Annotated in this window: 49 protein-coding genes (2 of these 49 cut by a window edge); 22 read left to right on the top strand and 27 right to left on the bottom strand. The window is 49.5% G+C overall.

Annotated features, from left to right (window positions below):
• From MKY73_RS00515 to uxaC, 3 genes are all read right to left on the bottom strand, one after another.
• On the bottom strand, positions 1 to 1,121 hold the 5' portion of the coding sequence (locus tag MKY73_RS00515; RefSeq protein WP_339305102.1) for an ABC transporter ATP-binding protein. 607 nt of this gene lie to the left of the window's left edge; only the first 1,121 of its 1,728 coding nucleotides appear in the window; it begins with the start codon at positions 1,119 to 1,121; the stop codon falls past the left edge of the window.
• Positions 1,118 to 1,660, bottom strand: coding sequence for a MarR family transcriptional regulator (locus MKY73_RS00510; RefSeq protein ID WP_339305100.1), 543 nt, complete (start codon positions 1,658 to 1,660; stop codon positions 1,118 to 1,120). The genes MKY73_RS00515 and MKY73_RS00510 overlap by 4 nt, the downstream gene beginning before the upstream one ends.
• A 405-nt stretch (positions 1,661 to 2,065) precedes the next feature.
• On the bottom strand, positions 2,066 to 3,508 hold the full coding sequence (gene uxaC / locus MKY73_RS00505; protein WP_339305098.1) for a glucuronate isomerase: 1,443 nt from the start codon (positions 3,506 to 3,508) through the stop codon (positions 2,066 to 2,068).
• A gap of 203 nt (positions 3,509 to 3,711) precedes the next feature.
• Here uxaC and MKY73_RS00500 point away from each other — a divergent pair, with 203 nt between their 5' ends.
• Positions 3,712 to 4,455, top strand: coding sequence for an MBL fold metallo-hydrolase (locus MKY73_RS00500; RefSeq protein WP_339305096.1), 744 nt, complete (start codon positions 3,712 to 3,714; stop codon positions 4,453 to 4,455).
• Positions 4,456 to 4,910: 455 nt separating this feature from the next.
• Here MKY73_RS00500 and MKY73_RS00495 read toward each other — a convergent pair whose 3' ends face one another.
• Both MKY73_RS00495 and MKY73_RS00490 read right to left on the bottom strand, forming a co-directional pair.
• Positions 4,911 to 6,392, bottom strand: a complete 1,482-nt coding sequence (locus MKY73_RS00495; RefSeq protein ID WP_339305094.1) for an alpha-amylase — start codon at positions 6,390 to 6,392, stop codon at positions 4,911 to 4,913.
• A gap of 201 nt (positions 6,393 to 6,593) precedes the next feature.
• On the bottom strand, positions 6,594 to 8,906 hold the full coding sequence (locus tag MKY73_RS00490; protein ID WP_339305092.1) for an ATP-dependent DNA helicase: 2,313 nt from the start codon (positions 8,904 to 8,906) through the stop codon (positions 6,594 to 6,596).
• Between the two features lie 137 nt (positions 8,907 to 9,043).
• Here MKY73_RS00490 and MKY73_RS00485 point away from each other — a divergent pair, with 137 nt between their 5' ends.
• Both MKY73_RS00485 and MKY73_RS00480 read left to right on the top strand, forming a co-directional pair.
• Positions 9,044 to 9,541 carry an antibiotic biosynthesis monooxygenase gene (locus MKY73_RS00485; RefSeq protein ID WP_036612926.1) on the top strand — a complete coding sequence of 166 codons (498 nt, stop codon included), beginning with the start codon at positions 9,044 to 9,046 and terminating at the stop codon, positions 9,539 to 9,541.
• Positions 9,542 to 9,711: 170 nt separating this feature from the next.
• Positions 9,712 to 11,694 (top strand): LTA synthase family protein, encoded by a 1,983-nt coding sequence (locus MKY73_RS00480; protein ID WP_339305090.1) that lies wholly within the window; start codon positions 9,712 to 9,714, stop codon positions 11,692 to 11,694.
• Positions 11,695 to 11,783: 89 nt separating this feature from the next.
• On the opposite strand, the gene MKY73_RS00475 is transcribed toward MKY73_RS00480, so the two are convergent.
• From MKY73_RS00475 to MKY73_RS00455, 5 genes are all read right to left on the bottom strand, one after another.
• Positions 11,784 to 12,344 (bottom strand): hypothetical protein, encoded by a 561-nt coding sequence (locus tag MKY73_RS00475; protein ID WP_339305088.1) that lies wholly within the window; start codon positions 12,342 to 12,344, stop codon positions 11,784 to 11,786.
• Between the two features lie 155 nt (positions 12,345 to 12,499).
• The gene (locus MKY73_RS00470) at positions 12,500 to 13,171 is read right to left on the bottom strand and encodes a GNAT family N-acetyltransferase (protein ID WP_339305086.1); all 672 of its coding nucleotides are present in this window, start codon (positions 13,169 to 13,171) and stop codon (positions 12,500 to 12,502) included.
• A 93-nt stretch (positions 13,172 to 13,264) separates the two neighbouring features.
• The gene (locus tag MKY73_RS00465) at positions 13,265 to 13,939 is read right to left on the bottom strand and encodes a GNAT family N-acetyltransferase (RefSeq protein ID WP_339305085.1); all 675 of its coding nucleotides are present in this window, start codon (positions 13,937 to 13,939) and stop codon (positions 13,265 to 13,267) included.
• 80 nt (positions 13,940 to 14,019) lie between these two features.
• On the bottom strand, positions 14,020 to 14,877 hold the full coding sequence (locus MKY73_RS00460) for a carbon-nitrogen hydrolase family protein (protein ID WP_339305084.1): 858 nt from the start codon (positions 14,875 to 14,877) through the stop codon (positions 14,020 to 14,022).
• A 111-nt stretch (positions 14,878 to 14,988) separates the two neighbouring features.
• Positions 14,989 to 15,873 carry a LysR family transcriptional regulator gene (locus tag MKY73_RS00455; RefSeq protein ID WP_339238506.1) on the bottom strand — a complete coding sequence of 295 codons (885 nt, stop codon included), beginning with the start codon at positions 15,871 to 15,873 and terminating at the stop codon, positions 14,989 to 14,991.
• Between the two features lie 155 nt (positions 15,874 to 16,028).
• Between MKY73_RS00455 and MKY73_RS00450 the strand changes: the two genes are divergently transcribed.
• From MKY73_RS00450 to MKY73_RS00430, 5 genes are all read left to right on the top strand, one after another.
• Complete coding sequence (locus tag MKY73_RS00450) at positions 16,029 to 16,400, top strand: CidA/LrgA family holin-like protein (RefSeq protein ID WP_017691758.1); 372 nt, start codon at positions 16,029 to 16,031, stop codon at positions 16,398 to 16,400.
• On the top strand, positions 16,397 to 17,077 hold the full coding sequence (locus MKY73_RS00445; RefSeq protein WP_339238508.1) for an LrgB family protein: 681 nt from the start codon (positions 16,397 to 16,399) through the stop codon (positions 17,075 to 17,077). Before MKY73_RS00450 ends, MKY73_RS00445 begins: the two co-directional genes overlap by 4 nt.
• A gap of 105 nt (positions 17,078 to 17,182) precedes the next feature.
• Positions 17,183 to 17,701 carry an AbrB/MazE/SpoVT family DNA-binding domain-containing protein gene (locus MKY73_RS00440; RefSeq protein ID WP_047840820.1) on the top strand — a complete coding sequence of 173 codons (519 nt, stop codon included), beginning with the start codon at positions 17,183 to 17,185 and terminating at the stop codon, positions 17,699 to 17,701.
• 127 nt (positions 17,702 to 17,828) lie between these two features.
• Positions 17,829 to 18,524, top strand: a complete 696-nt coding sequence (locus MKY73_RS00435) for a Crp/Fnr family transcriptional regulator (protein WP_339305083.1) — start codon at positions 17,829 to 17,831, stop codon at positions 18,522 to 18,524.
• 77 nt (positions 18,525 to 18,601) lie between these two features.
• A complete protein-coding gene (locus MKY73_RS00430; protein WP_339305082.1) occupies positions 18,602 to 19,441 on the top strand; it encodes a DNA alkylation repair protein in 840 nt (279 codons plus the stop codon).
• 50 nt (positions 19,442 to 19,491) lie between these two features.
• On the opposite strand, the gene MKY73_RS00425 is transcribed toward MKY73_RS00430, so the two are convergent.
• Positions 19,492 to 19,872, bottom strand: a complete 381-nt coding sequence (locus tag MKY73_RS00425) for a DoxX family protein (RefSeq protein WP_339238516.1) — start codon at positions 19,870 to 19,872, stop codon at positions 19,492 to 19,494.
• A gap of 420 nt (positions 19,873 to 20,292) precedes the next feature.
• Between MKY73_RS00425 and MKY73_RS00420 the strand changes: the two genes are divergently transcribed.
• Positions 20,293 to 20,592 carry a helix-turn-helix domain-containing protein gene (locus MKY73_RS00420; RefSeq protein WP_026081419.1) on the top strand — a complete coding sequence of 100 codons (300 nt, stop codon included), beginning with the start codon at positions 20,293 to 20,295 and terminating at the stop codon, positions 20,590 to 20,592.
• 107 nt (positions 20,593 to 20,699) lie between these two features.
• Here MKY73_RS00420 and MKY73_RS00415 read toward each other — a convergent pair whose 3' ends face one another.
• The 5 genes from MKY73_RS00415 to MKY73_RS00395 all read right to left on the bottom strand — a co-directional run bounded on the left by MKY73_RS00415 (position 20,700) and on the right by MKY73_RS00395 (position 26,939).
• A complete protein-coding gene (locus MKY73_RS00415; protein ID WP_339305081.1) occupies positions 20,700 to 21,704 on the bottom strand; it encodes a Gfo/Idh/MocA family oxidoreductase in 1,005 nt (334 codons plus the stop codon).
• A 68-nt stretch (positions 21,705 to 21,772) separates the two neighbouring features.
• On the bottom strand, positions 21,773 to 23,431 hold the full coding sequence (locus MKY73_RS00410; protein ID WP_339305080.1) for an FAD-dependent oxidoreductase: 1,659 nt from the start codon (positions 23,429 to 23,431) through the stop codon (positions 21,773 to 21,775).
• A 458-nt stretch (positions 23,432 to 23,889) separates the two neighbouring features.
• Positions 23,890 to 25,377, bottom strand: coding sequence for a glycerol kinase GlpK (gene glpK, locus MKY73_RS00405; protein WP_339305078.1), 1,488 nt, complete (start codon positions 25,375 to 25,377; stop codon positions 23,890 to 23,892).
• A 28-nt stretch (positions 25,378 to 25,405) separates the two neighbouring features.
• Positions 25,406 to 25,975 (bottom strand): glycerol-3-phosphate responsive antiterminator, encoded by a 570-nt coding sequence (locus MKY73_RS00400; RefSeq protein ID WP_339257819.1) that lies wholly within the window; start codon positions 25,973 to 25,975, stop codon positions 25,406 to 25,408.
• 196 nt (positions 25,976 to 26,171) lie between these two features.
• Positions 26,172 to 26,939, bottom strand: coding sequence for a GTP cyclohydrolase II (locus tag MKY73_RS00395; RefSeq protein WP_339305077.1), 768 nt, complete (start codon positions 26,937 to 26,939; stop codon positions 26,172 to 26,174).
• Positions 26,940 to 27,299: 360 nt separating this feature from the next.
• On the opposite strand from MKY73_RS00395, the gene MKY73_RS00390 reads away from it, so the two are divergent.
• From MKY73_RS00390 to gntK, 4 genes are all read left to right on the top strand, one after another.
• Positions 27,300 to 28,535, top strand: coding sequence for an extracellular solute-binding protein (locus tag MKY73_RS00390; protein WP_339308801.1), 1,236 nt, complete (start codon positions 27,300 to 27,302; stop codon positions 28,533 to 28,535).
• 159 nt (positions 28,536 to 28,694) lie between these two features.
• Complete coding sequence (locus MKY73_RS00385; protein WP_091013252.1) at positions 28,695 to 29,561, top strand: sugar ABC transporter permease; 867 nt, start codon at positions 28,695 to 28,697, stop codon at positions 29,559 to 29,561.
• Positions 29,562 to 29,581: 20 nt separating this feature from the next.
• Positions 29,582 to 30,409: a carbohydrate ABC transporter permease gene (locus MKY73_RS00380; protein WP_036612996.1), complete on the top strand. Its 828-nt coding sequence runs from the start codon at positions 29,582 to 29,584 to the stop codon at positions 30,407 to 30,409.
• 291 nt (positions 30,410 to 30,700) lie between these two features.
• Positions 30,701 to 32,251, top strand: coding sequence for a gluconokinase (gntK, locus tag MKY73_RS00375; RefSeq protein ID WP_339305076.1), 1,551 nt, complete (start codon positions 30,701 to 30,703; stop codon positions 32,249 to 32,251).
• Between the two features lie 580 nt (positions 32,252 to 32,831).
• Here the strand turns inward: gntK and MKY73_RS00370 are convergent.
• Positions 32,832 to 33,221, bottom strand: a complete 390-nt coding sequence (locus MKY73_RS00370; protein ID WP_339305075.1) for a nuclear transport factor 2 family protein — start codon at positions 33,219 to 33,221, stop codon at positions 32,832 to 32,834.
• A 392-nt stretch (positions 33,222 to 33,613) separates the two neighbouring features.
• On the opposite strand from MKY73_RS00370, the gene MKY73_RS00365 reads away from it, so the two are divergent.
• The 3 genes from MKY73_RS00365 (at position 33,614) to MKY73_RS00355 (ending at position 35,899) form a co-directional block, all read left to right on the top strand.
• Complete coding sequence (locus MKY73_RS00365; protein WP_339305074.1) at positions 33,614 to 33,931, top strand: metalloregulator ArsR/SmtB family transcription factor; 318 nt, start codon at positions 33,614 to 33,616, stop codon at positions 33,929 to 33,931.
• 72 nt (positions 33,932 to 34,003) lie between these two features.
• Entirely contained in the window at positions 34,004 to 34,819 is an 816-nt protein-coding gene (locus MKY73_RS00360; RefSeq protein WP_339305072.1) for a hypothetical protein, read from the top strand.
• 120 nt (positions 34,820 to 34,939) lie between these two features.
• Positions 34,940 to 35,899: an MraY family glycosyltransferase gene (locus MKY73_RS00355; RefSeq protein ID WP_339308800.1), complete on the top strand. Its 960-nt coding sequence runs from the start codon at positions 34,940 to 34,942 to the stop codon at positions 35,897 to 35,899.
• Between the two features lie 104 nt (positions 35,900 to 36,003).
• Here MKY73_RS00355 and cydC read toward each other — a convergent pair whose 3' ends face one another.
• From cydC to MKY73_RS00335, 4 genes are read right to left on the bottom strand one after another with little or no spacing between them, the layout of a single operon-like run.
• Positions 36,004 to 37,866 (bottom strand): thiol reductant ABC exporter subunit CydC, encoded by a 1,863-nt coding sequence (cydC, locus tag MKY73_RS00350; RefSeq protein ID WP_339305071.1) that lies wholly within the window; start codon positions 37,864 to 37,866, stop codon positions 36,004 to 36,006.
• 1 nt (position 37,867) lies between these two features.
• Positions 37,868 to 39,775, bottom strand: coding sequence for a thiol reductant ABC exporter subunit CydD (cydD, locus tag MKY73_RS00345; protein WP_339305070.1), 1,908 nt, complete (start codon positions 39,773 to 39,775; stop codon positions 37,868 to 37,870).
• Between the two features lies 1 nt (position 39,776).
• Positions 39,777 to 40,805, bottom strand: coding sequence for a cytochrome d ubiquinol oxidase subunit II (gene cydB / locus MKY73_RS00340; protein WP_339308798.1), 1,029 nt, complete (start codon positions 40,803 to 40,805; stop codon positions 39,777 to 39,779).
• A complete protein-coding gene (locus MKY73_RS00335) occupies positions 40,777 to 42,192 on the bottom strand; it encodes a cytochrome ubiquinol oxidase subunit I (protein WP_339305068.1) in 1,416 nt (471 codons plus the stop codon). Before MKY73_RS00335 ends, cydB begins: the two co-directional genes overlap by 29 nt.
• Before the next feature lie 468 nt (positions 42,193 to 42,660).
• Here MKY73_RS00335 and MKY73_RS00330 point away from each other — a divergent pair, with 468 nt between their 5' ends.
• From MKY73_RS00330 to MKY73_RS00315, 4 genes are read left to right on the top strand one after another with little or no spacing between them, the layout of a single operon-like run.
• The gene (locus MKY73_RS00330; RefSeq protein ID WP_339305066.1) at positions 42,661 to 43,962 is read left to right on the top strand and encodes a hypothetical protein; all 1,302 of its coding nucleotides are present in this window, start codon (positions 42,661 to 42,663) and stop codon (positions 43,960 to 43,962) included.
• Positions 43,962 to 44,954 (top strand): glycosyltransferase, encoded by a 993-nt coding sequence (locus MKY73_RS00325; RefSeq protein ID WP_339305065.1) that lies wholly within the window; start codon positions 43,962 to 43,964, stop codon positions 44,952 to 44,954. The genes MKY73_RS00330 and MKY73_RS00325 overlap by 1 nt, the downstream gene beginning before the upstream one ends.
• Position 44,955: 1 nt before the next feature.
• The gene (locus tag MKY73_RS00320) at positions 44,956 to 46,497 is read left to right on the top strand and encodes a glycosyltransferase (RefSeq protein ID WP_339305064.1); all 1,542 of its coding nucleotides are present in this window, start codon (positions 44,956 to 44,958) and stop codon (positions 46,495 to 46,497) included.
• Positions 46,494 to 47,165 carry a class I SAM-dependent methyltransferase gene (locus MKY73_RS00315; protein ID WP_339305062.1) on the top strand — a complete coding sequence of 224 codons (672 nt, stop codon included), beginning with the start codon at positions 46,494 to 46,496 and terminating at the stop codon, positions 47,163 to 47,165. Before MKY73_RS00320 ends, MKY73_RS00315 begins: the two co-directional genes overlap by 4 nt.
• A gap of 334 nt (positions 47,166 to 47,499) precedes the next feature.
• Here the strand turns inward: MKY73_RS00315 and MKY73_RS00310 are convergent, their stop codons facing one another.
• The 5 genes from MKY73_RS00310 to MKY73_RS00290 form a co-directional block, all read right to left on the bottom strand.
• Positions 47,500 to 49,503 carry a glycosyltransferase family 2 protein gene (locus MKY73_RS00310; RefSeq protein ID WP_339305060.1) on the bottom strand — a complete coding sequence of 668 codons (2,004 nt, stop codon included), beginning with the start codon at positions 49,501 to 49,503 and terminating at the stop codon, positions 47,500 to 47,502.
• A gap of 57 nt (positions 49,504 to 49,560) precedes the next feature.
• Positions 49,561 to 51,549 carry a glycosyltransferase gene (locus MKY73_RS00305; RefSeq protein WP_339305058.1) on the bottom strand — a complete coding sequence of 663 codons (1,989 nt, stop codon included), beginning with the start codon at positions 51,547 to 51,549 and terminating at the stop codon, positions 49,561 to 49,563.
• A complete protein-coding gene (locus tag MKY73_RS00300) occupies positions 51,506 to 53,791 on the bottom strand; it encodes a glycosyltransferase (RefSeq protein ID WP_339305057.1) in 2,286 nt (761 codons plus the stop codon). Before MKY73_RS00300 ends, MKY73_RS00305 begins: the two co-directional genes overlap by 44 nt.
• Before the next feature lie 79 nt (positions 53,792 to 53,870).
• The gene (locus tag MKY73_RS00295) at positions 53,871 to 55,316 is read right to left on the bottom strand and encodes a DUF6385 domain-containing protein (RefSeq protein ID WP_339305055.1); all 1,446 of its coding nucleotides are present in this window, start codon (positions 55,314 to 55,316) and stop codon (positions 53,871 to 53,873) included.
• A 45-nt stretch (positions 55,317 to 55,361) separates the two neighbouring features.
• Positions 55,362 to 55,859 carry a DUF6385 domain-containing protein gene (locus MKY73_RS00290; RefSeq protein ID WP_339305054.1) on the bottom strand — a complete coding sequence of 166 codons (498 nt, stop codon included), beginning with the start codon at positions 55,857 to 55,859 and terminating at the stop codon, positions 55,362 to 55,364.
• 199 nt (positions 55,860 to 56,058) lie between these two features.
• Between MKY73_RS00290 and MKY73_RS00285 the strand changes: the two genes are divergently transcribed.
• Both MKY73_RS00285 and MKY73_RS00280 read left to right on the top strand, forming a co-directional pair.
• The gene (locus MKY73_RS00285) at positions 56,059 to 56,592 is read left to right on the top strand and encodes a hypothetical protein (RefSeq protein WP_339305052.1); all 534 of its coding nucleotides are present in this window, start codon (positions 56,059 to 56,061) and stop codon (positions 56,590 to 56,592) included.
• Positions 56,593 to 56,622: 30 nt separating this feature from the next.
• On the top strand, positions 56,623 to 57,204 hold the full coding sequence (locus MKY73_RS00280; protein ID WP_339305051.1) for a hypothetical protein: 582 nt from the start codon (positions 56,623 to 56,625) through the stop codon (positions 57,202 to 57,204).
• Between the two features lie 121 nt (positions 57,205 to 57,325).
• Here MKY73_RS00280 and MKY73_RS00275 read toward each other — a convergent pair whose 3' ends face one another.
• A protein-coding gene (locus tag MKY73_RS00275; RefSeq protein WP_339305050.1) for an MFS transporter crosses the window boundary here: on the bottom strand, positions 57,326 to 57,671 show its end. The gene runs 1,001 nt beyond the window's last position; only the last 346 of its 1,347 coding nucleotides appear in the window; its start codon lies off the right edge, out of view — the gene reads right to left on this strand; its stop codon occupies positions 57,326 to 57,328.

The raw sequence follows: 57,671 nt of genomic DNA, 5'->3' as shown, positions 1-57,671 counted from the left end.
GTCGATTTCCCGGAACCCGTACCCCCAATAATGGCTGTTGTCTCACCTGAACGAGCTGTGAAGGATATATCGGACAACGCTGGATTCTCTGCGCCCGGATAACGGAAAGTTACATGGTCAAACTCAATCATCCCCTGCATGGATTTCATGCTACGAGGCTGCTCGGGATTGCTAAGATCCGGCTGCATATCAAGTACTTCGTTAATCCGTTCTGCTGATGCTGAAGCTCTTGGAATCATGACAAAGATCATGGAAACCATAATCAGTGAGAACATGATTTGCATGGCATATTGAATGAAGGCAATCAATGCACCGATGTTCATATTGCCGCTGTCGATCCGCATTCCACCAAAATAAAGAATGGCAATCATCGAAAAGTTCATAACCAGCATCATAACAGGCATAATGGTCGCCATGAGCACATTAACTTTAATCGAAGAATCTCTCAGTTCCGTGTTGGCCCCGTTAAAGCGCACGCGCTCATGCTCACCACGGTTAAAGGAACGAACGACGCGAATCCCTGTTAACTGCTCACGCAGCACCAGGTTGAGTCGATCCAGCTTTTTCTGAATGGTTTTGAACAAAGGTAAACCCTTGGAACCAATCAGCGCAATGGCTCCGCCCAGTACAGGCAGCACGACCAGGAAGATCGTAGATAATTTGGCGTCCTGTGAGACCGCCATGAAGATACCACCGATACACATCAATGGAGCCATAATCATCATGCGCAGCATCATCGTAAGTACGTTCTGTACCTGCGTAATGTCATTCGTCGTACGCGTAATCAGGGAAGCCGTACCCATCTTATCGAACTCCTGGAGCGAGAAGTTCTCCACATGACGGAATACTCTGCTGCGAAGTTGTTTGGCAAATCCACCTGCCGTGCGGGAGGAGAGGTAACTGGCGATCACCGAACACGCTGTTCCACCAATCGCGATGACCAACATCCATCCACCAATCTGCCAAATATAAGGGACATCTCCCTTAATGATGCCGAAATTCACGATATCCGCCATTAACGTAGGCAGGTACAATTCGGCAAGCGACTGAAACAGCACCAATACCAGAATGAAGATAATCGGTATTCGATAAGGCTTCAGCATGCGAAACAGTTTCATCATGGCGTATCATCTCCTTGTGTGGACGTCTCCGTCTGTTGGAAAACCACTGTATCAAAAAAGGTATAAACCTTGGTCAACAACTCCGTCAATTGAATGCTCTCTTCCTCACCCAAATGCTCGACGAGCTGGTTGAACGTTTGCATGCGCTCCTCATGTGCCGCCCGAATAATGTTCCGCCCTGCCTCTGTAATGGTGATACGCACAGCACGGCGATCCGTCGGGTCCATGGTCCGTTCGACAAGCCCTTCATCCTCAAGCCCACGAATAACCGGGGTTATTGTTGGTGATTTCACCCGCAGTAACGCACTGATTTCCGATACTTTAAGTCCTGGGCGACTCTCATTCAGTTCTCTCTCAAAATCTGGCGGATTATCCCGCCAGTCCAGACGTTCTCCTGGATGCGTACCATGCAGCAAACAAGCCAGCACCATAATTTCATTGTGATTGCGACCATGAGGTTTATGTTGCCTCCACTTGCCTTTATTAAACTGCATGATGGAGTATAAAAGCTTCTGAGCGACCGGATCAATATCCGTCATAATGGATTCCTCCTTCTTTCTTTATCATTCCATAGACATCCAACATCATAGGACATCTATTAAATAGCATCACAATTAAATAGATATGCAATTAATTAGGTTTACTAAGTATATTATCAGAGGAAGCGAAAGTCAAACAACTAAAAATAACCAAGATTATCCCATACTAAACGCTTATAACCTCTTCGTTATTGGCTTTGGCATTTTGCCCTCAATGGAGCTGGCTATAGTTATTGTGCGCAATATCAGGAAGGAAACTCAAAAAAAAGCTCCCATCCAATACTCCGGTAGATGAATACCCGGTGTACGAAATGGGAGCATTGTTATACTTATGGAACGAAAGAAACAAGGTAGCCTCTCTTATTGCAAAATTAGATGAACTTGTTGAGCATCACGCATCACCTATCATGACTTTGAAGCAGAGACCGTTTTAAGCACGGAGGCAAAAGGGAAATATTCTTTTGCATTGTTGTAGGCGATGCCCTGTACGATCTGACCAAGCAGCTCCATATCCTGCGGTGCCTCGCCCTGTTCAGCCCATTCACCAATGAGATTGCAGACCAGACGGCGGAAATATTCATGCCGGGTGTACGACAGGAAGCTGCGTGAATCAGTCAACATGCCGACAAATCGGCTCAGCAGACCCACATTCGCCAGTGCTTTCATCTGGGCCAGCATGCCGTCCTTCGTATCATTGAACCACCATGCTGCACCAAGCTGGATTTTGCCCGGAATACCACCACCCTGGAAACTGCCGATGATCGCTGCAAGGACTTCGTTGTCTCTTGGATTTAAGGAATACAGAATCGTTTTGGGTAATGCCTGCTGCTGCTCTAACGCATCGAGCAATCCAATCATTGCTGATGACAGCGGTGTATCATTCACGGCATCATAACCGGTATCCGGCCCAAGTTTGGCAAACATTCGTGTGTTATTATTCCGAGCTGCATTAATATGGAACTGCATCACCCAGCCCCGCTCTGCATACAGTTTGCCGAGGAACGTTAATGTGACCGTCTTATACTTGTCCTCTTCCTCACGAGTTACCTTCTGACCTGCAAGCGCCTTTGCAAAGATCGCAGCCGCCTCTTCGCGAGTAGCCACGCCGTAAGGAACATAATCGAGTGCATGGTCCGAGACTCGACCGCCAACAGAATGGAAGAATTCCACCCGGGACTCCAATGCAGCAAGGAAGGATTCATAATCGGAAATCGCTGTGCCGGAGGCTTGTGACAACTTGCCCACCCATTCGGTGAATGTATCCCGGTTCAATTCCAGTCCTTTATCTGGGCGGAAAGAAGGCAATACCGCCGTATCAAAGCCTTCGATCTCCTGAATCTTCAGATGATACTCCAGCGAATCGGTAGGATCATCGGTTGTGCATACAACAGTGACATTGGATTTGGTAATCAGATCACGTGCACCGAATCCGTCACTGTGCAGTTTGGCATTTACTTTTTCCCAGATGGCAGGTGCACTTGTCTCATTCAATACTTCATAGACACCAAAATATCGTTGTAATTCCAGATGAGACCAGGCGTACAGCGGATTACCGATCATCATGGGTACTGTTTTCGCATAAGCCAGGAAACGATCGTAATCGGTCACGCCTTCGCCGCCAGTTACATATTGCTCTTCAATTCCGTTAGCGCGCATGAGCCGCCACTTATAGTGATCACCGTATAACCAGGCCTCCGTAAGATTGCCAAAGGTTTTGTTCTCGTAGATCTCCTGAGGACTGAGGTGGCAATGATAGTCAATAATCGGCATGTCTTTGGCATAATCCTCATACAACTTGACCGCCGTTTCATTATGCAGCAAAAATTGTTCATCCAGAAAAGATTTCATTCGCCTCGCACGCTCCCTTTAGGTGAGTTTACGTTCATATGGGTTCACTTCCCATCTTTACGCTACACTGTTTGCCATCAAAGTTCAATATAAAATGATAGCGTTATCAAAAAAGGTTGATTTAGGCATATATTCGGGAACAAGGTATACTGGATTTAACGCAAGGATGCTGATCTGAAGATCACACAAGGAGATGAATTTGAATGAAAATTACTTTTCTCGGCACAGGAGATATGTTCAGCGTGGAGCAGCACCACAATAGTATGTTGGCTGAATTCGAAGACACGCATCTGGTCATTGATTTTCCGGAATCAAATGCCAAAGCTCTCAAAGAGTATGGATTCCCCATGACCGATATTCACAACGTCTTTATTACCCACCTGCATGAGGATCATATTAACGGTGTACAGATGTTGGGTTATTACGCCCAAATTGTGGGCGACCGTAAACCTCGTCTTTTCATCCACGAACAATTGGTAGATCCGCTCTGGAATATACTATCCCCCGGCATGCGCTACACAACGGATGGTGAACGTACCATTAGTGATTACTACGATGTTGTTCCCCTGCAAGATGGAGGCACATTCGAACTGGGCGGTGTGACGTTTGAGACATTTCGGACACAGCATGTTCCCGGTATGGTCAGCAATGGGTTAATCGCCAAGCCTTACTTCTATTACAGTGCAGACAGTACACTCGATCAGGAACGGGTGGAGCAAGTTGCCGCTGACGTGCAGCTGATTTTCCATGAATGTCATATGCATGATCTGGTGATCAAATCTCATACCTCATTGAAGGAACTGGAGCAACTGCCAGCCGAAGTGAGACAGAAAACCGTACTAATGCATTATCATGACGAGTACGCGGATGCGGACAAACGGGAACAGTTCAACCGCGAGCATGATCTGCGGATGGTTGGTACGCTGGAATCATTTGAGTTGGAGTAGGTAAACGGAGATCCAACACATGGGCAGCGTCTACTCAGGTTCCTTTGATCCGTTTGCCTATGGTGAGAGCGTTAACCCAAGTTAAGCTAACGAATCTGAGAGGTCCTAATTAGTCAAAATCCGAGGTATCAGTATTCTAACGAATCTCATACGCTTTAATCCGTTGATATTGCTCCAATTGGCGCTATTAAAATCACTTTTGGCAGAAATAAGGTTACTGAGATTCGTTAGAATTACAATAAGCCTAATTCGGTGCAAATAAAGTGGGCTGAGTTCTTTAGGAGTTTCTGTTGAGTTGGAGTCTTAGTCATCCATAGAAAAATGCAGAAAACCACCTGAACATAGGAGTGCTATCTCCTGCTCAGGTGGTTAACGATCTATCTATACACCATATTCATATCATCCATCGGTGCATCTTTTCTTTTCTTTTCTTTTATATTGCCTGATATACGCCGTTACTCAGCGTCAGCGCAGTCCTCATTCTGTTCAGGCAGGGCCCATACCGAGACGCCTCCACCACATACATGGAAGGTGGCCCAGCCGTCTTCCTCGATGGTAATCTGATCCTCACAACTGTTTGTCAGATCCACCCAGACTTCACCAGCACGATGCTCTCCGATGAACATTCTCTTCTCACCGTCATCCCCGTTGGAGATGACCACCGCACAACCGGAATCTTCGATTTCCTCTACGCCGCGACGCACCCAGCCAATGGTATTGGCGTGATCGAAGTAATCTTCCTGCTCACCATATGCCTTATTGCAACGGGCAGACAGCAGAATGTCCAGAATCTCTTTTTTGCCATCCACAGGTTCAGGACCACCAATACCATAATAATCCCCGTAAAATACAACCGGATATCCATCACGTCGTAATAGTGTCAACGCATAGGCACTCGGCTTAAACCAGTCTCCAATCCAGGATTCCAATGCTTCATGGGGTTGGGAGTCATGGTTATCTACAAAGGTTACCGCATGGGTAGGATGGGTCTGGACCAAGGTGTCATCAAAAATTTTGGAGAGATCAAAGTCTCTGCCTGCAAGCGAAGCCTCATGTAATTTGTAGTGAAGTGACACATCGAACAGGTCGATCTGGTAGTCAACCGTATCAAGGAATTCACGACATGCATCCAGATTCGAGTTCCAGAACTCACCTACGATGTAGAAATCCTGACCGCGCTTACGGATCATCTCTGCTGCGAACTCCTTGATGAATTCGTGGTTGATATGCTTAATGGCATCCAGCCGGAACCCACCGCACTGGAGGGTGTCAATCAGCCATTTCCCCCAATCGATCATCTCGCGTCGCACATCCGGATGGTTATAATCTATGTTGGCGAACATCAGATAATCGTAGTTACCAAACTCATCATCGACATTCTGATTCCAGTTCTTGTTCTCACCTGCGATGCGGAATACACCGCTCCGTTCTCCCTTGGCATCATAGTCCGTACCGTTGAAATGTTCGGAGCTCCACTTAAAGGAGGAGTATTGATCGCCGCGACCCGGAAATGTGAATTTGGTCCAGCCTTCAATTTCAAACGGCTCAGAAATTTCCTTCGTCCGATCATTGGGATCAACCTCAATCACTTTAAAGACTTCCGTCTCATCTGCTCCGGCCTTGTGATTCATGACCAGATCCACATAGACGGCAATTCCGTTCTTCTGACACTCGGCAATGGCCTCCACCAGTTCCTGCTTGGTGCCATATTTGGTTCGCACGGCACCCTTTTGATCAAATTCGCCAAGATCGTACAGATCATATACACCATAACCTGTATCTTCTGCTGACACTGCCTTGGTTACGGGTGGTACCCATACCGAGTCAATGCCTTTGGCTTTCAGTTCCGGGGCCATTTCAGCCAGTCGCTTCCAATGATCTCCGTCTGCAGCCAGGTGCCACTCAAAAAACTGCATCATGGTATGATTTCTCTTCATTATAACCGACCTCCTTGATTGCTTTCGAAGCGGACCGCGGAACGGATAGGGTAATCGCCGTTGTTCGTTCGTTGCTAACCAAGTTATAACCCTTTCACCCTACCTTTCAATCATGTAAAGGGAAGAAATCTGAAAAAAAATGTTAAACTCCTTGGTTCCGCATTTGCCTGATTCCATTGGAACTGCTCTGAAGATGCAATATCAGATTCGTTTATAGTCCCGCCACTCCTCGGGCAGCAGGGAACGGTACGGTTCTTGGATAAAACGATCGTCGACTAACACCAACACGCCCTTGTCTTCTTCCGTTCGAATCAGCCGTCCACCCGCCTGCAGCACCTTGTTCATCCCCGGGAAAATATAAGCGTAATTAAATCCATTGCGTCCTGTCCGATCATAATAATCACGTAATACGTTGTTCTCCAAACCGATCTGCGGCAGCCCCGCACCTACCACCACAACGCCATTCAAGCGGTCTCCCGGCAGATCAACACCCTCCGAGAATACACCACCCATAACGGCAAACACCAGTCGTGTTCGTTCAGGATTCGGCTGAAATCCATCCAAAAACTGCTCCCGTTCCAGCTCGTTCATGCCTTGCTTTTGTATGACCGTATCCGCTTCACTTGGAAGCTGTGCATAGGTTTCATATATCTCCCGCATATAAGGATAGGAAGGGAAGAAGACCATTAAATTGCTGCGCGGCCATTCGCTTACGAGCTGTTGCAGCATCTCCGCAATGGGTCGCCGGGATTGTTCCCGGTCTTTATAACGAACAGATAAGGGCATGAGTCTCACATCCAGCTGTTCACGCTGAAAGGGTGAGGGAATCTGCAACGTATAATCTTCTTCCTCTGCACCCAGCATATCCCGATAATAGCGAAGAGGTGACAAGGTTGCCGAGAAATGAATGAGGGAGCGGAAGCCTTTGGCCGTCTGACGAAGCAACACCGAAGGATCGAGACAGAATAACTTCACTCGCACTTCACTTCGCACACACTCTGCATACGTAATAAAACGTTCATCATACAGCTTGGCAATACGCAGAAAATTCTGTGCCGTGAAGTAGGCATCCAGCAGCAACTGATCCGTCTCGGCATTCCCCGAGCCACCTTCAACAAGACACTGCTCCGCAACCATGACAAAAGGCTCCAGCCGTTCAATTAGTTCCTCCGGTGCCTCCTGTTGAATGATTTTCCCCTCATCTCCACCATTTTGGCGAAGGGTAATCAGATACTTATCAATGCCCCCGGTGTAGTCAACAATGGCTTTGGCAGCAGGCACACTGCTGTCCAGCGACTGGAACTCCCTTTTCACATCCAGGAACACTGCCTTCTCCAGCTCCGCGGAAAACATCGTTCGCCCACGATCGACCAGATTATGTGCCTCGTCCACCAGTAATACCGTCTTGCGTTTCTGCTCTTCCAACATTCTTTTCAGAGAGATCCGCGGATCAAAAATATAGTTATAATCGCAGATCACCGCATCGGCTGCATATGCCGCATCCAGTGAAAACTCAAACGGACACACCCGATGTTTGCGCGCATACTGCTCGATGACCGGACGTGTCATCAACGTCTCATGTTCCAGCATGTCCAGCACGGCCCCGTTAATACGGTCATAATATCCTTCGCACATGCCACATTGCCCCGTATCACAAGCTTCCTCTTCCTTAAAACAGATCTTGTCCTTCGCGGTCAGACTGATCACATGCATCTTCAATCCTTCCGATTGCATCCGGGCAAAAGCTTCTTCTGCCGCCACCCGTGTCGTTGTCCTCGCAGTCAGATAGAACAATCGGATCGCTTCGCCTTCACCAATCGCTTTGACCGTGGGGAACAGCACGGACATGGTTTTACCAATACCTGTTGGTGCTTTGGCCATCAATCCCTGACCCTCACGGATCGTCTTGTATACGGCTCCCGCCAACTTCCGCTGCCCCTCCCGGTATTTGCGAAAAGGAAACGGCAGCTCTCGCACACTGATATCACGCTTTTCTTCATATGCAGCAATCATCTCTGCATATGGCGCATAACCGGCAATCACTTCTGCCGCAAACTGCTCCAGTTCCTGCCTTTCTGCCATTCGGCGAAACCGTCTTTCTTCATGGGTTACCGAATGCACATACGTCAACTGCACTTGCATGCGTGGTTCATCATGCTGAACAGCGTACATATAGGCATACATCATGGCCTGTGCCCAGTGCACTGGAAGGCCCTCTCCCAGATCATCCAGATTGCCCGCAGTTGATTTGATCTCATCCACCGTCAATTGACCCTCCAACCGAATCAGGCCATCACAGCGCCCTTCCACCACATAGGTCAGATCCCCGTGTTGAATCTCAGTTTCGAGCACAATCTCTTTCAGATCCTCTTCGGTATACTCCTTCTGTACCCGTTGGTGGATTCGAGTCCCCTCCTGCATCGAGGCATTGGTCCGGAACCCTGGACGTATGCTGCCACTGCGGTACACATACTCCACCAAAGGTCTAACCGATATCCGAATTGTTGTTGTCATACGATCACCCGTTCTGTTTGTAGTGATTATACTTTATCATGAAAAGACGTGCTCAAACCAGTTGATCCACCGATTGGACTCACTGAATTCCATATGCTATCTTGAGATAGAATGTACTTAATGAGGAGGCAGCTTCTATGTATATCTATTTGGTTCCTTCACCGATTCCGGATGCACTTGCTGCGTACCCGCATCTCACTTTGCGAAGCGAAGAGCATGTGCGTCTGGCGATTGAATCCGCAGAACGCCTGATGAATATCGAGTCTGATGATAAAGTAGCCGCATATGAAGCTTTCGATGCCGCAGGCTCCTGGACTGGCGGAGGTTACGCTGTTCTCAACAATATCCCTGTCACAGAGGATGGCCGTAATGATTTTGAAGAACGATTCAAGAACCGTGCCCGCAAGGTAGAAGATGAGCCTGGTTTTGTCGGTATTCGTGTGCTTCGTCCTCTCAAGGATGATACGTATGTTGTACTCACACTTTGGCAATCCGAAGAACATTTCAAAGGCTGGCAGGAATCTCAAGCCTATAGCCACGCTCACCGAAACCGCAGTACAAGCGAAGGGCTGACTGCACAGAAGCCCACCATGTTCCCCAGACCTTCTTATGTCACAACGTACACGATCGAATAACAGAATGGGTCGTATCTGGTTTTTATCGCGGTAACCCACGTTTTTTTCACACCTCTTCCTGCGTGGAAGAGGTTTTTTGCCGTCCATTTTGAAGGCTTTCATTTTTGACACAGCCATGCTGAGATAGGATAATACTTGTTAAATGAAACTTCGGAAGGGAAGGCGGTACCTTGTCACGCAGTTCACTCACCCGATTTCTAAGCGGACCTTTTATATTCTTTACCATCATCATGATGATCAAAAGCTCACTGGCCTGGATTGTTATCTTCGATGACATCCCTGTCTGGAAACCTCTACTGACCGAATTGCCGCTCATCTGGATCGGCTTCTGTCTGATTGAGTGGTTTGCTGCCAAGCGGCGGATGTGGATGTACCTTGCCATGAATTTGCTGCTCTCAGGCATTTTCTTTGCAGCCATCATGTACTACAAATATTACGGTGTAATCGTTAACTATCACGCGCTGGCACAGGTGAATCAGGTGACTTCGGTCAAGAGCAGCATGTTCTCTTTGCTTGACCCCTATTATTTGTTTATTTTTGCAGACGTTCTGATCATTGGGGGGATACTCGTTCGTCGTCGGATCAAGCTCGGGAGTACAGAACGCCCGAATCGCATTCCGCTTGAACGACGCGCCAGAAGACGGATTGCTTCGGTCATTCTGACCCTCTCCTTGATCCTGTGCATGCTTAACATCTACCCCAATCGGGCCAGCATGAGTGAGCTTACACAAGCAGAACAGATGGGCATCCTCGGTTACGAGGCATATACCATCCTGGATCGACCTGATGAACTTGTGCCCGTTGCTCACATTGATCAGGCTGCCATCGACCAACTGAAGCAAACGACTCCACTTCCTGCGATTGTGAAGCAGGGTGCAGCGAGCGGACGCAACGTGATCATGCTCCAGATGGAATCGTTTCAGAACTTTCTGATTGGATTAGAGGTGGATGGACAGGAGATCACGCCCAACCTGAATGAATTGGCTAGACAGAGCCTGTATTTTCCGAACTTTTATCAGCAGGTGGGTCAGGGAAATACATCCGATGCCGAATTCGTTGTGAATACTTCGTTCTACACCCCACCAAACGGGGCAGCAACGACTGTATATGCAGATAAGGCTCTGCCGAGTCTACCCAAGCTAATGGCGGCGAACGGATATCAGACAGCCACATTCCATACAAATGATGTCCGATTCTGGAATCGGGACCAGTTATACAAGGCACTTGGATTCAACCAGTATTATGATATTGATTATTTCGGCACACAGGATTCTATCGCCTTCTCGGCCTCGGATGAAGTACTGTATTCCAAAACACTGGATAAGCTGGAGTCCATGCAGTCTTCCGGTGATCCCTTCTATGCCCATATCATCTCCATGTCAGCCCACCACCCGTACACTTTGCCCGAAAATAAGGTGAAGCTGACGCTGCCTGAGCGTTACAAGGATACGTTGCCCGGCGATTATCTGATATCGCAGCACTATGCCGATCAGGCGATTGGACAGTTGATTGCTGGACTGAAGGAACGGGGATTATGGGAAAACAGCCTGCTCGTCCTGTATGGGGATCACCTGGGTCTTCCCATCTATTCACTGGATAAGCAAGACAGAGTCATCATGAAAGAGTTGTATGGTCGGGAGTACACATCAGCAGATATGATTAATATTCCGCTCATGATCTCGGCCCCTGGCGTAACCCCGGGTGTGCAGCTGGAACAGATCGGAGGTCAGGTGGACATTCTGCCAACGATTGCGGGACTCACCGGCGTATCATTGGAGGACCAATTACACCTCGGACAGGATTTGCTGCGTGAAGGCGGGAATCTTCTGCCCGAACGATATTACCTTCCTTCCGGGTCGGTTCTAAACGATGCTTCTCTCTTCATTCCGGCGAAAGGATACGGGGATGGAACGCATTATTCTCTGGCTGATGCGGGCAGACAGGATGCCGGGCAACAGCAGATGGATGTTTCTTTGGAAGAGACGCCGCAGATTTCGGCGGGCAAGGTACCTCCAGCAATAGTTACATCCAGTAACAATGAGGTTTCTTCTTCACGGTTTATAACCAAGGAACAGTATGATCGAGCATTGGATCTTGCACACTTGTCCAACAGTTATTTGAGCCAGCTTCCGGATCGAAAGACTACACAATAATTATCTTTCACTCGAACTCATCATGCGGCGACCTTCCTCTTAATCATGTAGAGAAGGGTCGCTATTTTTTGCTGAAACAAACTAGTAGCCTATCCATTCGTGAGCAGCCCATCAAAGAGCCAGTTGCCTTCCTCGGAACGAATGAAATAGAGATCCAATGCACCGTTTCCATCAGACCATACAGTAGCCATATGTAAAATGACCCGATCTGAATCCAGCGGATTAAATCCGCGATACTCCAGATTATTCAGGCTAACGTTTTGCAGAAAAGGTACTTCGTAATCTCCCTGATCCCGTTTCGAAATAATGATATTGCTCTGCTGCGATATTTCTATGTTCGGAGAAGACACCGATTCAAGATATGCATAATCTTTAGATTGCATCGCTGCCATCAGTTTAAACGTAATATTCAGCGTTTCTCTTAAACTTTCTACTTCTTCCTGCTCTTTTGCTTTTTTTTCATCTTTTTCCTTCTGGTTGTTCCGCACCTGCTCCTTCAGCAGTTCGTTTTCCTTCTGAACTTGTTCGATATCTATGGCATCCTTGCGTTCCCTCTGCTGTACATCTGGTAGTGAAGCATCGTCACTTGAAGTGCAGGCTGTTAAAAACAAAGCGAACATCGATATGAACAAAGTTCTGCTTTTTCTCATCTAATCCCCTCCTTAAATAAAAATGAAAATAAACATATATCTTCCATATTAATGGTAACATATCCCACACAAATAAAAAGAGGATCTCCTTCGTTCTGAAAAATACACCAAAAAGACCCGAACCCTGTTAGTCCAGGCTCGGGTCTTTCAACGGATTACAATGGCAACAGCGCAACCGACTTACGAGCAGTCAATTGCTCTACCATGGCAAGCCACTCCTGTGGTTTGTTCGGTAGCACCGCATAATACCGATTCAGGAAATCAGCCACCAGGCTGGATGGCAATTCACTGAGCGACTCATCACCTGGCATGAAGCACAGATCTAATCCGCCAACCGCTTCGCCGTCACCTTGCCAAGATGGATGAACATACGGGAAGTCCAAACGCTGGTATCCCAGATGCGACAATACTTCGCGGCGTACATACGGGTCCATCGGCTTGATGCCGCCAAATTCGTGATCCTGACTCAGATAAGGGTTATAGATTTCGGCAAACATGCCGAACAATTCCTTCCCGTTGGCTGCCGCGAGCTTCTGCAGATCACGCTTGCGGTGATTCGCCAGGAAACTGCCGATGCCCAGACCTTCACGCCCAATAATCGTAAAGTCCGTCATAGCCACGTTCCAATCCTCGTAATAACGGTACTCTGTCGCGCCAACCACCTGTCCTTCATGCACAGCCACGAATACCCGAATACCTGGATCTTCCAATGGCTCTGCCCAGAGCAGGAAGTCCAGCACTTCTTCCCTTGGGAAGATCTCCTGCATCAGCTTGTGCATTTGGGCAAACAATGGATCGTTAATGGATGTAATACGCGTGAATTCCATGGATAAATGCCTCCTCGATATGAATGTATAGTTTAATCATTCGTGTATATAACTCGTTCAAAATTGGGTTTGATCTGTAATGGTGAGCAAATCTTATCGAAATGGATTTCGCCACTCCATTAAGGCAGCATAATTGCAGGACTCTTCATCGTCCAGATAGTCTGCGGTTACGCCTACGGGCATGCGGCCACAGCGAAGCAGGAACGATATCACCGGGTCACGCTTCTCACCCGCAGCCACTTGATCCAGATATTCCTGTGCAGACAGTTGGTCTGCAACCAGATGATAACCTGGCATTCTGCCTGCACCCAGTAACCGATCCATCCCCTGTGCAATCACCAGGTGGTACATCGCCTGCATCATCAACTGAGCCAGTCCCCACTTGCGGTACTTCGGACGAACGCAGAGATCAACTATATACAGCGTGTTGCCATCCCGTTGATGGTTACGAATATAGCCGTCATCCGTGACTTCGGCCCAGGTATGACTCGCTGGATGTGTAGGGTCCCACTGCATCCGCAGCGAGGTCATCGATCCGGCCAATGCTCCATCCACTTCAATGCAGATGGCCCCTTCCGGGTAATGCTGCACATGACTGTTGAGCTGCTCGTGACTCCAGAGCAGCTCTTCCGGATAAGGAGGAGGGAAACTTTCCGTCTGAATGCGAATGAGTTCCTCATAGTCGGCTGCAACATAATTGCGGACGACTGCTTTTACCCTTTTACCCTTCCGCTCCGGGTCGGTGATCAGCATTTCTTTCGTATACATGTTGCCGGATCGCCCCTTTCCACTGACAAATGAATTCTGATACATGTTCCGATGTCTTATTCATTAATAAATGGAATTGCCTACTCCCAATCGGTATACAGATCAGTACGGCGGTCACGCCAGGTCGTTACCGATCCACGTTCCCGCACTTCATATAACAAGTCCAGATCAAGATCAGCGGTCACAATCATATCGTTGTTAATCTCACCCTCGGCCAGAATGCCACGTGGCGGGAACGGGATATCATTCGGCGTAATGATTGCAGCTTGTCCATAGTTGGCACGCATGAAGTCAATCGTCGGCAAGTTACCCACCGTTCCAGTTAACACAACATACACCTGATTCTCCACCGCGCGGGCATGACTCGTATAACGCACACGGTAGAATCCATGACGATCGTCCGTACAGGAAGGACAGAAGATCACGTCTGCGCCCTTGGCTTTGGCCATGCGCACAATTTCCGGGAATTCAATATCGTAACAGGTCAGCATGGCAATACGGCCTTTATCGGTGTCGAACACCTCAAGTCCATCTCCGGGAGCCATATTCCATTCCTGCACTTCAGTTGGCGTTATATGAATCTTGTCCTGGCGCGCGATGCGACCATCCGGGTAGAACAGGTGAGCTGTATTATACAGCTTTCCCTCACGGCGAATGACGTGGGTTCCCCCGATGACGTGCATACCGTACTTGGCAGAAAGTGACGTGAACAGTTGTTCATATTGCCCCGTAAAGTTCGGCAGATCCTCAATGGTCAATGCATTACCTTGTTCGTCTCCAATGGACATTAATTGCGTTGTGAAAAACTCCGGGAACAGCACAAATTCGGTCCCGTATTCACTCGCTGTCCGTATATAATGCTCAGCCTGTGCGGCGAACTGCTCAAACGAGCTAATTGTGTGCAATTGGTATTGTACAGCGGATACCCGCAGTTTCATGTTCGTACACCTCCACCATCATTATGCTTCCATTGTAACAACGATCCTGATTCAACAAAAGAGTATTTACACTGGGCACTACAACGACAGAATACCTTCCGATCGCTTCCCTTACTCACCCAGCATCGACTGTGTGAATCCGATCCACTCTCTCGTGGCAAAAGACAGATAACGGTCCTTCCGCCAGATCATGCCGAGCTGCCAAGGAATCACCGGTTCCACCACGGGTATAATGCGCACGCGCATGTGGTCCACCTCACGACAGATCGTTTCCGGCAGTAAGGCTACACCCAGATTGGCGGCAACCATTGCGCTGAGCAGATCCCACTGAGAGCTCTCATACACCACTCTGGGCTGGAACCCCGCATGCTGGCAGGCCACAATAATCCGATCATGCAATGCAAAATCCTCCCGAAACAACACAAAGGCGTCGTTTTCGAGTTCATGCAGCGCAACCGAATCTTTACCCGCAAGTGGATGTGAAGGGTGCACAAGCAGATTCAATTTCTCTTTCACAAAAACAAAATGATCCAACAGTTCGTCCACGGTTGGTAGAACGGCAACGCCAATATCCAGTGCACCGCTAATCACATCGGCCTCTACTTTTTTGGCCCCATCCTCAAATAGCTGAATGGTCACCTGCGGGTAGGCTTTGTGGAATTCACCAATGATCATGGGGAAAAAGCTGGACCCCACCATCGGCGGCAGGCCAATCCGCAGGTGACCTTTCTTCAGATTCATCAAGTCGTCCAGTTCGGATGACAGATTGCGGAATGATTTTTCAATCTCAAGCGCCTGTCGGAAAAACACATGGCCTGCATCGGTTAATTCCACCTTTTTGCCATAACGGTCCAGTAGCGTGATCCCCAATTCCTCTTCAAGACTCTTGACCGTCTTGCTGATGGTAGGCTGGGTGATGTACAGCACTTCAGCGGCTTTGGTGAAGCTTTGTTGTCGGGCAACTTCCAGAAAATATTGCAAATGGCGGATATCCATCCGTTGATCTCCACCTCTCATAGACAAATGGAATAGTAAACATTCTTAATATGCATTTTACTCATGAAAGAATGCCATGTAAAATTTATGATATCAAGTGAAACATTTTCATAACAACTTAAACGATTACGTTGATGATACAAGGAGGGATTAAAGTGAAAAAATGGGGCCTTGGTATTGCGCAGGTTGCGCTATTAATGGTTTTTTCACTGCTTATGGACCTGCTGGCCCGTACTCTCCATCTTCCTGTACCCGGTTCGATCCTCGGTATGGTCGTGCTATTCATTCTGCTTCAGACTCGTGTCGTAAAGCTGCGCTGGATTGAAGTTGGAGCTGCATGGCTGCTCGGAGAACTACTATTATTTTTCATCCCGTCAGCCGTTGGCATCATGAACTATATGCCCATGTTGGAGCATGACGGATTACAGATTTTATTCATCGTACTACTTAGCACTTTCCTGGTCATGTCCTGCACAGGACTCGTTGCTACACGAATTGCGAAACGAAAGGAGCGTCACACTGGATGATTGGATTCCTCTGCCTGTTGTTAACCGTCGGGATCTATGCGGTAGCCAAACGAATGTATCGTAATCTGCCAAAAGTGTATCTGTCTCCATTGCTCATTACGCCGCTTCTTGTCGTTGGCGTATTGCTCGCAACCGGAACGGATTATACCACGTATAGCAGTGGTGGCAAATGGCTGAGTCTGTTGCTTCAACCGGCCACCGTGGCTTTTGCCGTACCGCTTTATACTTTTTTCCATGTACTCAAAAAACATATCTCCGAGATTGTCTTCAGTGTCATGACCGGATCGGTGGTTGCCGTGCTATCTTCTGCCCTGCTTGCCAAATGGCTGCAACTGGATTCAGGACTGATCCATAGCCTGATCCCACGTTCTATCACCACCCCAATTGCCATGAACGTCTCTGCTACAATCGGTGGCATTCCTGCGGTGACAGCTGTTTTCGTTATTATGACCGGCCTGCTCGGGGTGATTATGGGGCCTTCTATTGTTAAAATGCTGCGCATCGATGGGGAAATTGCACGAGGCACACTGTTTGGAACCGGTGCCCATGGCACAGGAACATCCAAGGCGTTTGAACTGAGTTCCCTGACCGGTACCATCTCCAGCATCTCCATGGTGCTCGCCGCATTATTCACTTTAGCCGTTGCACCCATCCTTTCCAAACTTATTTTCCCATAATAGATGGAATTATCCCACTTTTTTGAAATATTATTGTTGTATTAAAGCCCTTTCTTCCTTACAATAAGGACAGGTTTTAATTGTGAATATTGCGGAGGAGATGCGATGAAAAGAACCGGAATGAAGAGATCTCTGGACCGTCTTGGACGAATTGTCCTTCCCAAAGAAATGCGGGATACAATGGAAATCCATATCGGCGATCCGCTTGAATTTTTCATTGAAGGGAAAGAGTTGATTTTACGAAAGTACAAATCAACATTATGTATTTTTTGCGGTGATGTAGATACGGAAATGTATTTCAAAGAACAATTCATCTGCCGGACTTGTGCAATTCAATTAAAACACCCGGATGACTCTCCCGACTGGTTCGTACCTCAGAACAAACAGGCTCCTGCACCCGTGGAGCGTCCTGCTTCCAAATCCGCCCCTGTCTCATCTCCCGCTAGGGAAGAAGGGACCACAGCTGACAACCAAGAATATCCGGATTTGCGGCCGAAAACGGCACGCATGCTGCAACAGATGAAAGAAATTGTTGAACAGAATCCTGGTTTGGCTCAACAGCAAATTGCGGAAAAGCTTGGCATCAGCCAAGGACGCGTCTCTCAATTAAAAAAGTTACTATAATTAAAATGGCATTCGATCATTTATAGTCAGAAGACCTTCCGATGCCGGAAGTCCCGCTGCAAGAGAACCCGTTGTTTTTCGTGGGTTCTTCTTTTTTTATTTTCATAATGTTATGGGAAGGAATGCTATGGATAAAATTCTGTATTTATCACAATTCGACCTGCTGTCCTCCTTGTCCGAGGCCGACCTGATTGAAATGGATGGGATGACTTCTATCACGACCTTACCTAAAGACAGTCAGATCCAGACACCGGATACATTTACGGAAGGTTTCTATTTTGTAAAACGGGGAAAGGTTCGTTTATATACATTAAACCCGGAGGGCAAGCAGTTCACGCTTGATATGTTGACGGAAGGTAACGTGTTTGGAGAAATGAATGGAATCTCACTCGGAACACGTGCCGTTTATATCGAAACGATGGAGGAATGTGATATTTGCCTGATGAACAAACCGCGTTTTGAACAGTTTCTGATTGAACATCCGGAATTTATGATGAGACTGATGAACATATTAAGTGAGCGGATCAAACGAATGAGCGAGTTGACACAGACGCTTGCACTCGGTAACCTGCACGAAAAGGTGATACATAATCTCTACCGGCTGGCTGAACAGATGGGATGCATCGAAGAAGATGAGTTCTGCAAGATTCAACTCGCGCTTACCCACCAGGAGATTGCCTGGATGGCTGGAGTCACACGGGAATCGGTCACCGTCGCCATGCAAGAGTTAGCAAGAGCAGGCCGTATTCGTACCGGATTCAAATCAGTCTCCCTTCATCGTGACGAAATCGCTACCCTTCGAAAAATCACTGCACAATTGTAAGATGCCTTACATCCCTGTTCTCCGGTAAGTTGTATTGTATAACGCATGAGTCTATACAACCAAGGAGGCGTATACCGTTGGATGCTAAGTCAGATCTGTTTATCCCTGAGGACGTTCTTCTTCGCAAAGGCGCCCGTAAAGCTGCGGAAATCCCGGAGCATATCCGCAATGGGCTACAAGCAGGACATATTGAGTCGGTCAATCTGACCGAATGGCTGGCAGTAGATCATATTTCTCTTTTTCAGAAAGTTACCCATGAATGGGGAATGCATGCTGAAACGATAGAAATTATGGAGCAGTTAAAACAGATGAATGAGCAGCGGATTATGAAAATCATTCCGGCCATAGCTATGCAATGGCTTAATCTGTTGAATCGCCTCCCCATGAATGAACATACCAATCTCTTTCGTTCCATTGCAGAACATCGTTCAGACAGTATTCGCTGCTGGGCGGCTTATATCATTGGGTTGGATTCCCGGCTCAACCTGACTGAAAAGTTGGAGCGTATTCGCCCCTTTGCCGCAGATCAGCATTTTGGTGTACGAGAAATTGCCTGGATGGCTGTACGGGAGTCCATCTCTGCCGAATTATCGTCAGCTTTGCACGATTTGATCCCATGGAGCGTTGACCCTGACCCACTGATCCGTCGGTTTGCCATAGAATGCATCAGACCTCGTGGGGTATGGGCCAAACATATTCCGGAGTTAAAAGAAAACCCGGCTATGGCCCTTCCCTTGCTTGAAGCGGTGAAATCCGATGCTCATAAGTATGTACAGGATTCGGTAAGCAACTGGCTGAACGATGCCGGCAAAACAAATCCCGAGTGGGTCCGGCAGGTCTGTGACACTTGGATTCAGCAGTCCGATACCAAACATACACTGCGAATTATCACACGTGCCAAACGAAGTCTTACATAAAAAGATGACCACCGCTTATTGGCAGTGGTCATCTTCTTGCTGTCTCTCAATTATGCCTGAATCGCATCCATCTGGCCTTCTTCTTCCGCTTCCAATCTGCGCATGCCCACAATCAGGACAATAATGTTAGCTACCAACAACACAGCCGGGAATGGAACCGCAGCATATTGTGCATAGATCAGATGGCTTCCCACGGCTCCAATCAGAATGAATGTCAGTATGCCTGAAGCCAGGATACGAGTCCGTGGAATCAGCAGTCCGACTGCACTAAGCAACTCCGCAGCGCCGAGCAGATACATGGTCCATGTTGGATAAGAGAAACTCTCGAATGTCTGAACCATCATGTCTGCTCCAGTAATTTTATTAAACCCCGTCATGACGAACACACCCGCAAGCACAACCAGAAAAATATAACCCAAAATTTTGTTCATATGTAGATCCTCCTGTGACAAATTAGTTGTTCCTACTATGTAATGAATATTTTTGCTGTACATTGTAAAAAAATCTATGTAAAAGTTCCCAAAGGGACTCTGTTTTCAACCGTTCAGCCTAGTTCCATTTTCAAAATAGTACGCGTTCATATTATACGTATTATTTATCACCAACTTACTTTTATGAAGTTAGTATATAATAATAATATAATTTCTTCAAGTAATTTCTCACCATATGATGTATAATACATACAAAAGGTATGTTACAGTATATTTAGTAGTAACCCTCATAAACGTGAATGACCTACCATTCCAAGAGCGGCAGAAACCATGTCCTTTCATATACAACTGTAAAGAAAATGATCATGAATCGAGGTGAATACGTTGAAGCTGAGAAAAGTAAAAGCACCAAGTCCCTGTATGATCACTCAGGCCATAGACATTATAGGCAAGAAATGGGTACTGTTAATCATGTACCAACTGTTGTCCGGACCCAAACGGTTTACGGAGCTTGAAGCAGAGATGGCGATCAGTGGACGACTTTTATCGGAGAGATTGAAGGAAATGGAGACGGAAGGTATTGTAACCCGGCACATGTTTCCGGAGATTCCTCCTCGTGTAGAGTATGAATTAACACCCAAAGGCAGAGCCATTGAACCTGTCATTGATCAGATCTACAGCTGGTCTTCCGACTGGTTGAAACAGCAGAAATCGGAGTAATTTGAATGCCGATCCATTCATGTCCGCTCGACGCAAATACGCCTGAATCAGGCTGATCTACCGATCAGTTTCCGATTCAGGCGTATTTATATTACGTTCAACTTTTATTAATGAGAGAGATGCTTCAAAGGCTGAAGCTTGACAGGCAGACCGGAATCAGCCGATGCCAACGCCGCCGTCGTAATCTCCTGTGTACGGCAGGCATCCGCATAATCGGACAGGATTCGTGAACGGTCCCCGGTACGCAGGGCATGAATGAACGCTTCATTCTCACGCTCGTATGGATTAGGTCCTGCCGAAATCTCCAGTCCTGCCATCGCATGTGTTGCGGCACTTGGCAGAAGCAAACGTTCCGGTGTCCAGTCCCACACACCTGCATCCGTGTAGAATTGGAGTCCTGCGCCGCCCTCTCCGTCTGGCAACAGACAGGTATTGGCGATGCTTGCAATCGCTCCACTTTCCAGCTTGAGCGTCACATTCGCCACATCAGCAACGCTGACATTTTCATGTTTCTCATGCATGCTTCGCTGTGCTGCTACAGCATATACCTCTGTAACTTCTCCTGCACAATACCGAAGCAAGTCTACAATATGTGTAGTCTGCTCTACGAATTGTCCTCCCGAACCATCCTGACGCCGCCACCAGGCAACCCCTGGCATTCCGCCCATCCAGCGGCCAAGAGCCATGCCAACAGTCTGTTCTTTCATCGCTTGTTGCAGTACTTGAGCAGCCTCCTGATAACGAAAATGGTATCCGACAGAGGTTAACAATCCGCTCTCCTGCACCTGATCCAACACCTGACGTGGCACGTCCATTCCGGTGCTCAATGGTTTCTCCACCAGGAATGGAATACCGCGGCGGATTAATTCTGACTCTATCGATCCGTGAGACATCGGAGGCACACAGATATATACCGCATCCAACTTCTCACCATCCAGCATATGTTCAAGTTCCCCGTAACCAACAGCATCATAGACGGAGGCCATGGCCTCTGCCTTTTCCAACGTTGTTCCACAGACACTCGCGACACGAACACCTTCCATTCGTGCGAGAATATCCGCGTGCACCTTACTGAACCAGCCTGTTCCAATGATTCCGATCTGTAATGTCATGGATGTAATCCCCTCTCTATGTTACACGCTTACATGTTCCATTCGACTCGCGACCTTGAAATCCTGCCTCAGATTTTGCCGGATGCTTCCAGCAACAGCTGATCCAGTTCCTGTGTATGCTTAATCGCTTGCTCTTCCGACCAGTTCAAACGCCCCGCCATATAAGAGACAACCACTGTCTTATAGCGACGGACCTCATCAATACGGAAAAATATATCTCCTGTTCTTCGTACCAAAAAGTCAGAAGGGGTTACAGCCATCTCTTCATCAATCGCATATTGTAACATCAGCAGTAGCTCCTGTGGCATGCCATGAAGTTCAGCCTTGGTACGGGGATCAGGCATTCGCTCATACAGTGCCTTCACATTGGAACCATACGTCCGAACCAGCCGCTCTGCAGCAGGTCGAGATAGCCCTAAGGCGACACCATCCTTGATCTTGCGCTCCGCGTACGATACGAATCCAGCCGAACCGCCTACGTCACCGCCGGAGATGGGCATCTTCTTCGTCACGCATGGGCCTATGTTATGTCCGCTCTCCTGCTCCATCTGGCGTGCGACCAGATCAATGACCATCTCGGCCATTTTACGGTATCCGGTCAATTTGCCCCCGGCAATCGTAATCAGATTGGAATCAGAGACCCAGACTTCATCTTTACGTGAGATTTCGGAAGGATTCTTGCCTTCCTCATGAATAAGTGGACGCACACCCGCCCATCCGGATTCCACGTCTTCGATACCAATGTGTACATCTGGAAACATGCCATTGATTGCATCAATTACATAATCTCGATCCGATTCGGAGATTTGCGGGTGTGCAGGATCGTCCTGATATACGGTGTCGGTTGTTCCGACATAGGTTTTGCCATCACGTGGGACAGCAAACACCATTCGACTATCTGGTGTATCAAAATAAACTGCCTGCCTCAATGGGAATCGTTCACCATCAAAGACCAGATGAATGCCTTTGGTCATCTGCAGCGTTTTCCCCTGGCGCGAACCATCCAATTCCCGCAGACCGTCCACCCATGGGCCGGAAGCGTTGATCACCTTGCTTGCTTTCAGCGTATACGTCTGTCCATTGATCTGATCGATGGCCTGAATACCTGTAATTTGGCCATCCTCCTTCAGAAAACCCGTCGCCTTGACATAGTTCACTGCCTGTGCCCCGCGTTTAACAGCTTCTTTCAACACTTCAATGGTGAGGCGGGCATCGTCAGTCCGGTACTCCACATAGAGTCCACCACCCAACAGCCCCTGTTTGCGCAATAAAGGTTCACAATCTGACACCGCTCCAGCATTCAACATTTGGCGCCGTTCACTGCGCTTCACCCCAGCGAGCCGATCATACACCATCAGACCAATGGATGTGCTGAATCGGCCGAACGTACCTGCCGTGTAGATCGGTAACAACATCGGTTCCGGTGTGGTCACATGTGGCCCATTCTCATAAACGACAGCCCGCTCCCGTCCTACCTCAGCAACCATCTTCACTTCATATTGTTTCAAATATCGCAATCCGCCATGGACAAGTTTGGTCGAACGACTGGATGTACCCGCTGCAAAATCCTGCATTTCTACAAGTGCTGTCTTCAATCCGCGTGAAACTGCATCCAATGCTATCCCTGCGCCTGTAATCCCACCGCCAATAATCAATATGTCAAAATGTGCATTCGCCATGCCTCGCAAATATTCGGTCCGGTGTGCTGAAGAGAACGTTTCTGTCATTCCTAAACCTCCCATTGATTTCCTTCATGTTTCCGTAAAAAAACAAAAAAAGGACCACGTCATTCGCTCAGCAATTGCTGAGCGGCACGTGGTCCCTCCCGATCTCCAGACATCATTTTTTAACTTGTGCCTTTATCCTATCACAGATTTTTCACGGCGTGAAGTCCTGAAATGACACATTATTCAAAAAAAATTCAAAAAGTTGTTCTGCCAAAGGATGGAATTTCAAATGAATCCACTAATCTTGTTTTTTTCCTTATAGTGGTTATATGTTTTGGCTTCTCCAGGAAGAATAACCCTGTAAATCATGCATCATTTTCCACCAGTAAATATCATTTATAACATATGTTTAGTTAAAAAGTACAAATACCCACACCAAGGAATATTCATTTTTTTTTTTTACATTTCGATCTATTTTTTGCTGATTGGAAGACGCTCAGGGGATTTATGAAAAATGCTTATTTAAAAGCCATCGCTGCATTCACTGCTCGCTTCCAGCCTGCATACAGTTCTGTCCGTTGTTGCTCACCCATAACAGGATGGAAGACACGCTCCGTATTTTCATGATCGGTCAATTCATCCGCACTCGTCCAATATCCAACCGCCAATCCTGCCAGATAAGCCGCACCCAATGCCGTCGTTTCATTCACCGTTGGTCGTTCGACAGGAATGCCCAGAATATCACTCTGGAACTGCATGAGAAAATCATTGGCAGCCGCTCCCCCATCCACACGCAAAGCATGTACGGAGATACCCGAGTCGGATTCCATGGCCTCCAGTACATCTTTGGTCTGATACGCCAACGCCTCAAGCGTAGCGCGGATAAAGTGTTCCTTTGTCGTGCCTCGGGTCAAGCCAAACACCGCACCCTTAACCTCACTATCCCAATACGGACTGCCCAGTCCCACAAATGCAGGGACCATATAAACGCCGTCTGTTGAAAGTACACGTGAGGCGTAATCCTCACTATCTTTGGAAGAGCGAAGCATTCTTAATCCGTCACGCAACCACTGAACCGCTGAACCTGCAACAAAAATGCTGCCTTCGAGCGCATATTCAACCTTGCCATTCATCCCCCAGGCAATGGTTGTAATCAGTCCGTGATCGGATTGTACCGGGTTCTCTCCGGTATTCATAAGCATGAAACAACCGGTACCATATGTATTTTTCATGCTACCTTTGGTGTAACAGCCCTGACCAAACATCGCTGCCTGTTGATCTCCTGCCGCTCCCGCAATCGGAATCCGATGCCCGAAGAAATGATAGTCTGTCGTGTGTGCATACACCTCGGATGAACCTCGTACCTCTGGCAGCATCGCCTTAGGGATGTCGAGGATCTCCAACAATTCGTCATCCCATTGCAGATCATAGATGTTATAGATCAGGGTACGTGAGGCATTGGATATATCCGTGACATGTGTCCCCCCGCTCAGTTTCCAGATCAGCCAGCTATCAATCGTGCCAAACAGTAATTCCCCCTTCTCTGCCCGCTCCCGGGCGCCAGGGACATGATCCAGGATCCATTTGACCTTCGTTCCCGAGAAATAAGGATCAATCAGCAATCCTGTTTTGCGGCGGAAAAGGTCTCCTAGACCTTGCATCTTCAATTCTTCACAGATGTCTGCAGTCTGTCTGGACTGCCATACCACTGCATTATAGATGGGTCTGCCTGTTACTTTGTCCCATACCACAACCGTCTCCCGCTGATTCGTAATTCCAATTCCGGCAATCTGAGCCGGTTTGATGCCGCTCTCAGCCAGACATGAGGCCATCACGGCAAGAATGGAACTCCAGATTTCGTTGGCATTCTGCTCCACCCAGCCCGGCTTGGGGAAATACTGGGGGAATTCCTGCTGTGCAATGTGCACGATCTCTCCGCCCCGATTAAACAGAATAGCTCGGGAGCTTGTCGTTCCCTGATCCAGAGCCAATATATACTTTTCCATACAGATAACCTCCTGTTGTGGGTTCTTTTTAGGGTGTAAGCGATTTCTCAAAGTGTCGAATCAGATCTGCATTGGATGTGGTCACTGCCGTAGCCCCAACACCAAGCGCAAGTTCAACCTCTTCCGGTGATCGAATCAATCCCCCTGCAATAATAGGGATACCGGTACGCACAGACACTTCCGCAATAATATGCGGAATGACACCAGGTAATACTTCAATATAATCCGGTTGAGTTTTGGCCAGCAAGAGATAACTTTTCTCCAATGCATGGGTATCCAGCAGAAAAATACGTTGAATCGCTGTAATGCCCTTTTGCTTCGCCTTCTGAATAACACTTGCCCGTGTAGAGATCAGTCCTGCCGGACGAATGTGCTGACACAGATACTCTGCCGCATACTCATCATTCTTCAATCCCTGTACCAGATCTGCATGCAAAAGTATTTTCTTGTCATAACGCTTCGCCTCGTCCATCACACTCTGAAGCTGTGCAATATGGGTTTCCAGCATCACCCCATAGGTATAAGGGCCTTCAATCATCGCTTCGAACTGCTTCATGCTCTTCGCAGCTGGCAATATACGTTGTCCCTCAAATGGCACCTTAGTTCCTCCCGCATTCATCAGATGCCTATATTGTATAATCCGTCCAGTGAGAACGGCAAGCCATTCCGTAAATCAGGAAATTTGGTTGCTTGCCGGTTATCAAGATCGCACCAAAAAGCCGTTGCAGTATTTCTCCTTAATGGAGAGTACAACAACGGCTACCTAGTTAATCGTGCCCTTTAATGAATCATCATTAGGCCTGTGCATGCGGAAGCAGCGTCTCTGCCCCAGCCCAGCCATCATTTTCTGCCAAGTGACCGGAACGGTTCACTTTGGTCTGCAGATATTTCTCGTTGAACGCAGAGCGATCGCCCCAGAGTGGGACACGTCCGCCAACATTCAATCCCGCTTCCTGCAAGGCAGCCAGCTTCCGTGGATTGTTGGTGATCAATGTAACGGGTGCGGAACGAAGCGCACGTAACACAGCAATCGCATCGTCATAATTACGAGCGTCGTCCGTGAATCCAAGCTGCAAGTTCGCATCTACCGTATCCAGACCCTCTTCTTGCAAAATGTACGCCATCGCTTTGCTGAACAGACCGATACCACGTCCTTCATGGTTCGCAAGATAGAACAGCGCACCCGCTCCGTGAGCGGCAATCATCTTCATGGACTGCTCCAACTGAAAACCGCAATCACAGCGTTTGCTGCCAAAGATATCGCCTGTATGGCAGATGCTGTGCATCCGAATTAATGCTTCTTGCACTTCGGCAAAATCACCATATACCAGAACACTGGATTGTTGGCGCTCTGCCAGTTCAGCAGCAGCGAGAGATTCAATTAACTCGCCGCTCTCCATCGCTTTGTCCGATTTCATCCAGCTATACCACTGAAATGTCTTGGTCTCCCCATCCAGGTTAACCGGAAGCTTGATCGGTCCCACCAGGTATATAAACTCTTTTCCACTCGGAAAAGTCTGAATTTTGGGGGCAAGCAGTTGAATAATATGTGAATTGATCATTGTCGTTCCTCCTGTTTAGGCCACTGTCTGTTGATTGATTCGCATCCAGAGCGAAAATGGATCACTCGGATGTTATATAGTACGTATCTATATTATTCTCATCATCATTAGTTACTTTATGTAAGTTAGTTTAGAATAAAAATTATATTGTGTCAAGTAACTTTTATTTTTAAAGTAACTACCCAATTTATGTTACGCAATGGACACAAATATGTGTTTCATTTCAGGAATATTGGGTATGACTTAATAAACTGCTCATACACTAATGTTGTAGTACAAAGCACTTCATGCCTCGAACTTAACGATGAGGGGGTAATACACATGATCCGCCGGAAAAGAACATGCTGGACAGCCATACTGATGGTCTGCGTCCTGCTCATAAGCGGATGCTCCATCTGGCCCGGACAGGACGATTCAGCGAACAACAAAAAGGTAGCGCTTACATTATGGTACTGGAATCGTTCCATCGATGATAAGTTGATTGCCAGGGCTAAAGAAAAGTTCCCCAATATTGAACTGACAGCTCAGAAAATCGGCGGTGATTTCAAGGCAAAACTCAAAACAACACTCGCTGCACGCTCAGGTGAGCCAGACATTGTTGCACTGAACGACTGGATCATGGAGCTATTCCCCAGTGAGGACCGTTTCTATAATCTGTATGATCTTGGTGCAGGAGATATTGAAGACCAATATCTGCCGTGGAAATGGAAGCAAGGCGTGACGCCAAATGGACAGATGATCGGTTTCCCCATGGATACGGGACCGACAGCCCTCTTCTACCGGGAAGATCTGTTCAAGGAGGCCGGATTGCCATCTGATCCTGAAGACGTTACACGTCAGATCAACAGCTGGGAGGCCTATGCTGCTGCCGGAGAGAAGATCAAGGAAAAATTCGGAGGCAAGGTATTTCTGACCGACAATATTGCAACCGTTTACAATCAAGTCTTATCACAGGCTGCCGAACGTTATTTCCGCCCGGATGGGTCCTTTATCGGTATGGATTCCCCTACTGTGCGCAAGAGCTGGGATACGGCCGTTGCCTTTAAAGAGAAAGGCTTGCTTGCCAATGCAGATGGCTGGACTCCGGGCTGGAACGCAGCGATGAATAACGGTGAAGTCGCCTCGTTCGTGGGTGCTGTCTGGATGAAACAAGTTCTTCAGGAAGCTGCACCGGATACATCCGGAAAGTGGCGGGTAGCTCGGGCTCCGGGAGGGGATGGCAACAACGGAGGATCATTCCTGTCTATCCTGAAGTCGAGTGAACATCCTCAGGAAGCCTTTGAACTGATTCGCTGGCTGCAAAGTCCCGAAAATCAACTGGAGCAATATCAGACATTGAACCTTTTCCCCTCTGCACCGGGTGTGTTTGATGATTCTGCCATGAAAGAAAAAGAACCTTTCTTCGGTGGACAGGCGACAGGGCCTGTATTTGCCGAATCGGCACAGGATGTACCGGATGCTTTCTTTGGCGAACGATACCCATCCGTACACAATATTATCACCCGGCGGCTGAATGATGTCGCAAAGCAAAATGCCGATCCACAGCAGGTCTGGACGGATACGGTACACCGCGTTGAGCGGGAATTGCAGCGGTGAGTATAAAATACAGCGTTATCCTGATTACTGGTCCTGGTTTTATGTGGTCTTGTTATCCGCAAAGGAGGAATTCATATGGCTGTAACTGAACCTCGTCTTACGCCCGATCCTGGCAATACCAGACCTGATCTGGATCGGCAGAAATCACTATGGGCGAGAATGTGGGAGCATCGCGCACTCTATGTTGCGATATCGCCGTTTTATATTCTGTTTGCGGTATTTGGGCTGTTCCCCATCGGGTTCTCACTCTATCTGGCTTTTCATAAATGGGATGGCATCGGTGTCATGACGTACAACGGTTTCAACAACTTCAAATACATGCTGACTGATGCCGAGTTCTGGCAAGCCGTGGGCAACACCTTCATGATCTGGATCTATTCGACGATTCCGATGCTCTTCTTCGCATTGATTATTGCCTTTCTGCTGCATGCACCATTTGTGAAGTTCCGTACCTTATTTCGAGTCGGTTATTTCCTGCCAAACGTCACGTCCATCGTAGCGGTAGCCATTATCTTTGGTGCTTTATTTGCTAACAATTATGGTTTTCTCAATTATCTGTTGCAATCGGTCGGGCTACCGGTTGTAGAGTGGCTGAATGCACCATGGGGCATCAAAGTTGCCATCTCCTCCATGGTCGTCTGGCGCTGGACCGGATATAACGCGGTCATCTATCTGGCCGGATTACAGAGTATCCCGCAGACATTATACGAAGCAGCCAAGATTGACGGCGCATCAGCCATACAGTCCTTTTTCCGAATTACAATTCCGATGCTGCGCCCTGTCATCCTGTTTACGGTCATTACGTCAACCATTGGCGGTATGCAGCTGTTCACCGAACCGCAAGTATTGGTCGGCAATGATGGTGGCGCAGGTGCAGCAGGCATGACGATTGTACTCTACCTCTACCGTGAATCCTTCATTAACAATTACTTCGGCTATGGCGCTGCCGTTGGTTGGGGCATGTTCCTCATTATCGCCCTGTTCTCGATTGTGAACTGGAAGCTTGTTCAAGGCAAATCATCCTGATGTGATAAGGGGGAGCGCACATGGCGACCAAACACCTCAAATCGCTGGTGTTGTATACCGGTCTTATCGGGGGCATGCTCATATCCATGTTCCCGTTCTATTGGCTGATTGTAATGTCTACCCGGACAACGTCCGATATCTACAAGTTCCCACCGCAGCTCTGGTTCGGGGGCGAATTGTGGAATAATATTACGCGGGTGTTACAGCAGATAGATTTCTGGGGCGCCTTTCTGAATACGTTGTTTGTGTCGGGCCTCGTGACCATTCTGGTACTGTTTTTTGACTCACTGGCGGGGTTTGCGTTTGCGAAGTTTGAATTTCCCGGCAAAAAGTGGCTTTTCATCTTGCTGCTTGCGACCATGATGGTACCTTCCCAGCTGTCACTGGTGCCCTCCTTCGTGCTCATGGCTACCTTTGGCTGGGTCGGTTCCTTCAAAGCCCTCATTATTCCGGGCATGGTTAACGCCTTCGGCATCTTCTGGATTCGCCAATATGCTACGGAGTCGATTCCGAATGATCTGCTCGATGCAGGACGCATCGACGGCTGTAATTTCTTCCGGCTCTATTGGAACGTGGCGCTGCCGATTCTGCGACCTGCCTTTGCTTTCCTCGGCGCGTTTACCTTTATTGGCGTATGGAACGATTATCTGTGGCCTTTGATTGTCCTGACGGATGAGCGTAAATACACGTTGCAGATTGCGTTGTCTCAATTAAACGGGCTGTATAACACCGACTACGCGATGGTGATCGCAGGTACGTTGCTTGCCGTCATTCCGCTGATTGTCATGTTCCTGTTCATCAGCCGCCAGTTCATTTCGGATATTGCCGCAGGAGCGGTGAAGGATTAAGGCTGGTGTAATCGAGATCGACGTAATCTGTTCCAATTTTGATCCATCCCTCAAGTCTGATATTCTTATCTATAGTTGAAATAACAGATGCCATATAAGTTGGATGAATAGCGCCACGTGCGCGAAGGGGACAGAAAGGGCCTGAAGAAATGGAATTAAAAGCTTTCTAGAGGAAAGCTACTTCGAAAGCATATGCTTCGTATTTACGCGAGCGGAAGGCTTTCTGTACCCGAAGTGTGAACGTGTAACAGCATTCTTTCACTTATATATTTAAGAAAGAGGGATGACAAAATGGCTTCTTCACCCTATATGATCGGCGTAGATATCGGCACAACCTCCACCAAGGCCGTCTTGTTCGAGCAGAACGGCACCATTGTGGCTCAAGGTAGTGCCGATTATCCGCTGCACACCCCCACACCTGCGATTGCAGAGCAGGATGCGGAAGATATTTTCAAAGCAGTCATTACATCGGTTAAACAGGCCACCTCCAAGGCGGGAGTTAAGCCAGAAGACATCCTGTTTGTATCCTTCAGTTCGGCCATGCACAGCATTCTGCCTGTCGATCAACACGGTACACCGCTGATGCGGGCCATGACATGGGCAGATAATCGCAGTGCCGAGTGGACTGAAGTACTCAAATCGGAGATGAATGGTCACGAAATCTATCTGAGAACAGGGACACCGATTCATCCGATGTCCCCACTCACCAAAATCATGTGGCTCACTCGGGATCAACCGGAACTGTTCCAGCAGACGCACAAATTCATATCGATGAAAGAATATGTTTTCTATAAATTATTTTCTGAATACGTCATCGACCACTCCATGGCCTCCGCCACCGGACTCATGAATCTGGAAAAACTCGACTGGGATGCAGAAGCGCTGCATGTGGCGGGCATTACGCCGGAGCACCTGTCTCGATTGGTACCGACCACACATGTGCTCAAACATGGTTTGCATCCGGAGTACGCCAAGGAGATGGGCATTGCTTTCACCACACCGTTTGTTATCGGGGCCAGTGATGGCGTACTGTCCAATCTGGGCGTTAACGCCATTGATCCAGGGGTCGTGGCCGTGACTATTGGTACCAGTGGAGCGATTCGTACCGTCGTGGATAAACCGGTGACCGATCCGAAAGGACGCTTCTTCTGTTATGCACTCACAGAGGATGCATGGGTGATTGGCGGACCCGTGAACAACGGCGGTGTTATTTTCCGCTGGATACGGGACGAGTTTGCGGCTTCCGAGGTAGAGACCGCGAAACGACTTGGCATTGATCCGTATGAAGTGCTCACTCGTGTTGCGGAAAATGTACCTCCGGGTTCGGAAGGGCTCTTGTTCCATCCTTACATGACGGGTGAGCGGGCTCCGCTCTGGAATCCGAACGCACGCGGCTCGTTCTTTGGCCTGACCCTGCATCATAAGAAAGAACATATGATTCGCGCCGCGCTCGAAGGTGTATTGTTCAACCTGTATACGGTTATGTTAGCGATTGAAGAAAAGATCGGTCGTCCGAAAAAAATCCAGGCGACAGGCGGCTTCGCCCGCTCCGAGTTGTGGCGACAGATGATGGCCGATATTTTCGATCAGGATGTCATCATCCCCGAAAGTATCGAAAGCTCCTGCCTCGGCGCAACCGTACTGGGCTTGTATGCCCTTGGGCGCATTGATTCCCTGAGTGCCGTCTCCGGCATGATCGGATCAACGCACCGACACCAGCCGGACCCGGACAGTGTCCGTGTCTACCGGGAACTGCTGCCGATCTTCATCCGCATCTCCCGCAAATTCGAAGAAGAGTATGCGGATATCGCTGCTTTTCAGAACAAGACGATGCAGGGATAGGGAAGGCGTGGCATGGCACGGAATAGCTAACGAATCGTAGACGTCTTATTTGAGGTTTATGACGTGTTTTCAACATCTAACGAATCTGAGCCACCTTATATCCGATTTTAGCAGCGGTCAGCAGCCCCACAGTCCGAATTCCCTGATAATAACGTCTCTTCGATTCGTTAGAATCTGACTTATACCAAATTTCGGTCAATAGCGCGTCTCAGGTTCGTTAGAATTGACAGACCATCGTCATCATGCAGTGAATTACCATCTCCTAAGCTGCATTGGCTCAAAATAATCTACGGCTATATCGACTACGTCTTACGCACGTTCATAATGACCGTCCCGCCATGTTTAGAACATGCGGGAGGGTCTTTTTCATCTGCAAATTTTCATGTACATATCTTCATGTAAAGTTTTTTTGTATCCATTTCCCTGTAGAAATTGTGGCTAATAGCATGATGAAACCCTCTTCCTCATCAGGGTCTCTCAAATGAGTTAAATAGGCCAACGAAAAAAAGCCCCACAGTCTGAGAGACTGTTGAGCTTCATTTCCAAACCATTTTATTATTACTTAAATTATACTGCGCTATTACTGATTATACTTGCTGAATGCATTCTGATCGGCCTGAACATTCTCCAGATACACAATCTGCCCCGCATCATTTACACGCGCGATATCAATGCCTGCTTTGGCATATACCGTGCCGTCTGCTGCTTGTCCGCATACCGCCCAGTTGGTTTGGTAGCTGCCGTCAGGTTGCTGCACCCACGCGTCCCACATATGTTTTACGTCCTTATTGTACTCGTAGAAAGCTTTCATAAAACCATCGAACCCTGTTCGACTGGTACCGTTAAGTACAATTTCTGCGTCCGGTGTAAACAGGGACAACAGATCTTCCATGGCGCGCTCTTCTGTACGTGAAGCATCAAATAAACGGAAGTAGTTGTTCAACATTGTAGTGGTATTTGTAGTACTCATATATATTCCTCCTAGAATAAAAATCCGATTTCCAATCTTTCAGTTCGAATATTTTCGAACTAACTGAAAATAAATGTAACACACTTCCTATACTGCCCGCAAGAAATAATAAGTTGAGACCAACTTTTGCAGTAAGACGGAGAGTGCAAAACCAATCTGAAGAAGCGAAGCGTGCGCTTGAAAGCTTTCTGAAAGAAAGCTACATCGGAAGCATACGCTATCACCGGATTTTTCCCTTGGACCAAGGGGATAAAGAAAATCTGGGGATAAGAGCGATCGAAAGATGGTACTGCAATCGGAAGTAAATAAGTGTAACGGTAGCGGTTCAACTTCTATAGTTCGATATTTTTCAAACATTGAAAGAAAAAGCCGAATATGCTAACGTCATAGATATGAGAACTCCAACGATACCAATGGCTTCGGAACTGAAACTGACCACGGTCTGCAATGCACTCGGTGATCCGATCCGTATGAAAATTGCACACTGTCTGGCCAGCTCTGGCGAGAAAAACTGTTCCGCCTTCGAAGTAGACCATATTTCCAAATCCACATTGTCCCATCACATCAAAATTTTACGTGAAGCTGGCTTGATCCAGCCACGCATTGAAGGTAAACAGCACTTTTATTCCCTGCGAAAGGAAGAACTAAACACACGTTTTCCAGGCCTCGTCGAGATGATTCTGAGTACAAGCGAGGAATACGCACATTAAAGTAAGCAGGTCTGGGATCGATTGAAGAACCACATTTATCATGATGGTATATCCATAAAGGAGGCTAACTATATGGACAAAAAAGCGGCAAAGATACTGCTGAGCACATTCTGGGGAGGTGGCGGCTGGAAAACAGCTTCTATCCCGTTCTCCGGGGATGAATTTGAGTATGCCAAAAGCAAAGGCGTTATGTTCGACCCACTCACGATTACGCATGACGAGATTGTCCAGCGTCTATACGACATGCATCAGGATGACTCGTTCAAGGAACGGGTGATCTCGGCCTTTCTACATAGTCTGTCCACCAAAAAAGTTTACCTGCGCAGCGCATTATCCAGCTGGGCTTTAACATCGAACATGCCTCTGCATACCTATGCGGAACGCCCTGCCCTTCACCTTAACACCAGTGCCTGCGGGGATTGTAATTACCTGCGTTTGCAGTCAGATAAGGAATATTCCAACGTCGATTTAAACGTCCTGAACTTTGAACGGATCAAGTGGGGCGGCGTGCGTCATGGCTGGCTTCTCTATTGCCTTATGGATTTGGAATTACTGCGTAAGGACAACGATACAAGCTATGAAGTAACCCCTGAAGACCAAGATATCCTCGTAAAGCTGCTTGAAGCAGCTCAGACGGAAGACCCCAAGGACAGTGCACGTTCACTGGAGAAAAAGTGGAAAGATATCTTGCCTTCCAGCAAACAGGAGCGGGATGCCCTGCTGGAAATCTGGGCGGCAGCTGGAATATTGGTTCCTGGAGATAACCCGCGAAAAGGCAAGGGTGGTTCGGGTGATTTCATCTTTGCAGCAACCTGGCAAGGTGATGATGGATATCATGCAGAAACCGTAAAAAAATATTTCGGCTCCTATCTTCCTCAAATGCGATAAAATCTGAACTTTGGCTCACCTTTTTTCGTACGTCTGGTTACAATAATGACATCGACAGATTTCCTGTTTAACTCGTATAATAAGGAGAAATTGGTAGATGGGAGTGAAACAAGCGAGTTTATGGTATACATACTGGCTTTTATAGTGTCTTTTGCTGTCGTGGTTCTGCTTATTCCGCCGCTTGGTCGACTGGCTCACCGGCTCGATTTTGTGGACAAGCCTCGGGAGGATGTGGAGCGTAAGCTGCACAGGCAACCGATCCCGCTCACGGCGAGTTACGCGATATTTACTGGATTTTTCCTGACATACATTGCTCTGACCAAAGAAATCACTTGGGAAACGGCGGCTCTGGTCGCTGGTGGTATGCTTCTGCTAACGATTGGTACCGTCGACGACTGGTACAAAACTAAAGGCAAAGATTTTCCTGCCCTGCCCAAGATGCTCGTACAAGTCTCTGCAGCAGTGCTCGTATTTGCTTCTGGCATTGCGTTCACCGGATTCGTGAATCCCTTCAACGCGGAATATGTTATGCTCCCGATCTGGCTGCAATTTATTCTCACGATCCTCTGGATCTTTGGAGTGACAACCGTCATCAACTTCTCGGACGGCATGGACGGACTGGCTGGTGGATTATCGGCCATCTCGGCGATTACCTTGTTCATCGTGGCCCTGGCCAAAGGACAAAGTGACTCCGCACTCATGTCGATCACTCTGGTTGGTGTGACAATAGGTTATCTGAAGTACAACAAAGCTCCTGCCAAAGTGTTTATGGGTGATGCAGGTGCTACGTTCCTCGGCTTCATTCTGGCGGTTATCGCTCTGGATGGTGCATTCAAACAAGCGACCATGTTGTCCATCTTCATTCCAATTTTGGCGCTCGGTGTACCAATCTTCGATAACATCTTTGTCGTGATCAAACGCTTCATTCAAGGTAAAGCAATCTACCAGGCCGATGCGAGTCAAGCCCATTATCGACTGCTGCGTGCCGGATTGAATCACAAACAGGTGGTTGCTGTGCTCTATCTCGTCAGCACTTGTCTGTGCCTTTCCTCCATCATATTGATGTTGGTAGAGATGTAAGTATCCGCAACAACGCGGTCATATGCTAGAAAAAGAGACGAGTCCAAGATTTCTTGGCTCGTCTCTTTGTTATGTTTATCTGATTCGCGCTCACTGGCTCACACTTATCTCGAAGCCGCCGGCGGCAACGGTTGTTCATGTTGCTGCCGCCCTGTCCATCCCGGCCGATCAAGTTCAATGAGACGGCGGTATCGCTCTTCCCCAGCCAGCAGTTGTTCGTGAGAACCCTGCATGGCAATCTGTCCATTTTCCATAAAAATAAGTTCGTCCATCTGTTCCGCACCAATCAGGTGATGGGTGACCCAGATCATCGTTTTGCCTTGCAAGCTGTCCAGAATGGTGCGCATCAGTTCACGTTCCGTCACGGGATCAAGCCCCACGGTTGGTTCATCGAATATCACAACAGGTGTCTCCCGGAGCAGTACCCGGGCAAGTGCAATTCGTTGTCTTTCCCCACCTGAGAAACGCAGACCCGTCTCCAGCATCGGTGTATCATATCCCTGCGGCAAAGATTCGATCAGACCGGATAAACCGACTTGAGCGGCCACCTGACGAATCTCCTCATCCGTTGCATGTGCACGACCAATCCGTAAATTATTGGCTACCGTGGTATCGAACAGGTGTGGGCTCTGATTCAGCACTGCGATGACATCAGGCACACTCTCATCCAGCGTCTGCACAGGTGCATTATTGATCAGAATGTTCCCCGCAGACGGAAGCAAGGCACCCTGAATGAGCTTCAACAAGGTAGACTTGCCGCCACCGCTTCGCCCAAGGATAGCTAATCGTTTGCCTTGCGGCAAATGAAGGGATACATCATGTACGGCGTAGGAATCACCCGCTGCATAACGGTAACTTACGCGATTAATCTCGATGTCTGCTCTTAGTTTGGGCGGAATGCGCAGACGAATTCGTCTGTCCGAGTCGCCCGTTCCGCCAACACCATCCACTCCCGTCTGCCCCTGAAGATCCGATTTCCCTTCCAGCTGTTTCAAACGGTCCAGTGATTCCTGGTACTGTGGAAGATGCTCCACAGCATCCCCTACTGGCAGAAGTGATTCCGTAAGCGGAAATAATACCAGTACAAAAGCAGCAATCATCACGGCAGGTAATTGCCCGCCAGAAGCGGCGTTCCCAGTCCATAACGTCACGGATATGACCATCAGGCCAATGACACACTGGGCCATCAGATCGCGCCAGCGTGTCCAGCGCCGCAACTTGCGACGAACCGTGTCGACCTGTTCTTCCGCCTCTTCCTGCTGCTGAACAAATTCGGTTGCTCGTCCACTTGCAAGCCAATCTCCCAGTCCAAGCACACCGTCAGTCAGACGGGTATACAACCTGCTGTTTTCTTTTTTTAGCCGCACACGCCATTTCCACGTCACTTTCAGGGAAATCGCAGGTAGCACGGCAACAAGGAATAACATATACAAGCCCATCCACACCGCAAATCCCAGATCCACACTGCCAAAAGCAATCACAGCCCCACCGTACATCACAAGCGCTGTAACAGCGGGAAAAACGGTACGCAGATAGATATCCTGCAGCCGCTCCACATCATCGGCGAGTGCTCCAAGCACATCTCCGGTCTGCATACGAGAGCGCAGGAACAGGGCCTGTGGCTCCAGAATGCGATATAACTTCACCCGTTGATCGGCCAACACGCGCAGTACGGCATCATGTCCTGCCAGTCGTTCGATATATCGAAAGACGGCGCGGAATATCCCAAATGCACGTACCCCAACAATAGGCACATATACCATCAGAATATTTTCAGGACGCAGTGCAGATTTGGAGATCAAAAATCCGGAGGTAAACAGCAGCAGTACCGCACACAGTGCAGCACAAGTGCCCAGCGCAATGACTGCAATGAATCTCCAACGGTACTGTGCCACATACGGAGCAATCCAGCTATTTTTTTCTTTGCCGTTACGGACGGTCTCCATATGTTCATATCCGGACTTCATTTTATATCGCCTCCATCTGGGCCTGAATCATCTGATAATATACACCTTGCTTTGCGAGCAGTTCCTGATGTGTTCCTGTCTCTGCCACCGTGCCGCCATCCATAACAATAATCCGATCCATATGTGGCATCCAGTGCAGACGATGGGTAGCCAAAAATACAAGTTTGCCTTCGAACAGCGGCAGCATCGTCTGTTTCAGTTCATACTCTGTTTCCACATCCAGATGTGCTGTCGGTTCATCGAGCAGCAGGATGTTCCGTTTGCTCAGCAAAGCTCTTGCCAGTGCCACCCGTTGCTCCTGCCCACCACTGAGCTGTCTGCCGCCAGCCCCAATAGGCTCATTCAGCCCACCGGATAATGAGGACAGTAACTTGGTTAATCCGGCAGCGCTAACTGCCTTGGCTACTTCTGCATCCGAAGCCTCCGGTATGTAGAATCGAACGTTATCGGCCAAACTTCCACTAAAGATATACGGATGCTGCGGGATCGCTGCTGTCTGTCTTCGCCAGGATTCAAGCATATCCGGTGTCACAGGCTGACCGTTGGCTAATACTTGGCCTGAAGTAGGCAGCTGAAATCCAGCCAATACATCAATTAACGTGGACTTGCCTGCTCCGCTGGCGCCGATAATACCGATTTTGCCAAGACCTGTGATCTGGAAGGTAACATCCTTTAACGAATAAGGACCTTCATCATCATGCCGTACCTGCACATCCGTTAGTGCCAATCTGCTATTCTCATTCCAAGAGAAAACCGAGGAAGAAGAAACAAGCTCAGGAGTAGTAGAATCATGATCAAGATTAAGAAGCCCCTCAGCCGATCTATCGTTCAACACGACGCGTATGGTCGAATTGCCGACTTTCCTTTTACCCGAAGATAATGATGATACATATCCAGCCTCGTCCTCTGCCGTAACCGCATGCGCAACAACATTTGCATAGGTTTCTTTCTGTTTCTGTTCAGCGGCTTTCCCCCGTTCAATCACCTGATTAATGGCCGCTCCGGCTTCCTTACCATCCAATGTGGCGTGATAATCAGCGCCGAGCATACGTACAGGCAGGAAATATTCGGGTGCCAGAATCAGTACTGTCAGCGCAGGGCCGAGCAGCATATGTCCCTCCGTCAGACGTAATCCCAGACCAACCGCCACGGAAGCAACGGACAGCATGGTGAAGAAGTCGAGTGCAAATGAAGAAAGAAAAGCCATGCGAAGGGTGGACATCGTCGCCTTCCGATACCGCTGACTGACCCGCCGAATGGAGCCTTCATGTGTTTTGCTCTGTCCCAATGTTTTTAGCGTCTCCAGCCCACGCAGGGTATCGACAAAATGGTTCGCGAGCGCTTTGTAGGATCTGAATTGTCCGTCTATCTTACGCTGAGCTGCGAGGCCAATCAGAATCATGAACACGATCAGGATCGGGAGTGTCAGCATCAGAATAACCCCGGACATCATATCCAGCTTGAACACATACAGCATAATGACGATGGGTGTGCATCCTATGCCCAGCATGCGCGGAATGAACAGTTCCAGATACGTCTTGTATTGGGCTGTCCCCTCTCGTGCCAGTGTAACCAGATGGCCTGTGCCCTCGGTCTTGGCATAACGCGGTCCAAGCCTGAACCACTGCTCCACCATCTGTCTGCGCAGATCGGTCCCTGTCTTCTCCGCATATCGCGATGTAACCAGTTGTAACCAGAAGGATAAGGCGTAGCGGGCGGCAAAAGCAGCCAGGAACAGCAGCAGTACCGGGTACTGCTCTGTTACGGATGAACCTTCAAACAATGCCGTGATGGCCTGTGCCAGCCATTTGGCTTGCATAATGATCGTCATCGCCTGCAACAGTACCAGCGCTGATGCCAGCGCGAGTACAGGCCGGATGCCCGGCAGCTTCATCAGCCCCCGTCCCATATCAGTACTCCAGGTGGTGCTGCTCGTTCAGACGTTTGCGGAAGATATAATAACTCCAGATCTGATACCCAAGAACAAATGGCAGCAATGTACAAGCTACAATCGTCATGACTTTCAAGGAATACGCACCAGATGCCGCATTGTATACGGTCAGGTCATATGCCGCTCCAAAGGAACTCATCATCACTCTTGGGAACAGTCCGATAAATACCGAAGCAAAAGCAATTGCAATCACAGCACCTGTCATACCAAAAGCCCAGCCTTCACGCTTCTGACGAACGAAGTATGCCGCAAGCGCAAGTGCAACTGCACCAAGTACAACCATGATCCACAGTGCCCAGCCGCGAACGGCGAACACATCGGTCATGAAATACGTCAATATTGCATACACGGCAAGCAGCGCGGCCAGCGGCAACATCAATTTTTGCGCTGTATTCAAGGCACGCTCTCTGAGTTCCCCGACTGTTCGTAGTGAGGCAAACAGCAATCCATGAACCAGACACAGCAGCGTTACGCTCAAGCCACCAATTACAGTGTACGGATTAACGATATCCAAGAATCCTGCGCGCAACTGCATCTCCCCATCAATGGGCAAACCCTTCATGAACGTGGCAAAGACTACGCCGAACAGGAAAGGCAGGAGCGCGCTGGATACCACAATGATGATATCCCATGTTTTGCGCCAGCGCTGCTGTTTCATTTTACTGCGGAATTCGAAGGCAACCCCGCGACCAATCAAGGCGAGTAATACGACCACAAGCGGCAGGTAGAAACCACTGAACATCGTGGCATACCAGTGCGGGAAGGCAGCAAACATGGCACCCCCTGCTGTAATCAGCCATACTTCGTTACCATCCCAGAAGGGACCAATCGAATTGATCAGGGTCCGGCGTTCACGGTCCGTTTTGGCGATAATACCTGTGGACATCCCCACACCAAAATCAAAACCTTCCAAAAAGAAGAATCCCACAAACAATACGGCAATCAGCAAAAACCACAACTCACTTAGTGACAACGGAATAACCTCCATCCACGCCGAACGGATCGGCCGATTCATCGTGATCTTCTGGCTTCTCGACCGCATATGGTCCTGCCTTGATCTCACGTACGAACAGGTATACCATCACGATTCCGAGAACCGTATACGCGGCGGTAAAAGCGATGGTTGAGAACAAAATCATTCCTGCGGATACGTTCGGTGAGACACCGGCTTCGGTCGTCATATAGCCAAACACCGTCCACGGCTGCCTGCCAACCTCGGTCATGATCCAACCAGATGTATTAGCGATAAATGGCAGAGAAATAGCAAATACCATCAGACGCATGAACCACTGTCCTGCAATCTCCAGCTTCTTGCGCATGGCCAGGAACGTTCCGTATAACGCCAGGACAATCATCAGACCACCCGCTGCGATCATAATGCGGAAACTCCAGAACGTTGTTCGTACCGGCGGGATGTAATTCCCCGGTCCATACGTCTGCTCATACTCGGCTTGAAGCTCCTTCATGCCTGTGACACTGCCGGAGAACTTGCTGTAGGACAGGTAACTGAGCAATCCAGGGATTTTGATCTCACCGGTATTCTCCTGTTTGTCTGGATCGATAAAAGCAACAACCGTCCATGGTGCCGGATCTTCTGTCGTCGTCCATGTGCCTTCACTGGCTGCCATCTTCATCGGCTGTGTCTCCACCAGATATTGCGCCTGGAAATGCCCGGAGAAAGCTACACCCAATGAAGAAACGAGTCCAATGATGATCGCAATATTAAACGATTTGCGGAAGATCTCCACATCCTGCTTCTTCATCAATTTGTAAGCACTGATCCCGGTGACAACGAAGGCACCTGTCATCAATGCCCCAAAAATCGTATGCGGGAACTCAACGAGAAGCTGACCATTTGTGATCAGTGCCAGGAAATCATTCATCTCGGCTCGGCCGTTGTTGATCTCAAACCCGACAGGATGCTGCATAAATGAATTGGCTGCCAGAATCCACAACGCGGACAGGAATGTGCCGACAAACACCAGCCAGATGCAGGCCAGATGCACTTTTTTGGACAAACGATCCCATCCGAATATCCACAACCCAATAAATGTAGACTCCATGAAAAACGCGAGTAACGCTTCAACAGCCAGTGGTGCACCAAACACGTCCCCCACAAACCGGGAGTACTCGGACCAGTTCATGCCGAACTGGAATTCTTGCAGAATACCTGTGACAACCCCGACGGCAAAGTTAATCAGGAACAGCTTGCCCCAGAACTTGGCCATCGTTTTGTAGATTTCCTTCCCCTTAACAACGTACAACGTCTCCATGATCGCAACCAACAGTACAAGACCGATGGATAGCGGGACAAAAAAGAAATGGAAAATCGTTGTAAGCGCATATTGGATACGCGATAACATAATCGGATCCATACTGTTACCCCTTCTTTCTGTTCACTTCGCAGTATGCGTATTTGGCATTGAAGCTGCACCTTCGCTGTCTGTCCGCCAAATACGTTGATGAACGTATTGTGCCAGATTCCCTATTTTATACATGTGAGAATTATCACAATCTCCGTGTTTAGAGCAAAAAAAAGTGATCCTGGTCACACAAAAGATAAAAATCAGCCTATTGTAATGCGAATTCAAATATCTTTTTTACAATATCAAGAAGGTGTAGTGAAGCCGAAATTAGAGGATTGGTGCTTAGGGAAGCTCTATCATGGCTTGCCTACTTCATCTATTCATGGAAGATACTCATGTTTGGGACGGAATGCCCATATGTTAGTCTCAGGCATATCATGCGAAGTGCCGTGAGGGCTTTACATATGAAGTGGAAGCATGAAGCACATGCATAGTGAAGGACGCTCCTTATTACAGTCAAGGTGAGGTGAAAGATTCATGGAAAAACCTGCGCCGTTACCAAGTGAAGACTCCGAAGCCAGTTCGGATAAGGCCCGTGCAGCTGTCGCAGAACAGCCCCCTGTCCGTTACGTTCTCTTCCCTCGCAAAGGAGGCTGGTCATCCTTTCCCTATCCCGATATTGCTGCACTGCTGTCGATTGAGGGCGAGGTCTACTATGTCAGCAGTCTGACGCAAACAGAGGATGTACCTGCAGTGATCACTGTAATCTCCTTACCTGAAGCCAAGCAGCTATTGATGGAACCCCGCACCATGGCAGTGGTTACTCATCCCTACTGGCTCATGGCTGCAGCTTCGCTGGAACCAGAGCTATGTATTGTCCTGCTCCCTGAGCCTGTCGGAGACGAAGCCTCTTCTCCCCTGTGGGAGAGCAGTATTTCCAAACTGGTGGGTATCGCTGATCTGGTAGGTACATCCTCCGAAACACGATATATGAAGCTGTTATTCCAAGGCGTACGCGCCATCTGGCTGGGAGGCGAAGATCCTTCACAAGTGGGTACGGTGCAAAAGGATAATCTCGAAGTCCCTCTCCGGGACTACGAACTGTTCTTCCTTCATGCGCTGCGGCAGATCCTGTCAGGCACTCCGGATAGCGTTACCTTGCTTCAATGCAGTGTACGTGCTGATTTCTATCGCCAGCTTCGAGCCAAAGCAGGGGCGCATGAGACCATATCCTTTTTACTAGCAGCCTATGAGTACTTGCTTGAAGATTCTCGGGCCATCCAATCATTACAAGAGGCATTCACCCAAGCGGTCCTGAATGGTCGAAGTGATTGTGTGATCTCTCACTATCGCTTCCTGTCTGCCATCCATGCCCGGGCCGGGCAGTTGGAGGACGCCTTGCTGGTGTACGGAATTAGTGCAGCCGACGAACAGGAACGACATCATTATGAACAGTTATGTCGCTGGTTGGAGGCGGGAGAAGATCAACTTGTACGAGCGGAATTGCTGCGTATTAACGATGATTACGGAACCGCGCTGCGCATCCTGGATGAACTTGGCGGAGAAACCGCGAGACATTGGAAATTCCGCATATATCAGGAGACAGGTCGCGCGGAAGAGGCACTGGCTCTGGTGCATGCAGTCGATATTCAGGATGATGCCAGTCGCCGGGACTATCAGCTATTATCCGGAAGTGCACTGGCTCTGCGAGGGGAAAGACACGGGGCAGTCAGACATTTTCTCGAAACGGCACTGGAGGATGAAGATGCGCTCGCCCGGATCGTCGAGCTGGAGTTGTTGGATCATGCCGTACAGCAATTGCTTGGGGAGGTGCCGTGATGCTGGACCCGAAGAAGCGTAGACAACAGTTGAATGGGCCAATGGTGCACAGGAATATCCGACCCGAAACCACTTACACGCCAACGGAAACAGTCGATCGGACACATACAGACGCATTGGGAAATGGCGATCAACCGCCGAATCATGCACAGCCAGCGCAGAACATCCGAAGCCAGGTGCATCACTGGGGCGGTGAACAAGGTCAGGGTGAACAGGATGCTGCTGTATCACAAGAGGAAACGAGTGCATTCAAAGAGCCCTTCTCCATCCGTCGAGTTCGCAAAAGCAAAGGCAACAAGCTGACCGCCATGCTCCAGGTTCGCAATGAACGCGGCCGATACCTTGAAGAAGTATTGCATGATCTGAGTGAGTTCGTGGATGAGATCGTGATTGTAGACGATGCCAGCACAGACGGAACCCCGGAGCTATGCAAAGCCTATCCGAAGGTGGTCCGCCTGGAGGTATTGGAGAAACCGCTGTTCGCCGAGGAATGGCGACTTCGCAACACCTTATGGCAAGCGGCAGCGGGAACACGTCCCGACTGGTTGCTATCGGTTGATGCGGATGAGCTGTACAGCTCAGAGGCCAAGAAAGCCATACGCACGCTGATTAATCAGGAATATGCAGACTGGTTTGCCTTCCGTTTCTATGATATGTGGGGTGGCCGGACCCATTACCGGGAAGATGATCTCTGGTGTCTGCACAAGCGGCATACCGCTTCACTTGTACGGTATATGCCTGGATATCCTTATTTTTATCCGCAACAGAATCATCATGTTCCCCGTCTTCCCTTGTCCTGCACCGTATTGCCTGGGGTGAGCACCGAACTGAAGGTTCAGCATCTCGGCTGGGCAGGCAGCCTGGAGGACCGGGTGCGTAAATATTTGCGTTACAAGCGCATTGATCCTGGCGGTGAGTGGGGCAATCTTGCACACTACGAGTCGATTCTTGATCCGGAACCTCGGCTGATTCCCTGGAAGGAGGGTCCGTGAGATGGGCGTGGTGAGTATTCTGACGCATAGCTTCACCGACGGGTATAACCGGGAATTTGGTCGGGTATTCGGTGGTGGGCTGGAGCGTTATATCCTGGATCTGTGCAGTGTCATCCGCGGACTTGGACATATTCCCGAGGTTCATCAACTGTCTTATTTTGAAGCATTCCAGACTCGGACGGAGCAGATTGATGTATTCGGTTATTCGTACGACATGGATAATGTACCGGAAGCCTTTGAGCGGATGGCAGCCGCGGCGCGAGGCCCCGTGATCTATGCCAGCTGTCTGTGGCAGCCCATCACCTACAAGCCGGGCAGTCTTGGCATCTGTCATGGCATTAACTGGGATCGCCCCGGACTGCCTCTGGAGACCAAACAACAAGTGGCGGAACATATTCAACTGGCTCTGGATGGACTCGTACGCATTGTATCTGTGGATTCCCATTTCCAGACCTTTTGCCGGGCTGCGTGCACCTATACCGATCCAAGGCAGGTCGTCCTGATTCCTAATGCAGTGGATACCTCCTATTTCACACCTGCCCCGCCAACGCGAACCTTCGAGCAGAAACAGGAAGACGAATGGCTGGCCGCATGGAAGACTGATCTGGCGAGTCATGAGGAGAATGCTGGAGCGGTTATATCAGGGATGCATGCTGTAAAGGGCAAAGCTGGAACGAGTGGTGATGGAGCATACATTGGGAAGGCTAACGGAGATGGAGGTGGGGATACAGATAGCGATCAAGAACGAGATGAGAAGGGAGCGGTAGGTCACCATTTGGAGTTATCAAAGCTGGAAAAAGCCGAGGTAGTCGGAGGATCGTCTACGGTTGCTCGTAACCACCTGAATTCAACGGATTGGGCTGCGGATATTGTAATATCAGCAGATGCTGAATATCAGGTTAATGGTCTGACTCAGGAACAGATTGAACAGAAAACTATGGATGTCCGCTTGACCTCTCCCCGCCCAATTCGCATTATATATCCGCGTCGCATCAGCATGGAACGGGGCATTATTCCAATGATGCTGGCAGCAGATAAGCTGCTGGGGGCTTTTCCGGATCTGGAGATTGAATTTGCCGGGGAGCTGGTTGAAGGCAGTACGGTCGGGAGAGCCTTTCGTTATTGGCATCGTACCCATCCACATGCGGAGCGAATTAACCAGCGCACGTATGATTTTCGGGATATTCGGGAGGCCTACCATCAGGCAGATATCGCCGTAATTCCAACCGTGTTCTCGGAAGGTACCTCCTATGCCTGTCTGGAAGCGATGAGCTGTGGACTTCCGGTAATTGCCTCCAATGTTGGCGGACTGAATGATCTGATTCAGGATGGTTTTAACGGGCTTTTGGTACCTCCCGGCGAGCAGGAACTAACCGCCGCCCTGGTTCGTCTCGTACAGGATCGGGCCGAGAGAGAACGACTGGGAATCTATGCGCGCGAGACTGCACTGTCCTATGATCTCGCCAAGTGGCGGAGCCGGTGGAGCACGGTGTTGGAATCTTTTTTGGCAGAGACAGGATTAAAGGAGGGAATTCGGGGATGATGGATACGCCCAAGGCAACGGAATTCATGGAATCAAGATACATTAGGCAAAGTGACCCTAAAACGGACACATTGGTCTTCCCCCTGCATCCGGCATGGTGGAGCCGTCCCTACGAATATGAATGGGCCCGGCGGTTTGCACGTTCAGACGATGTGGTCCTTGATGCAGCCTGCGGCATCTCCCATCCGTTCAAATTCTGGCTTGCCGAACACTGCCGCGAGGTTCACGCCTGTGATTGGGATGAACGCATTTTGTCTGAAGAGGCGATACGACTGGATATCGCTTCTGATTTTGGCGAGCTGGCCGCTCAGGATCTGCCGGAATCCACGCTCTTCCGATTGCACCGTGCAAAGGCCAATCTGGCCCAGCTTCCGTACGAGTCGGGTAAATTTGATCGGGTGTTCTGTATCTCTGTTCTGGAGCATCTGGATACGGGCACAATGCTGCGAGCGTTTCGTGAGTTCGCCCGCGTGCTGAAGCCAAACGGACAGCTGATTGCTACCTTCGATGTACCCGAGATGCGCCCTGATCTGCTGGAAACAATCATGGCCGTTACCGGACTAAACATTAAGGATAAGCTGAATGTGGAAGAGCCGGACGATGCGATCTGGTCTGACATGTACGGCGCGCCGATTCGCTGTTTTCGAGCGGTGATATGCAAAGGTTAAGGCACCGATCTATTGGCAACGGAACCATGCACGGTTCGGGGAATGCTCCGAAGACCGGTAGCTCCGTTGCTTTTGCACTTTCAATCGGAGATGGATTGAGAAAAAGATCGGGGTTACAGATTGGGGGATGGGACTGGGATTTAGGGACTGTGGATTAGAAATTAAAATTAGAAGTTAGATGCTTAGATGTTAGATAACAGATAAGAGATAACGATAAAGATAAGTGATAAGTGATAAGTGATAAGTGATAAGTGATAAGTGATAAGTGATAAGTGATAAGTGATAAGTGATAAGTGATAAGTGATAAGTGATAAGTGATAAGTGATAAGATGAATTATAGGTGTACCAGTAACATGTTGCACTGGTTGGTATACGCATCGGCAGAGGCTGCGCCGGGTGCTGTCAGGCGCAGCAGGGTGTGCAGGCCCGGCGGAATGGTCGTCGCCGGGCGACCTGTGGCGGCAGATTGCCGCGCGGTGAGTTGGGCCGATTCGGCCCATTCACGTGCCAGGTTCTGCCGCCCGGCGAGCAGCGCGAGCGTGCCCGCAAGGAGTGCGTGAGCGACGTGCTCCGGGGTGGGCACCGCGTCCGCGCGGGGCTGCTGCGCGCCGTCAGGCGTGCCGCATAGCGCAAGCAGCCCTTCGCGGACGCCCGCGGGTGCGCGCAGCAACCCGCAGCGTGCCGCAGGCGGAAGCGCTGCGAGCAACGCCAGCGCGCCGCGGGGCGGCAGGGCTTGCAGCAGGCGCAGCCATGCGGCCCAGGCGCCCATGCCGGCGAGCGCTTGCGCCGCTGCGAGCACGCCAGCCGCAGGCGCGGCAGAGCCGCTGGGCGTTGCATCGCCGGGCGGGCTAGACGCCATGCCGCTGCTGCGAGCCCTGGCCTCGCGCTGCAGCATCGCCTCGGCGGCGTGGGCCGCTGCGGGCAGCGCAGCCCGCTGGCGAGCCGCCGCTCGGGCGTTGCGCCTGCCGGGCTGCTTGTGGCCTAGCGCCCACAGCGCCAGGGCCGCCTCTGGCCCGTGCTGCGCATGCACCGCCCAGGGCTGCAAAGCCGCCCGAGCGGCAGCGTCCTCGCCCAGCTGGGCGAGCGCAAGCCCGGCGGCCAGCGGCTGTGCCCGCAGTGGGCCCGCAAGCGCCGCCGCATGGCGCAGCAGCCACTCCGGCCGATGCGCAGCCAGCGCGGCCGCGATCAGTGCTTGCCATGCCGAAGGCGGCAAGCTTACCCGGGCGGCTACGCCTGCGATTGCGTGTGGCCGCCCAGTGGCAGCGGCCAGCAACAACAGCCGCTGCCATGCAGGCAGGCCGCCGGGTTGCACGTCCAGCGCCGCCATGTATGCCGCTTCTGCCTCTGCCCAGCGGCCAGCCCGCTCATATGCCATTCCTTCCAGCGTCAGGCTGCGGTAGGTTCCAGCACCAGAGACGGATGTATATCTGCTGGCTGTGGAAGCAGCCATTTTAGCCTGTTTTAACCAGTCCAAGGCCACGTCCTCTCTCCCTTGATCCAGTTCAAGTACAGCACCAAGCTCCAACAAATCCGGAAAATCCTCATACACCGGCGCCCACGCTTCCACCACAGCAAGCGCCCGTTCCGGGCTGCCAATCTCTCGCCAGGCGTAAGCTGTTTTCAGCACCAGATCCGAGTGATATCCACAATCCGGCATAAGCTGCGCCAATAATGGCTGTAATAAACATAGTGCTTCATCATACTTCGCTTGCTGAAACCATTCGGCAGCCAGAGCATATAACAGCTCCGGTTGATTTCCCTCCTGATTCAACGCGGAACGGATCAACTGCATGTTGCGTGCACCTTTATTTTTGGCATTAATCACCTGCTCCAGATATCCGTAATGCATGACCTCAAGTCCTGAATGAAGTACGCCTTGCGGAGCGAGTGCCATGATCGAAGAAGCAATCTCTTCGTGAATTCTGCCCTGAAAAGCAATTCGGGAATCATTACGGAACAATCGGCATACCGCATCCGTCACGCGCTCTTCACCGGACACACCCAGCAGACTCGTGACCTGTATCCAATATCCCCATACATCGTCTCTGCTTGCCGATAACAACTGCACGAGTTCTGCCTTCATCTGCGGGGTCTGTACCCATACCTCATCTGCATCAAGCACCAGAATCCACGGTTTCGTAGCTGCGGCCAGCGACAGATTACGGACTTTACTGAAGTCACCCTTCCATTCCGCGTGGATGACAACGGCACCATGGAGACGTGCAATTTCAGGTGTATCGTCTACCGAGCCTGTGTCCACTACGATGATCTCATCCACAACATCCCTGACTGCATTCAAGCACCGCTGGAGTGACCTCGCTTCATCCTTCACGATCATGCACAAGCTAATCTCCGACTCCACATTCGCCACCATCCCTCACCTACCTGATCCCTCTCAGCTCTCAAACCCGTCCGCTCCCGGTAACTCCAGCCGGATATGCTGAACGACAGGCCAACAACGATGCCGCTGTCCATCTGCAGGCTGTGCGAATACCTCCAGATGATGATCCGCAGCGCTGACCAATCCTTTCACCAGCCGACTGGTTCCCATCAGCGTATCCAAAGATCCAGGGAATGGCCCCTTTTCTTCCCCTTTTCCCCTACCCATCTCTTTCTCGCTTCTCTTGCCTTCCTCTTTCTCCTTCTCTCCTACGGGAGCGCTCTCTTCTGACGATACCCCTTCTCCGGACAATTGCTGTTGGCACATCTGAATCAGGCTATGCAGCTCTTTCCATCGTCCTGACTGTACACACCCTTCCATCATCAGTCCAAGGGCCTGCCAGCCATCATACTCTGCTCCTGCAACTGTTCCGTCCATACTGGAGTCCATGTCCTTCTTCGTTGTCGCTCTCAGACCCAACGTTCGCCCTGTCTGTACAGCAATTTCTTCATGGTTAGTTACTGCTTCACCCATTTGCGAACTAAGCTTCAACCATAACGTTAATGGATCATCTCCACTAACTTCCTTCCCCTCGATCCACTCCAAACGTTCGAGCCATCGGGCAGATGAGGCGGCGAGCAACCCTTTCTTGCGCCTCACAGGTTCCAGTTTCAGACGCGCCTTGTTCCATCTGCCTTGCTGGATTTGGAGCATCGCCTCCGCTACGGATAAACGCTCCCTCATTTCTCCGTTGGGATGTGACGACACACCAGGTAATAATTGCAGAGCCGCATCATAACAACGGGATTGCTCCAGAATGCCCAATATTTTGTGTATAGCCTCTTCCGAACTGAGTGCAAACCGCTCCCTCACCAGCTCTGGAATCTGATGTTCCTGCCCGGAGACTCGCATAATACGGAATATCCGATAGAGTGGCGGCAGCAGACTGGATTTGGCGCGCACCGCTTCCACGTATGCATCCACTGCACCCTCCAGATCGGCCCTTCCTTCCAGTAATCGCCCTAACGTATACCACGTCTGATAGGTTCCGATGCCTTCTTCCGTATGGTATATGGGTGGAGGCGGACCCATGCGAATAGCTTCACGTAGCGCATACTCTGCCCGATCTGTATCCCCTAATGCGTCTGCACATACCCCGCGATGGTGCATGAGATCCGTGTACTCTGGGAAGAGTTCAAGCGCAGCACCAATGCGATCCAAGGCCTCCTGCCAGCGATTCAGATGCTGGAGACAACGAACTTCATATTTGAACAGCAGATGCGCGTAACTGGTCACCGCAGGATCAATCCCCATCCGAGCCACACCAAACGTCTCCAATGCCCGCTCCGCTTCCCCTACACGCAGATACTCGACCCCCAGATTATAGTGATGGAACGGCTGATCCGGTTCTTCTTCCACTGCCTGTTCCAACAGCCGAACATTGCGGTTCACCTTATCTTTGCGCTCCACAATTGCCGTCTGATACCCATAATGATGGATGATCATGTCCGTTACATGAAATGCAGCTTCAGGGTTAACCCGACAGATCGCCGCCGCAATCTGCTCATGAATTCGACCTTCAAACCGATGACCCGGAGCATTGCGGAAGAGACGCAACACCGGATTCACAGTAGCCCCCTGCTGACCTGTACCTGTATAGTTATGAATGTTTAAAAACAATCCGTCACATCCGCTGACCGCCGTCCAGCTTCTGATCTGCTCCCGCGCAGCTCTATCGAGCGTCTCGTCCGCATCAAGGAAAAGAATCCAGTCGCCGGAAGCCTGCTCCAGGCCAGCATTCCGTGCTGCGGCAAAATCATCGCACCACTCAAAGGGCACCACTACTGCGCCATGCTGACGCGCAATCTCTGCGCTACGATCCGACGAACCGGTGTCCACTACGATCATTTCATCCACCGCTCCCTGGACACTGGCAAGACAATGAGGCAGTAAATCTTCCTCATCCTTCACGATCATGCATAAGGAAATTCGTTCCGCTCGCAAGCTGATTCCTCCTTTCCTTCGCATGGAAAATCGTACGCCAGGGAATGCCCTCGGCCGTACGTAATCTTTGTTCCAACGCAGCATGCTGTGCAATGAGCATCTCGGCAGACGGGGAACGAACCAACTCCTGCCGAATCGCCTTCAAGGCCAATCGCATGTAACATACAGCTGCTCCAGCCCGGGCTTGTCGGTGAGCAGGTTCCCGCTCCAGTGCCTGTTCGAACAGAGACAACGCCTGTTCATCGTATCCTTTGGCATACAGCGTTTCACCCAGCAAGAATAATCCTTCGGCATCGAGTTCATTCTCGGTCATACACTGAATTAGGATGTTCGCGGCTGCTATAGTATAGCCCTGACGATATAACAGACTTGCAAACTCCCTCCGTAAAGTTACAGCAGTTCCCCAATACTCCCTCACCATCATTGCCCGCAGCTTATGCAGTTGCTCGGCAAGTGTAAGCTGTCCCGTATATAACGCCTGCTCTACAACCTTCTCTGCGATTATCTCTGCCTGCGAACCCCATTGCATAAGCTTCTGTTCTTGTGGCACTGGTACAACGCTTCGCGGCTCTTTGGACAGCTGAGTTAATACTCGATCCATGACCTTCCAAATGTTTTTTTCCTGTGGATGCGAGGTTGCGAGGAATGTATCGCTTAATCGTAATCCATTAGCCCAACAAGCCAGTGCCCAATCCATTCTGTGCTCAGCCGGCATGTTGAATTCACTCACACATTCCGTGCCCCAGTGCTCTTCCGCCAATTGCAGTGCTTCGGATATCTTATTCGCACACAACATCCAATGTATACGTTCCGCTATATGGATACGAGCAGTACGCGCATCTGTATCCAGCATTTTCAATGCCTGCTCATATGCTCCGCAGCCTGCCAGAACATAAATCACTTGCACCAGATGATCCTCATGCATCACTGCATATGAATGAGGCATTTCACCACCAATCGATTTGCCTTGACTCGGCTCCTCAATTCCCATGCATCTGGCGAGTAATGTTTCTGTTATGCTCTCATCTGTTTCTCCGGATTGCTGCAATACATCTGCCAACCCAGCCCACGCCGGGGCATACGCAAACATGCTGTCCAATGCCAATTCATACAGATGTGCAGACTCCTTTAGAAATCCTCGTTTCTGTGCAAGTCTTGCCATCGCGGAATAAGCTCTGTAGCTGTCGGAACCTGCTTCCGTTACATATGGCGAGTCTAATGCGCCGCCTCCATTACTCTGTTCATTACCTTGCAGTTCCTCCAGACATTCGGTTGCTCGGACGTAGGATTCGTATGCACGTTCCTCCAAACCTTGTTGCTCCAACGTCTCCCCATACAACAGGTGCAGATCGGCATAGGCTGGATAACGCTGTCTTTCCACAGCCAGAATTGCATGTGCCTCGTCATAACGTTCCGTTCCTACAAGGGTCTTAGCATAATCTCTAACCAGTGTAGGACGATACGGCGCATGCAGCTCTGTGAGACGTAATGATTCACGGAACGCTTCAATTGCCTGTTCGATCTGACCAAGCTGGCAATACGTTACTCCCAGATTGTACAGGTGAAAAGGCTGTGCAGGCTCATCTGCGAGCTCCCGTTCAATCAGCTTTAAATTACGTCTTGGTTTATGTTCCTTCGCAATTGTGGAGGCCAGATATCCATCATGAATCAGACATAACGGCGCAAGTGGTTCCGACTCCATCAATAAATGTTCTTCATCCTGTGTAGCGATCCTGCTGTCATTCATATCAGCGGCCCCATCCTGGCCAAATCTGCATGAGCTACTGCGTACCAACTGCTCATGGACGCGTCCCACATATTGATATCCCTGATGAGCACGAAATAGTCTCACTGGTTGGCAGATTACCCGCTCTTCCGCCCCATCACCGTATCGATTCTCTATGGTAATTCGTAATCTTGAAATGCTTCTATGGACTTTGGGCAAATATTTCAGCAGTTCTTCCAATCCCTGGCTGACGTACTCATCGGCATCCAGACACAGGACCCATTCTGTACCTGCCAGAGGCAGACTGATATTTCGTGCTTGGGCAAAGTCATCTTGCCAGTCGGCGTGTAACACCGTTGCTCCGTATGTTTTGCCGATCTCGGGTGTGCGGTCAGAGGAACCCGTATCCGTGATAAAACATTCCATGCCGAAAGGCTTCAAACTGTCGAGACAGCGGGGCAGGTGATGTTCTTCATTTTGAACAATCATATGGATTCCAAGTAAACGGTTCTTCAAATGCAACCACCTCCAATACAAAAAAAGTACATGAAGTCCACCAAAGGAACTCCATGTACCTATATGAAATATAAGTGGGTTATGTGCCTTGTCCATTGAAGAACACATCAATCGTGCTTGGTGCACCAATGAGGCTGGAGCGGTAGGAAAGACGTGTGTATTTGAGAAAACGCTGTGGTACGAGTACGTCCACTGATCCGGACAAAATGCCAGTCACAGTGGTCACATCCGTGTACCAGTTCGTTCCGTTGGCACTGATCTCAACCAGAGCATCCACCCGGTTTATACCCGGCCCCCGGTTATATACAAAGAAAGAATACGTGCCAAATACACTGGTCGTAACCGCTGGAAGCGCGGTGAAGGTGTTTGCTGTAGGTGTGCTTATGATCTGTGACTCCTGAAAACTCTTTTGTGAAATGGACGTCACACTGCTGAGCGTCCCTGCCGTAATCGTTGCTCCGAGCACGCTCGTAATCGTACCATTTAGCAAGTTCGTCAACGTACCTGCAGTTACGGTTGCACCAAGGACACTTGTAATGGTTCCATTCAATAAGTTCGTAAGCGTTCCTGCGGTGATCGTTGCTCCGAGCACACTTGTGATCGTTCCGTTCAATAAGTTCGTTAGTGTTCCTGCGGTGATCGTTGCTCCGAGTATACCTGTAATGGTCCCCGCTGTAATCGTCGCTCCAAGCACGCTCGTGATTGTTCCAGCCGTGATCGTTGCTCCCAGTACACTTGTGATTGTACCATTCAGCAAGTTGGTGAGTGTCCCTGCTGTTACGGTTGCCCCAAGCACGCTGGTAATGGTTCCGGCCGTAATCGTTGCTCCTAGTACACTTGTGATTGTACCATTTAGCAGGTTCGTCAATGTTCCGGCGGTTACAGTCGCTCCGAGCACACTCGTGATTGTCCCGGCCGTAATCGTCGCTCCTAGTACACTTGTGATTGTACCATTCAGCAAGTTTGTCAGCGTTCCCGCTGTCACCGTGGCTCCGAGCACACTGGTAAGTGTACCATCAAGCAAGTTGGTGAGTGTCCCTGCAGTTACAGTCGCTCCGAGCACACTCGTAATCGTTCCTGCCGTAATCGTTGCTCCCAGTACACTTGTGATTGTACCATTTAGCAGGTTCGTCAATGTTCCCGCAGTTACAGTCGCTCCAAGCACACTCGTAATCGTTCCTGCCGTGATCGTCGCTCCCAACACACTTGTGATTGTACCATTGAGCAAATTCGTTAATGTACCTGCGGTTACAGTGGCTCCCAGCACACTGTTAATCGTACCTGCCGTGATGGTCGCTCCAAGTACACTCGTAATGGTTCCGTTCAGAATGTTGGTAATGGTTCCTGCGTTAATGGTAACGGTAGTCAGACCTGAGATGTTACTAATGGTCCCGTCCAAAATAATGCCAACCACATTCCCGCTTGTATCGGTTCTGACAGGCTGGGCTGTGCCTGTACTATCCTGGCCAAAAATCAACGTCCTCAGATTATCCGGATTCGTATTAAACGTCGTAAAGTTAGGCATGTGCCTCGTCCTCCTCCCTGGTCAAATCTGTGTAATCCTACTCCCTTACGGCATACGCTGCGCTTGAAAGTAAACATCAAGCCGGGTCGGTTGATCCGGTTCAACGGATCGAATTGCAAGCCGGGTATAATGCAAGAATCGCAAAGGTACCAGCGCTTTGGTCTGTCCTCCCGCGACCACCTCCTGGCTGTCCACAGCATAGTCCAAGGCATTGGGGCTGATCTGGATCTGTACCAGAGCCGGATGTTTCCCACGATTCACAACGCCATAGGTGTACATGCTGAGTGATGAGGTGTCTTGTGCCGGGAGGGAATTCATGCTGCTGCTGGTTTCGGCTCCGACATACGTATGCTCTGTAAAACAATGAATAGCACCAGGGAGTTTCGTACGTGAGGAAGTACCCTGCTTGAACCGGGGACGAGTAATCCGGGAACAAGGGGGTTTCAGCAATTTAGCGCGGCAGGAATGACGTGAGCGGCGACGGCTTGCATATTTGGTTGGTTGCTTCGTTCTCTTCATGCTTCGCTTCGCTGTTCGACTCATCTCGATTTCCCCTTAAAAAATGTGCTTACGCATCGTATGCCCGGATTGGATATACGGGCACGGCATCTGCCGTTATTTTGGAATTAGCAGTCCTTTCCCAAACGCTTTCTCCTGTTGTTACATACAATGCAAGTAATGAGGACATGCGAAACAAATCGTATCGCGAGACCAGTTTCATCTATTCAGAGGGGGGGACAAGATGACAAACTCTAATGTATTCAACCAGTCTAATGGGCCCCTATTCACTCAACTGACCAACACTTATGCAGCCCCGGGTATTGAGGCTTCAGCAGATGCAGGTGCGGCTGCGGCAGGCAGTTTTTTTGCCCTGACGACCAATAATACATCGATCCCTTCCAGCCAAAACCTCCTTCTTCAAATCCTGAATGCAAGTGGGAGTGGCAGAACAGTACGAATTGCCAGCCTTTCGGGAGGGACAACGGCGGCAGCTACACTGGCCGTATATTCCGGGGGCACGGTGACGGCAGGAAGTACACCTACACCCGTCAATACGTTGCTTGGCAATGCCAACACCAGCATCGTTACTACAAGGCAAAATACCGGCACGCTTGGGGGGACTTTCACAAGTTTGCTCAGCATACCTCTCACTGCGGGAATGTATTTCTTGGATTTAAACGGTTCTATTCTTGTTCCACCGGGACAATCACTATCCATTAGTTTGGGAACTGGCAGTCAGACTGCAGCCATTAATCTCTTCTGGTGGGAATTCTAAGCATGATGCTGATAAAAGGAGGTGCACACTGTGCCGAACAATAATGTATTTAATCCATTAAATCTGCCTGTCTATACGTCCAATACGAACACGTATATCTCTCCCGGCATTGTTGCTCCTCCCGAGAATAGTGCTGGCAGTACCGGCAATCTGTACAATGCAGGTTCCACCAACTCCACCACACTGGGGTTACTGGGAGGAACGGTGATTGCCACCGTTCAATTAGCTAATCCGGCTGGGAGTGGGAGAACCCTGTATGTATCACGGCTCTCCGGTGGAATCACAGTGGCACTGAATCTGTTGTCATCCTTCAGCGGTTCCATGAGTCTGACCGCAAACGGAACGCTAAGCTCTCCCAGTACACTCACGGCGGTCAACAGCAATCTTTCCAGCAGCAATACCAGCGCAGCCATCGTACGATTCTCTTCTTCTGCGCCTTCAGGAGCGACCTCATTGATGGCGATGCCCCTTCAAGCGGGGCCTTTCCAATCCAATGAATTTGGCCGTTATGTGGTTCCTCCAGGTCAAGCCATTAACCTCTCGTTCAGCGGATCACTTTCGGTTGGTGGACTGCTGGCCTCTACTGCTTATTTCACTTGGTGGGAAGTCTGATTTGCTCAACGATGCACAACAAGTACAACGTGCAAACAACCGCCTTCGGATGAAAACGGAAGCGGCTGTTCGTTTTATTGTAGATACAATGAATGTTTAACATGTTGACCCGAGAAAGCAGTCAGATCGATTCCTGCGGAATGGTCTCTTTCGCTTCCGATAGGAGAGGCTGCTTCCCTTCCCATAGGATGCGCTGTAGCAGTATTCCGGCAAGCCCAATCACCAGCGTAGCGAGACCAATATATTGAAAGGTGGGACTCGGTCCTGCAACTCGAATGAGCGCTCCGCCTGCAAGTGGAGCTACAACAAGTACAACACTGGATAGTGAATTTTGAATGCCGAAGACGCGTCCTACATAGGCAGGAGGGGTTTCCTTTTGCAACAAATAATTCAGTGTTACCATAAAGAGCCCATTGCCTACCCCAATGCATAACCCCCACATTAAGACCCAAATTTCAGGTGTTTGT

The sequence above is a fragment of the Paenibacillus sp. FSL R5-0519 genome (assembly GCF_037974275.1).
Lineage (GTDB): Bacteria > Bacillota > Bacilli > Paenibacillales > Paenibacillaceae > Paenibacillus.
The sequence above is the reverse complement of the archived record's forward strand: the minus strand, read 5'-3'. Positions and strand labels throughout refer to the sequence as shown.

Excerpts from the sequence above, each read along its gene's own strand:
- MKY73_RS00510 (WP_339305100.1), bottom strand. The coding sequence starts at position 1,660 with ATGACGGATATTGATCCGGTCGCTCAGAAGCTTTTATACTCCATCATG.
- uxaC (WP_339305098.1), bottom strand. The coding sequence starts at position 3,508 with ATGAAATCTTTTCTGGATGAACAATTTTTGCTGCATAATGAAACGGCG.
- MKY73_RS00500 (WP_339305096.1), top strand. The coding sequence starts at position 3,712 with ATGAAAATTACTTTTCTCGGCACAGGAGATATGTTCAGCGTGGAGCAG.
- MKY73_RS00495 (WP_339305094.1), bottom strand. The coding sequence starts at position 6,392 with ATGAAGAGAAATCATACCATGATGCAGTTTTTTGAGTGGCACCTGGCT.
- MKY73_RS00490 (WP_339305092.1), bottom strand. The coding sequence starts at position 8,906 with ATGACAACAACAATTCGGATATCGGTTAGACCTTTGGTGGAGTATGTG.
- MKY73_RS00485 (WP_036612926.1), top strand. The coding sequence starts at position 9,044 with ATGTATATCTATTTGGTTCCTTCACCGATTCCGGATGCACTTGCTGCG.
- MKY73_RS00475 (WP_339305088.1), bottom strand. The coding sequence starts at position 12,344 with ATGAGAAAAAGCAGAACTTTGTTCATATCGATGTTCGCTTTGTTTTTA.
- MKY73_RS00470 (WP_339305086.1), bottom strand. The coding sequence starts at position 13,171 with ATGGAATTCACGCGTATTACATCCATTAACGATCCATTGTTTGCCCAA.
- MKY73_RS00465 (WP_339305085.1), bottom strand. The coding sequence starts at position 13,939 with ATGTATACGAAAGAAATGCTGATCACCGACCCGGAGCGGAAGGGTAAA.
- MKY73_RS00460 (WP_339305084.1), bottom strand. The coding sequence starts at position 14,877 with ATGAAACTGCGGGTATCCGCTGTACAATACCAATTGCACACAATTAGC.
- MKY73_RS00455 (WP_339238506.1), bottom strand. The coding sequence starts at position 15,873 with ATGGATATCCGCCATTTGCAATATTTTCTGGAAGTTGCCCGACAACAA.
- MKY73_RS00445 (WP_339238508.1), top strand. The coding sequence starts at position 16,397 with ATGATTGGATTCCTCTGCCTGTTGTTAACCGTCGGGATCTATGCGGTA.
- MKY73_RS00440 (WP_047840820.1), top strand. The coding sequence starts at position 17,183 with ATGAAAAGAACCGGAATGAAGAGATCTCTGGACCGTCTTGGACGAATT.
- MKY73_RS00435 (WP_339305083.1), top strand. The coding sequence starts at position 17,829 with ATGGATAAAATTCTGTATTTATCACAATTCGACCTGCTGTCCTCCTTG.
- MKY73_RS00425 (WP_339238516.1), bottom strand. The coding sequence starts at position 19,872 with ATGAACAAAATTTTGGGTTATATTTTTCTGGTTGTGCTTGCGGGTGTG.
- MKY73_RS00420 (WP_026081419.1), top strand. The coding sequence starts at position 20,293 with ATGATCACTCAGGCCATAGACATTATAGGCAAGAAATGGGTACTGTTA.
- MKY73_RS00415 (WP_339305081.1), bottom strand. The coding sequence starts at position 21,704 with ATGACATTACAGATCGGAATCATTGGAACAGGCTGGTTCAGTAAGGTG.
- MKY73_RS00410 (WP_339305080.1), bottom strand. The coding sequence starts at position 23,431 with ATGACAGAAACGTTCTCTTCAGCACACCGGACCGAATATTTGCGAGGC.
- glpK (WP_339305078.1), bottom strand. The coding sequence starts at position 25,377 with ATGGAAAAGTATATATTGGCTCTGGATCAGGGAACGACAAGCTCCCGA.
- MKY73_RS00395 (WP_339305077.1), bottom strand. The coding sequence starts at position 26,939 with ATGATCAATTCACATATTATTCAACTGCTTGCCCCCAAAATTCAGACT.
- MKY73_RS00390 (WP_339308801.1), top strand. The coding sequence starts at position 27,300 with ATGGTCTGCGTCCTGCTCATAAGCGGATGCTCCATCTGGCCCGGACAG.
- MKY73_RS00385 (WP_091013252.1), top strand. The coding sequence starts at position 28,695 with ATGTGGGAGCATCGCGCACTCTATGTTGCGATATCGCCGTTTTATATT.
- MKY73_RS00380 (WP_036612996.1), top strand. The coding sequence starts at position 29,582 with ATGGCGACCAAACACCTCAAATCGCTGGTGTTGTATACCGGTCTTATC.
- gntK (WP_339305076.1), top strand. The coding sequence starts at position 30,701 with ATGGCTTCTTCACCCTATATGATCGGCGTAGATATCGGCACAACCTCC.
- MKY73_RS00370 (WP_339305075.1), bottom strand. The coding sequence starts at position 33,221 with ATGAGTACTACAAATACCACTACAATGTTGAACAACTACTTCCGTTTA.
- MKY73_RS00365 (WP_339305074.1), top strand. The coding sequence starts at position 33,614 with ATGAGAACTCCAACGATACCAATGGCTTCGGAACTGAAACTGACCACG.
- MKY73_RS00360 (WP_339305072.1), top strand. The coding sequence starts at position 34,004 with ATGGACAAAAAAGCGGCAAAGATACTGCTGAGCACATTCTGGGGAGGT.
- MKY73_RS00355 (WP_339308800.1), top strand. The coding sequence starts at position 34,940 with ATGGTATACATACTGGCTTTTATAGTGTCTTTTGCTGTCGTGGTTCTG.
- cydC (WP_339305071.1), bottom strand. The coding sequence starts at position 37,866 with ATGAAGTCCGGATATGAACATATGGAGACCGTCCGTAACGGCAAAGAA.
- cydD (WP_339305070.1), bottom strand. The coding sequence starts at position 39,775 with ATGGGACGGGGGCTGATGAAGCTGCCGGGCATCCGGCCTGTACTCGCG.
- cydB (WP_339308798.1), bottom strand. The coding sequence starts at position 40,805 with ATGGAGGTTATTCCGTTGTCACTAAGTGAGTTGTGGTTTTTGCTGATT.
- MKY73_RS00335 (WP_339305068.1), bottom strand. The coding sequence starts at position 42,192 with ATGGATCCGATTATGTTATCGCGTATCCAATATGCGCTTACAACGATT.
- MKY73_RS00330 (WP_339305066.1), top strand. The coding sequence starts at position 42,661 with ATGGAAAAACCTGCGCCGTTACCAAGTGAAGACTCCGAAGCCAGTTCG.
- MKY73_RS00325 (WP_339305065.1), top strand. The coding sequence starts at position 43,962 with ATGCTGGACCCGAAGAAGCGTAGACAACAGTTGAATGGGCCAATGGTG.
- MKY73_RS00320 (WP_339305064.1), top strand. The coding sequence starts at position 44,956 with ATGGGCGTGGTGAGTATTCTGACGCATAGCTTCACCGACGGGTATAAC.
- MKY73_RS00315 (WP_339305062.1), top strand. The coding sequence starts at position 46,494 with ATGATGGATACGCCCAAGGCAACGGAATTCATGGAATCAAGATACATT.
- MKY73_RS00310 (WP_339305060.1), bottom strand. The coding sequence starts at position 49,503 with ATGATCGTGAAGGATGAAGCGAGGTCACTCCAGCGGTGCTTGAATGCA.
- MKY73_RS00295 (WP_339305055.1), bottom strand. The coding sequence starts at position 55,316 with ATGCCTAACTTTACGACGTTTAATACGAATCCGGATAATCTGAGGACG.
- MKY73_RS00290 (WP_339305054.1), bottom strand. The coding sequence starts at position 55,859 with ATGAGTCGAACAGCGAAGCGAAGCATGAAGAGAACGAAGCAACCAACC.
- MKY73_RS00285 (WP_339305052.1), top strand. The coding sequence starts at position 56,059 with ATGACAAACTCTAATGTATTCAACCAGTCTAATGGGCCCCTATTCACT.